The 57,671-nt window shown below is 62.3% G+C and carries 17 protein-coding genes (1 of these 17 only partly in view); 5 read left to right on the top strand and 12 right to left on the bottom strand.

Features of this window, described 5'->3' with window-relative positions; translation table 11 throughout:
* Positions 1–430: the 5' portion of a type VI secretion system contractile sheath large subunit gene (gene tssC, locus CYR55_RS05985; protein ID WP_101815238.1), read on the bottom strand. Its footprint begins 1,121 nt before the window's first position; 430 of the gene's 1,551 nt are visible here — the first part of the coding sequence; it begins with the start codon at positions 428–430; its stop codon lies beyond the left edge, outside the window.
* A 29-nt stretch (positions 431–459) separates the two neighbouring features.
* The gene (gene tssB / locus CYR55_RS05990; RefSeq protein ID WP_101815305.1) at positions 460–957 is read right to left on the bottom strand and encodes a type VI secretion system contractile sheath small subunit; all 498 of its coding nucleotides are present in this window, start codon (positions 955–957) and stop codon (positions 460–462) included.
* Positions 958–1,767: 810 nt separating this feature from the next.
* Here tssB and CYR55_RS05995 point away from each other — a divergent pair.
* From CYR55_RS05995 to CYR55_RS06010, 4 genes are all read left to right on the top strand, one after another.
* Positions 1,768–2,013: a DinI family protein gene (locus CYR55_RS05995; RefSeq protein ID WP_101815239.1), complete on the top strand. Its 246-nt coding sequence runs from the start codon at positions 1,768–1,770 to the stop codon at positions 2,011–2,013.
* A gap of 154 nt (positions 2,014–2,167) precedes the next feature.
* Entirely contained in the window at positions 2,168–2,506 is a 339-nt protein-coding gene (locus CYR55_RS06000; protein WP_420912723.1) for a DUF2502 domain-containing protein, read from the top strand.
* A gap of 836 nt (positions 2,507–3,342) precedes the next feature.
* Positions 3,343–3,558 carry a hypothetical protein gene (locus CYR55_RS06005; RefSeq protein WP_101815240.1) on the top strand — a complete coding sequence of 72 codons (216 nt, stop codon included), beginning with the start codon at positions 3,343–3,345 and terminating at the stop codon, positions 3,556–3,558.
* A gap of 115 nt (positions 3,559–3,673) precedes the next feature.
* The gene (locus CYR55_RS06010) at positions 3,674–4,060 is read left to right on the top strand and encodes a helix-turn-helix domain-containing protein (protein ID WP_072930440.1); all 387 of its coding nucleotides are present in this window, start codon (positions 3,674–3,676) and stop codon (positions 4,058–4,060) included.
* An 87-nt stretch (positions 4,061–4,147) separates the two neighbouring features.
* On the opposite strand, the gene CYR55_RS06015 is transcribed toward CYR55_RS06010, so the two are convergent.
* The 3 genes from CYR55_RS06015 to ompC form a co-directional block, all read right to left on the bottom strand.
* On the bottom strand, positions 4,148–6,415 hold the full coding sequence (locus CYR55_RS06015) for a glycosyl hydrolase family 18 protein (protein ID WP_101815241.1): 2,268 nt from the start codon (positions 6,413–6,415) through the stop codon (positions 4,148–4,150).
* 258 nt (positions 6,416–6,673) lie between these two features.
* Positions 6,674–8,941 (bottom strand): glycosyl hydrolase family 18 protein, encoded by a 2,268-nt coding sequence (locus CYR55_RS06020; protein WP_101815242.1) that lies wholly within the window; start codon positions 8,939–8,941, stop codon positions 6,674–6,676.
* A gap of 284 nt (positions 8,942–9,225) precedes the next feature.
* Entirely contained in the window at positions 9,226–10,326 is a 1,101-nt protein-coding gene (gene ompC, locus CYR55_RS06025) for a porin OmpC (protein ID WP_101815243.1), read from the bottom strand.
* Positions 10,327–11,106: 780 nt separating this feature from the next.
* Here ompC and CYR55_RS06030 point away from each other — a divergent pair.
* Positions 11,107–13,113: a DUF4034 domain-containing protein gene (locus CYR55_RS06030; RefSeq protein WP_101815244.1), complete on the top strand. Its 2,007-nt coding sequence runs from the start codon at positions 11,107–11,109 to the stop codon at positions 13,111–13,113.
* A gap of 894 nt (positions 13,114–14,007) precedes the next feature.
* Here CYR55_RS06030 and CYR55_RS06040 read toward each other — a convergent pair.
* The 7 genes from CYR55_RS06040 to CYR55_RS06070 all read right to left on the bottom strand — a co-directional run bounded on the left by CYR55_RS06040 (position 14,008) and on the right by CYR55_RS06070 (position 57,475).
* Positions 14,008–15,174, bottom strand: coding sequence for a beta-barrel domain-containing protein (locus CYR55_RS06040; protein ID WP_101815246.1), 1,167 nt, complete (start codon positions 15,172–15,174; stop codon positions 14,008–14,010).
* Positions 15,175–15,184: 10 nt separating this feature from the next.
* Positions 15,185–17,329, bottom strand: coding sequence for a type I secretion system permease/ATPase (locus tag CYR55_RS06045; RefSeq protein WP_101815247.1), 2,145 nt, complete (start codon positions 17,327–17,329; stop codon positions 15,185–15,187).
* Positions 17,330–17,409: 80 nt separating this feature from the next.
* Positions 17,410–18,774 carry a TolC family outer membrane protein gene (locus tag CYR55_RS06050; protein WP_101815248.1) on the bottom strand — a complete coding sequence of 455 codons (1,365 nt, stop codon included), beginning with the start codon at positions 18,772–18,774 and terminating at the stop codon, positions 17,410–17,412.
* Positions 18,775–18,919: 145 nt separating this feature from the next.
* Positions 18,920–38,869, bottom strand: coding sequence for an Ig-like domain-containing protein (locus tag CYR55_RS06055; protein ID WP_101815249.1), 19,950 nt, complete (start codon positions 38,867–38,869; stop codon positions 18,920–18,922).
* A 706-nt stretch (positions 38,870–39,575) separates the two neighbouring features.
* Positions 39,576–46,013: an Ig-like domain-containing protein gene (locus tag CYR55_RS06060; protein ID WP_101815250.1), complete on the bottom strand. Its 6,438-nt coding sequence runs from the start codon at positions 46,011–46,013 to the stop codon at positions 39,576–39,578.
* 582 nt (positions 46,014–46,595) lie between these two features.
* On the bottom strand, positions 46,596–52,154 hold the full coding sequence (locus CYR55_RS06065) for an Ig-like domain-containing protein (protein WP_165699535.1): 5,559 nt from the start codon (positions 52,152–52,154) through the stop codon (positions 46,596–46,598).
* Between the two features lie 641 nt (positions 52,155–52,795).
* A complete protein-coding gene (locus tag CYR55_RS06070; protein WP_101815252.1) occupies positions 52,796–57,475 on the bottom strand; it encodes an Ig-like domain-containing protein in 4,680 nt (1,559 codons plus the stop codon).
* Positions 57,476–57,671: the final 196 nt, after the last annotated feature.

Below are 57,671 nucleotides of genomic sequence, written 5' to 3' on the forward strand. Positions count from 1 at the left end.
CATCCAGCACATCGATTTTCACGTTCTGGCGAAAATCGGTACGGTCAACCAGCGACTTCAGCCCACGCCAGGCAGACTCCACCTGCTGGAAGGCCTCATGGTGCATCACCGCGTCCAGCTGGCGGCTGATTTGATGGTCCAGCTCGGCGATATGGTGGTCGAGCAGGGTTTTGTCCAGGCGCTCCACGGTCTGGCCGGACTGTTTCAGGCGCGCCAGGAATACCTGGACGGCGGCGGTGACACGCTGGTCAGCGGTGACATCCGCCAGGGCGGCGCCGTCCTGAAAATCATTCAGGTCACCCAGTTCTGACACCGGCGTCAGGTTGATTTTTTCAAACAGGGAGGCGTAAACGCCTGCGGCTTCCGGCTGTTCCAGCACCGTGGTCTGACCGGCAGCGGCGGCTTTTTCAGTATTGACAGACATAAGCATTATCTCGCATTAATCCATTAATCGGGGAGTTACGCCTTCGGCGCCAGGGCATTGAGTTCGTCACGCAGCGTGTCGCTGAGGGACGGGTCTTTCAGAATGTTTTCGAGCTCTTTGCGGAAGGTGACGTTGTCCAGCAAATTGGATTTCAGGTCACGCAGCAGGTTGCGCATCGCCAGCATGGCGCGCAGCTGCGGGATTTGACGGGCCACCTGCTCCGGTTCGAAGTCCTTCATTTCGCGGAAGGCGAGGCGGACACTCTCCTCGGTGCCGTCACCGGCCAGGGTATTTTCCACGCTGAGGTTCACCGCCGGGGCGAACTCCGCCAGGACGCTGTTGAAGTTGTTTTTGTTGATGCTGACTTTTTCACGTTCAGAGATCGGGCGATGCTCCTGTCCGTTGCTGTAATCGCCCATCACCACCAGTTTCAGGGGTAATTCCATTTTTTTCTGGGCGCCGCCGGTGTGCAGATCAAGCTTTATATTAACGCGGGCCTTGGGGATCTCATTTTGAAACGAACTGGACACGATAACTCCTTTTATATAACGAAAGGGATGACGCAATTAAGAAATAATTCACCTGAAAAAACGAGCGTGAGAGACCAACCGTCTACCCACATAAAATACCATTTAAATTTATCCATACAAATAACATCACTATAAAACCCACACTTCGCCCGATTTTGCCTAAATAATATGTGAAGCAATAATGCATCGAGGGAACTATAAATATTGATATGATATTATTTTCACTTGAATTTATTAAAAAATACCTACAAATCAAAAAGATAAAAAATTAAGAATTTGAGCGCGTCATGGGTTTAACATCGATTAAACTTAATGGAACAATATTAGCCACCCTACAATGATAGAATCAAAGCATGATAGTGTAATTTTAATCATTCAAATAAATAATTACTGTCATGAAAATTAAATTTAATGCATTTCATTGGCGCTGTGCAACCTTGAAATAGGATTCTTATCTTAAATTAATAAGAACCCAAATCCTGACTTATTTTTATTAATATCTAAAACCTTAGAGTATAGTATTAAGCCCTTCAGTCTCTATAATGTCCGCGTTATAAGATTGATGAGCAGAAATCAGAAGCATTCAGATAATTCTCTCTCTGACTGCCCCTATTTGCCGGGGAAGTTCTGCACAGTTTATGTTCCGTTACGGGCCTGATGGCCTGTCCGCAATGTTGCCGCTTCCTGAACGCAGGCTTGCAGCATTACCCGTTGTAAAAAATTTTTTTGCCTCCCCCGGCAAACCCATGGCGAAATGGCAGTAACCACTGTATATTCGTCCACCTTGAATTTGCCACCTTATAAGGACGCGCCATGCGTGTAGAGCTGATTTACGATAAACGCAATGTGGCCGGGCTGCCGAATGCCCATGCCATGATTACCGCTGAGCTGACCAAACGTGTACACCGTGTCTTCCCGGATGCCGAGGTCAAAGTGAAAGCGATGCAGGCCAATGGCCTGAACAGTGATGCCAGCAAACAGGACAAATCGGTTCTGAACCGATTAGTGGAAGAAATGTTTGATGATGCCGACGAGTGGCTGACACACAACGATTATTAGTCGCACACCCTCAGATAAAGCAGGAAAATTGTGTGTTTTCAGTTATAACTGTTAAGAATGTGTATGACTGCGTAAATGGGATAAAATCCTATAGGCGTGGGCTTTTCTCAGGATTACTTTAGCGACACCTGACTATCAGGCGCTGGAGTTTATTATGATGAAAAAAGCCGTCACACTGTTTGCCCTGTTACTCTCTTTTCCGCTGGTTTCCCATGCCGGCGTAGAACTGGGCGTGAATGTCCCTGGCCTGTCACTGCATATTGGTGATCAGGACCAGCGTGGTTATTACTGGGATGGCGATGACTGGCGTGATCCCCAGTGGTGGCATCACCACCGTCGTCACGACGATGGCCGCTGGGTCTGGGTGGAGGAGCCGCGTGATGATGAGCCGCCTCCGCACTGGCATGAGCCTCCCCCGCCGCCACGCTGGCATGATGACTGGCATGACGGCCCGCCGCCGCACTGGCACCATCACGATCGTGATGACTGGTAACACTGTCCGGCTGCCTCTGGGGCAGCCGGTTTGCCTTCAGCAGCCCGGCTTTTGCCGCATTTATCCTGCCTTTTGGGTGTATTTGCCCCCTTCCCCCGCTTCAGACATGTACTGATAAGAAATTCAGTTTGTTTTTTAATGAGTTTCTGAAAAAATACTGCCCGGTAAATCCCCCCAACATTCATAAGGGAGTCGTGGCTGATGATCCGGTTACTGATCGTATTTGTCTGTTTTATTGCCGTATGCGCCGGCATTATTTCATTGATGCAAGGAACCAACCCGTGGGGATGACACCGATGGGGGTGGTCTGGTGAAGGGCAAACAATTTTACTGGCTGATTGTCGGTGTTCTGGTGGCCATTGTGGTGCTGGATGATGCCATCGCCCGGCTCATTCACTGGGTATTGCTTAAGTAAACGTTTACAACCTGAAGTAACCGCGAAATCCCCCTCTGCTCCTCCTATTGCCTCAGCCCGGCTGAGCAATAATGGCGGCTCTCTCCTGATCCCTGAGGCTGCCATGACCCTGATCCCAACGCTGCATTCTGTCTGGACCCTGTTGCTGAGCGGCTGCGCCCTGTTCTGGCTTTCGATGGTCGCGCTGGCTGTACAGCTGTTTTAACCCCTTTTAAAATCAGTTTAACCAACTGAAAAATAGCGTTTTACCCCTTTATCACCTTACTTTTTGTGGTAACTCGCAGATTTGTAAGGTTATGCTTCACAGCTACCGGCAGTAGGCTGATACTAGAGCACCGGTCTGAGGTATTCCTTAATACCGCAGCCAGGCGGCAATTATGCCGCTGGTTGTATTCAGTCCATCAATGTTCAAGGATGAGAAATGATTAAAACGGTCTATCTGGACAACGTCGTCTATCAGCTTGAGGCTGACGATCTGCTGACGGCCTGTGAACAAGGAAGTTACGCAATTTTTGGTGAAGCAGAAGGATGGTGGGCAGTCAGGATTGATGCGCAGGGTGCCTATGCCTTGTCACCCGATCCGGCAGACTCCCGGGTGGGCGCGCTGGACGTCATTGCCCGCCACCTTCACCACTGATTGACGGTGGCAGCCCGGAAACCGGGCTGCCACATTTTGCCCCGGCTCCCCCGCTCCGCTATTTCATCGTTTTTGTGTATACTGCCCTATATCAAATTCAGAAACAGACAAACCCATGGCACACGATATTCATATCACAGTTGTCTGCGCCCTGAGCAAGTGGATTGAAAACCACCTTGGCCGCGTCATCCATCTGGAAGAGCTGGCCGACTACTCCGGTTACTCCCTGTGGCACATGCAGAAACTGTTCAAAGAATCCACAGGCATTTCGCTGGGTAAGTACATCCGCGAGCGCCGTCTGGCGGGCGCGGTGTACCAGCTCAGTGCCAGTGATACGCCGATTTTTGATATTGCGATGGATTTTGGCTTTGGCTCCCAGTCGCACTTCACCTACATGTTCCGCAAACGCTTCAACATCACCCCGCACGAGTTCCGGCAAAATCCGGACATCACGCTGGACATCGCCCCGCCGCTGCACCTTATCCATCAGAAAACGGCCTGAAGCCGGCTTGCACATGGCACCTATAAAAAACGCCCCGGCCATCACAGCCGGGGCGTTTAATTCATCTATTACTGAATTATGCCGGAATTATTTCAGCATATCCGCGGTGACCTTCACTTCCTGCAAAGTGTTTTCTGCCAGCGTAGTGATTGCATCGCTGCCGGCACCCGGTGAACCGGCGGTAAATTTCACGGTCACTTTATCCCCGACCTTCAATTTTCGGTTGGCCGACAATGTCACGTCATTACCCTGTTCTTTCTTCGAAGAGTAATAGTGTTTACCGTTAAAGGTTTCCATATTATAGGCACCATTAACGTAGCCTACGATACGAAGTTTGGCGTTAAACAGGTCCTTCGTTTCAACAATAGAGAAGCCATTTTTATTAACGGTCAGGCCCTTCAACCCTTCTTTGGCCTTTTCCATATCCGCCTCAAGGGTGGGGTTTTTCATCATCTCTTCGGTAACGGTGATTTTTTTCAGAACCGTATACTCAGCTGAACTGTACCCAGGCGTTTTCGTGGCTTTACGTAATTCAATCACATCACCGGCTTTCACTGCTGCCGTCCCTTTGGCTGCTTGTGTCAGTCTGGCGGTATGCTCCCCAGGTTGCAGGGTCATACTGCAGTAATAGACTTTACCCGCATAGCTTTCCATCCGGTATATATTATTCACATACACCATATAACGGTTTTCACCGGCCTGATGCGCTTCATCCAGAACGGCAACAATATTCAATACATTATTAAAATATTGAAGGCGCAGATCTTTCGCTTCAGATTGCTCTTGTGCATCTTTCACATCTTTCACAATGTTGCCCAGCTCATGATCCGGTGTGTCACCGCTCAGATCCCAGACAATCGCGCCACCGTAGCCTTCGTTATTAATGAAGTCCACTTTCTCACGGATAGATTGCGGATCGTCATAGGTCAACAGCTCTTTGGTGGCAGCGTTGTACAGGTACGGCACACGCGATTCACTGTCCCAGTAACGGGTGAATTCACCGCTGGCCAGTTTCTCTTTCAGCACATACCACGGGTTGGTACCGGTGAACTGACCGGCGTCATCCCAGGCACCCTGAGAGGTAGCGGAACCCGCCGCAAACAGGCCCGGCAGCCCCGGGACGATCTCGGTCGGCTCGACATTACCCCAGCCGCGGCCATAGTAAGGAATCCCCACCATCAGCTTGTTTTTCGGCACATTATAGGTTTCAGCGTACTCTTTCAGCGTAGAAGCGACGTTGAGTTTCTGGTCAGCATCCTGGCTGTTGGCATACAGCGGGGCATTGTGACCGGTGATCGGGTCAAATGCGCCGTGAATGTCATAGGCCATCACATTCACGCTGTCCATCAGCGGGGCGGTGACCGTTGGGTTAATAAATTCAATGTTTTTATGGTTGGTGGTCACCGCAGCAGAGAGCTGGTAGTACTTGTCGTCTTTCTTGCCCTGTGCGTCCAGCTTGCTGCGCAGGCTCTGCATCAGCTTGGTGAATTGCGCTTTTTCGGCTTCGGTATCCGGGTATTCCCAGTCAACATCGATCCCGTCGAAGCCCCACTCCAGCATAAAGGCCAGCATACTGTTCGCCAGTTTATCCACGCCTGCATCGGTGGCTGTCGCCGCTTCGAACACGCCTTCAAAGGAGTTATTCCAGCCGCCCACCGAAATCATATTGGTGACGCCTGCCTCTTCGGTCATCTTATCGAGCTGGCGGAGTAATTCAGGCGCCTTATAGGTGTCATGAATACCTACTTCGCCATTTTTAACCACGGCGAAACCGTAATTCAGGTGGGTAATTTGGGAGAAATCAATTTTATCCGGGGTGAAGTAGTTATGGGCTTCATACACCCCCCACTCCGGGAAGTAACCAATCACTTTACGTTGCTCAGCAACGTTAGCTTTCTGTTTCTTCTGGAAATCAATCGCTTCCTGGCCGCTATACGGAGTGAATTTAAAGGTCGCGAGGGTTTTCACCTCAATTTTTGCCCCTTTTGCCCATACTTCATTACTGCCCGGCAGTTCGCCCGGGTTAGACCACCATTTATTCGTCCAGTAATAGCCGTTATAACGCACCACGGTGTTTGCCTGCGAGTAGGCAATTGTCGGGTCATAATCAACAGCGTTAATCGCCAACTCATCCTTTTCTGCCACCACAACGGTCAGGGTGCCGGAAAAGTTATTTTGTTTTTCAGAGGTATAGGCTTCCCATTTCTTACCGTTATCGCGGGAAATCATCTGACTATTATTAAGGCCGGAAATGGTGTTGGTGCTGTCATTGGCAGAAAGGGTCGCAGCCGACACAGCCAGAGGAGCAGACACAGCCGCCAAAAGAATGGCAGTCGTGATCTTGCTTAGCTTCATAATTATATCCTTTAAAATAATTTAAATTTTGATCATAATGACATCAAGTAAAGCGAGCGGATAATAGACAAAACTGCCAAAACAAAAAGTAATTATTATTAAAATCTGAATTAATTAAGGATTAAATGAAATGATATTGTGAGGGGTGTTAATATGGCGTGTATTTTTATAGAACGTGATAAATAAAAGGCAGCATAAAAATGCCCCAACCATTACAGTTGGGGCGTTTAATCCACATATTACTAAATTATGCCGGGATTATTTTAGCATATCCGCGGTGACCTTCACTTCCTGCAAAGTGTTTTCTGCCAGCGTAGTGATTGCATCGCTGCCGGCACCCGGTGAACCGGCGGTAAATTTCACGGTCACTTTATCCCCGACCTTCAATTTTCGGTTGGCCGACAATGTCACGTCATTACCCTGTTCTTTCTTCGAAGAGTAATAGTGTTTACCGTTAAAGGTTTCCATATTATAGGCACCATTAACGTAGCCTACGATACGAAGTTTGGCGTTAAACAGGTCCTTCGTTTCAACAATAGAGAAGCCATTTTTATTAACGGTCAGGCCCTTCAACCCTTCTTTGGCCTTTTCCATATCCGCCTCAAGGGTGGGGTTTTTCATCATCTCTTCGGTAACGGTGATTTTTTTCAGAACCGTATACTCAGCTGAACTGTACCCAGGCGTTTTCGTGGCTTTACGTAATTCAATCACATCACCGGCTTTCACTGCTGCCGTCCCTTTGGCTGCTTGTGTCAGTCTGGCGGTATGCTCCCCAGGTTGCAGGGTCATACTGCAGTAATAGACTTTACCCGCATAGCTTTCCATCCGGTATATATTATTCACATACACCATATAACGGTTTTCACCGGCCTGATGCGCTTCATCCAGTTCCGCAACAATATTTAAGACATTATTGAAATATTGAAGGCGCAGATCTTTCGCTTCAGATTGCTCCTGGGCGTCTTTCACATCTTTAACGATACTTCCCAGTTCATGATCCGGTGTATCCCCGCTCAGATCCCAGATAATGGCACCGCCGTAGCCCTGGTTATTAATGAAGTCGACTTTTTCACGGATCGATTGCGGGTCGTCATAGGTCAGGAACTCTTTGGTGGCGGCGTTATAGAGATACGGCACCCGTGACTCACGGTCCCAGTAACGGGTATAGTCGCCGCTGGCCAGTTTCTCTTTCAGCACATACCACGGGTTGGTGCCGGTGAACTGGCCGACGTCATCCCAGGCACCCTGAACAGTGGCGGTGCCCGGTGCAAACAGCCCCGGCAGCCCCTGGACGATCTCGGTCGGCTCCACATCGCCCCAGCCGCGGCCGTAGAAAGGAACCCCCATCAGCAATTTATTTTTCGGTACGTTATAGGTTTCGGCATACTCTTTCATGGCCGACGAGGCGTTGAATTTCGGGTCAGCATCCTGGCTGTTGGCATACAGCGGTGCATTGTGACCGGTGATTGGGTCAAATGCGCCGTGGAAGTCATAAGCCATGACGTTAACACTGTCCATCAGCGGGGCGGTGACTTCCGGGTTGATAAACGCAATCTTGTTATGGTTGGTGGTCACCGCAGCAGAGAGCTGATAGTACTTGTCGTCTTTCTTGCCCTGTGCGTCCAGCTTGCTGCGCAGGCTCTGCATCAGCTTGGTGAACTGCGTTTTTTCGACTTCGGTATCCGGGTATTCCCAGTCAACATCGATCCCGTCGAAGCCCCACTCCAGCATAAAGGCCAGCATACTGTTCGCCAGTTTATCCACGCCCGCATCGGTGGCCGTCGCTGCTTCGAATACGCCTTCTTCCGAGTTATTCCAGCCGCCGATAGACGCCATATACGAGACGCCCGCGTCTTCGGTCATGTCATCCAGCTGTGCCAGCAATCCCGGACCTTTCTCGGTGTCATGGATCTTCACCTCACCATTCTTGACGACCCCAAAACCGTAATTCAGGTGGGTGAGCTGGGTGAAATCAATTTTATCCGGGGTAAAGTTATTGTGTGCGTCATACACGCCCCACTCCGGGAAATAGCCCACGACTTTGCGCTGCTCAGCAACTTTGGCTTTCTGGTCTTTCTGGAAATCGATAGCTTCCTGGCCGCTATAAGGGGTGAATTTAAAAGTGGCGAGGGTGTCAATATCAATTTTCGCGCCTTTCGTCCAGACCTCATTACTGCCCGGCACTTCACCTGGGTTCGCCCACCATTTATTGGTCCAGTAATAGCCGTTATACCGTACTACGGTATAGGGCTCGGAATAGGCCATTGACGGATCATACACGACGGAATTAATCGCCTGATCGTCTTTCATCGCTACCGTTACCGTCAGGGTGCCGGGGAAATTATTTTGTTTTTCATTCGTATACGCCTCCCATTTTTGGCCGTTATCGCGGGAGATCATCTGGCTGGTATCGAGACCGGTAATGGTGTTGGTGCTGTCATTGGCGCTGAGAGTTGCTGCAAAAGTATATAAAGGGAAGGTAACCGCCGACAGAAGCAGCGCGGCAGTTATTTTGTTTAGCCTCATCATGACTATCCTTTTGAAAAATTAAAATTGCGATTATGAGAACTTTAATTATCTCGATGAGGATAATAAACAAACTAATTCGTTATGAAATTAATCGTTATTACATCTTTATTTAATTATTAGTTAAGTCATAGAATGGCCTGAAGAAATAAATTCCTATTATGGCAACAAAGGGCGGGTGTTCTATTTTGGGGTAGCGGAAAAGCGAAAACAAATAAAAGAAAGGGAATCGAAATAAAAACGCCCCCAGGAGGGGGCGAATCAAAAACAGGTGATGCGGAAACTCAGAACTGGTACACCAGGCCCACACCCACTACGTCATCGGTATTGATACCGGCGGCGTTGGTGAACTGGTTGTCGTCCAGCAGGTTGATTTTGTAATCAACATAGGTAGACATGTTTTTGTTGAAGTAATAGGTCGCGCCGACATCCACATATTTCAGCAGATCCTGGTTACCGAAGCCTTCAATGTCTTTACCGCGGGATTGCAGGTACGCCACAGAAGGGCGCAGGCCGAAGTCGAACTGGTACTGCGCCACCGCTTCCCAGTTGTCCGCTTCGTTGGCGAAGCCTTCGATATCGCTGCCGCCGCCGCCGAAGCGGGTGGCGTTGTAGGTTTTGGTGTACATCGCCGCCAGGTAGACGTTGTTGGCGTCATACTTCAGGCCGCCGGTGTAGGCGTCTGCGCGGTCACCGCGGCCATACAGCGTATCGGCGTTCTGGTCAGTGGTACGGTCAGAGCTGGCATAGGCTGCCGCGGCGCTGAAGCCGTTGCCCAGATCGTAGGAGAGTGACATGCCGTAGCCGTCGCCATTGCTGTCCAGCACATCACGGCCAGTTTCTTCGGTGCCGCTGCTGTTTTTGCCCTGGTATTGCAGGCCAAGGCTCAGGCCGTCAACCAGGCCAAAGAAGTTGTTATTGCGGTAGGTCAGCATGCCGTTGCCACGCTGCATCATGAAGTTATCTGAACCGTAGGTGTCACCGCCGAACTCCGGCAGTACGTCAGTCCAGGAGCCGACGTCATAAATCACGCCGTAGTTGCGGCCGTAATCCAGTGAGCCGTAGTCGCCAAATTTCAGGCCGGCGAAACCAACACGGGTAAAGGTATCAGCACTGCCCTCACTTTCTGAGGTGTTCAGCGCCACCTGGTACTCCCACTCGCCGTACCCGGTTAACTGATTGGTAATCTGCGTCTCACCACGCAGGCCGAAACGCATATAAGACTGGTCGCCATCGCTGCCGTCGTTGTCAGAGAAGTAATGCAGGCCGTCAATTTTGCCGAACAGATCCAGCTTGTTGCCATCTTTGTTATAAATTTCTGCAGCACCGGCGGTGCCGGCAACCAATAAAGCGGGAACCATCAGAGAAAGAATGCGGAGTTTCATGTTAGTGTCCTTGATCGTGATGTCGGGTGTGCGCCACTGTTACCGATGAATTATTAAGCCCGACAAGGCGAATTCATTCTCAGGATAAGTGCATAATTAATCCAGAAAGAAAATGCTACCAATTTACCAATAATGTTTCTTTGTTATAAATAAACATTTCAATATGTAATTAAACGCTGATTATTTGTTCGCAGCACTAAGGCAAATTAAGCATTAATTGGTAAAACATTATAGAAATTTGTATAGATTCATTAAGTTATGAAAATTTACGTTTTTCGCACCGAATGATAAAGGAAATCTTAAACCGCTCTCTATAATACGCCCTGCTATCATCATTAGTTGTATTTATTACCTTCATTATCTCAGATAATTTGATTGTTTTTGCACCGGCCTTTTGGCCGGTTTTTTATTGCCTTTTTGTGCGGTAATTCCGGTGCGTGATAAGTAATAACGGTAATCACCCATTATTTACCCACTTGAAATTTATAGGGGAAATAAAGGCCATATGGCTGCTAACCGGGGTGATAATAACCACAGTCTGCCCCCAGGGGTAATAAACTCTCATGCAATGTTTATGACAACCGCGCATAACGCCCCTCTTTCCGCTGCCCGCGTTTCCCTGTGCGCGCCCTTCCTGCCGGGCGACCATGCTTCTCAGAACATTCTGCTGCTGCGATTCGCGGCCATTACTTAGACTTATGTGCAGAAACTTCGCATAATTACCCCCACTTTTTGCCGTCCGCCGCGCGGCAGCCCGTTCAGCCAGTTTGAAGGAATCGCATGCCACTTTCTGATACCCAGCCCGATGACATCCTCCGGGCGCGTACCCTGCTCCTGACCCGCCGCTTTGCCAAACTGGATGAGTGGCTGCTGATGCTGATGCGCGGCTGGCAGTCGCACACCACGCCGGACAGCCAATACGGGCTGATCATGAGCATGGAGAGCCTGTTTGGCGGCAGCGAACTGGATGCGGCCGGTAGGCTTGAGCTCCTGCGTGAATGGGTGCAGCTGTCGCCGCAGAGCTACCACGCGCAGGTGCTGCTGGGGATGTTCTGGCATGAGCAGGCCTGGGCGATCCGCAGCCAGGGCGACGAAGATGCCCTGCCGGACAGCCAGTGGCTCGGCGCGCAACTCTGTTGTGACCATGCAGTACAGGCACTGCTGCGGGCGGTGGCGTGCCACCCGCGCCCGACCCACGCCTACCGCCACCTGATGACCCTCAGCGGCGGCTTTGGTGAGCCTTACTGGCTGCGGGCGCTGTTTGCCGGTGAAGTGCCGCTGCCGCTGCACCAGAAATTCAGCCTGACCGGCAACCCGGTCTGGGCAGAGGGGCTGTTGTGGCTGGAGGCGCTGGGGGCCGGCGTGCCTGAGCCATGGCCCTCACAGTTACCGGAGGCGCTGGCCGGGACACGCAGCAAAGAGGAAGACGCCACCGACTACTGGTTGCGGCTGGCGCTGGCGATTCGCCCGGGAGACACCGGCACCGTTGAATCCTGGCTGGTGTTTCAGTCACCGCACTGGGGCGGCGATCCGGCTCACTGCGAGACGATGATCGACAGCGCACTGATGGCCGGGTTTGACGAGGCAACCCGCCGCCGTTTCCGCGCTGAAGTGCTGCTGTTTGCCCTGGGCGGCGACGTCGCGGAGCGCGGCAGCGACCGGGCAGAACAGCTCCAGCAGCGGCTGGCCGAGGTGCTGGCCCCGCCGCCGGCGCCGGCGCTGCACCAGCGGTTGCTGGAAGCCGCCGCCCCCTGCCTGGCCTACTGGCAGGATGATGACGCCGCCGGCCTGGCCTGCTATGCCAAATTGCTGGCGCTGGCCCCTGACCTGATGCCCGCGCCCTCCGCCACGCTGTTTATCTCCCGCGCGGTGCTGGCGTCCGGCGTGGAGGACCCGCACGCGGTGCTGCCGACGCTGTTGCAACGCGCCTGCGCCTACCCTTCAGATGCGCTGCTGGCGGCCTTTGCCGCCAGCGCCTGCGCCCATGGGCTGTATGGCGTGCCGGAGAACCTGCGGCTTTCGGCCTCGCTGCTGGATTATGCCGCCTCGCTGCTGGCCGCCCGGCCTGACCGGGCAGTGACCGAACAGCAGCAGATCACGCTGGCGCATGACATGGCGCTGAACGGCGATCTGCATGCTGCCCATACCCTGCTGCTTGGCATGGCGCTGCGCGGCAGTGCGCTGCACAGCTATGAGCTGTATCTGTTCTACCGCGATGCCTGGCATGAAGATGTGCCGGAAGCGTTGCGCAGCGCGCAAGGTGCGTTGCAGGCCGCCGGGCGCGCCGCTGAAGCCGGGCTGGTGCCGGCGATGTTTGCCTATGCCAATGCCCTGCGCGAAGGCGCAGACAGCGGGCCGGATTACGCCGGGGCGATGCACTGGTACCAGCAGGCGATTGAGCACGGCGACCTGAACGCCCGTTACTGGCGCGCCACCTGGGCGCTGGAGGCAGGATCAGAGGCGGACAGGCGGCAGGCGGTGGAAAACTGGCTGCCGGAGATTATCCGGGATGAAAGCAGCAGCACCCGCGCCGAGGCCGCCTGGTCGCTGGGCATGGCATGGCGCGAGGGGCTGGGTTGCGAGAAAAACCGCTTTATGGCGCAGCAGCTGTTTGAGCTGGCGTTATCGGTTAATCCGGGGCTGGAGGCGGCGCAGGTGGCGCTGGCGGGGCTGAGTGAGTCCCTGCGGGACAGGATGGTGTTGTGGCAGGATAAACGGAAGCTTGGGGAGGGGGATGTACTTGGGGATCTTCGGGTGGAAGGGGATGCCCGGATGGGGGAAGTATAAGGCCTTATACCTTATACCTTATACCTTATACCTTATGCCTTATGCCTTATGCCTTATGCCTTATGCCTTATGCCTTATGCCTTATGCCTTATGCCTTATGCCTTATGCCTTATGCCTTATGCCTTATGCCTTATGCCTTATGCCTTATGCCTTATGCCTTATGCCTTATGAGATCGGAGTAGGTTGCGTTGGCATACGACCAGCACCCTTTCTGCGGCCCCGCTGCCGCCACCGCGCAAGGGGCGCGTAAGCGCCCGCCCCTTGCATCCCCGCGCTTTGGGTGCCCCGGCTGAATCATTGGCCGCTACCGCGGGTATATTCGCCCCATCCCTGGGGCTCACCCCTTCGGGGCAACGCTTCGCGTTGTGCAAATTGGCTCCCGGCCAATTTGTCCCTCCAGCGTCCTCCGGGCTAATCGGGCCGGTACAGACACGCTCCCAGCGTGGCTGTACCTCTCGCACACATCCTTGTGTGCTCGCCCGGCCCTGCGGCTCTACTCGGCAATGATTTTTACGCCCCCACCAGACTGCAAATCATTGAGTATGTAAGGAAAGAGTAGACAGGTTCTGTATATATCCATGCCCGCTCACCCGGCCCTGCGTCCTCGTCGGCAATAATTTTAATGCCCCCACCAGATTGCAAATCATCAGGTATGTAAGGAAAGAGTAGACAGGTTCTGTATATATCCATGCCCGCTCACCCGGCCCTGCGTCCTCGTCGGCAATAATTTTAATGCCCCCACCAGATTGCAAATCATCAGGTATGTAAGGAAATGGTAGGGGCGTTATTTTCGCTGAACATGCATAGGTTTTTGCTCCCCAGTTCTGTTCGGAAGAATTGCATGTCACTTTAAGCAGATAAGAAAAAGGCAGGCGCGATGCCTGCCTTGGGAGGTTACCGTTCCCGCAGGGACTCTTTGACTTTGTTGAGCGGTTTCAGCAGGTAGTCGAGCACGCTTTTCTGCCCGGTTTTGATGTCGACGGTGGCGACCATGCCGGGCACGATCGGGAATTCGCGGCCGGCTTTGTTGGTCAGGGTCGCTTTGTCCGTGCGCACGTATACCCGGTAGTAGAACTGGTCGCGCTTGACTTCATCCTGAATCGTGTCCGGGGAGACGGTTTCTACCCTGCCTTTGAGATCGCCGTAAATCGAGGAGTCGTAGGCAGTGATCTTCACCGTCGCCGGCAGACCGGGGCGGATGTAAGCGATGTCGCGCGGGTTGATGCGCGTCTCGATCAGCAATTGATCCTCAATCGGGACGATCTCCATCAGCTTGCCGCCCGGCTGCAACACCCCGCCGACGGTCGTGACCTGAATATCCTTCACAATCCCGCGTACCGGCGAGAACAGATCGGCGCGCGTTACCTGATCCTCCTTACCGGCCATCACCTGCATCTCCGCTTCCAGATCGGCGTTATTCTTCACCTGCTCCTCGCGCGCTTTCACCGCGTACTGGTTGCGCGCCTCGTCAATCTTCCCGCGGATCTCGCTGGCCTGCCGCCGCAAACGGATCACCTCCACCTGCCCGGCCGCGCCCTTCGCCACCAGCGGCTCGGTCATCCGCAACTCCTGCTCCACCAGCCGCAACGAATCCTGCAAATTCTTCACCGTCTCGTTGCGGTTCTGCAACCGCGACAGATAATATTGCCGCTCGCGCGCCACCAGCTCCGGGGACTTCATCGTCTGCGCGCTGAACTTCAGCGGCTCCCCGGTCAGCTCAGCGGTCAGCCGCTCGGCCGAGGCGCGCAGCGTCTGCACCCGCGCCGCCGCTTCACCAAAATTAGACTGGAACCGCGTCGGGTCGAGGCGCGCCAGAATCTGCCCCTTATTCACAATACTCCCCTCCTGCACCAGCAACTGCTTAACGACCCCGCCGTCAAAACTCTCGATCTGCTGGGCGCGGCTGGAAGGGGTCACCTTCCCCGTGCCTACCGTCACCTCGTCCAGCACGGCAAACCAGGCCCAGACAAAAAACACCACCAGCGCCAACAGCGAAAGCCAGATAATCCCGGAAACCCGCTTCTGATCGCGCTCAAACTCATCCGATACAATGTGTGACATCGTCCTGTCCTCAGGCTGCGCCCTGTTGCGCCTTGGCGGCCGCGGCCTGCGTGGCCGCCGCATTCGCCAGAATCTGCTCGCGTGGGCCATCAGCCACCACGCGCCCGTTGTCCATCACCACAATCCTGTCCACCAGCTTCAGCAGCGCCGGGCGGTGGGTCACCAGCACCAGCGTGCGGCCGGCGAGCCAGCTGTGCATCTGGCGCAACACATACTCTTCCAACTGCTCATCCATCGAGGCAGTCGGCTCATCCATCAGCACCACCTGCGGGTTACGCAACACCATCCGGCTGATCAGCACCATCTGCTGCTGCCCGCCGGACAGCCCGCGCCCGCCCTCATTCACAATGCGGTCGAGGCTGGCGGCGTCCTGCTGCACCATGCTCAGCGCGCCGCTGATGCGCAGCGCCTGCAACATCTCCTGATCGGTAGCGTGCGGGTGACCGAGCATCAGATTCTGCCGCAACGTGCCGAAAAACAGCCGCGAATCCTGCGACAGATAGCCCAGCTGGCGGCGCAGATCCACCGGGTCAACGCGGGTGATGTCCACCCCGTCAATAATGATCTTCCCGCCGGTGGGCGTCGCCTGCCCGGCCAGCAACTTCAGCAGCGTCGATTTCCCCGCCCCGACCTTGCCGAGGATCGCCACCCGTTCGCCGGGCTTAATCTCCAGCTTGCCGACGCCGAGCACATTCGGCCCCTGCTCCGCATCATAGGCGTACTGCACATTACCCAGCTGGTAGTGGCCGCTGAGCGCCGGGCAGTGCGCCATCTCGCCCTCTTCCGGCCGGTCGAGCGGCTTCTTCAGCAACTCATCCAGCCCTTTCATCGCGCTCTTGGCGTGCTGCCAGCGCGAGAACACCAGCGTCAGCTGCATCAGCGGCGCAATGGTGCGGGAGGAGAGCAAACTGGCGGCCACCAGCGTCCCGGTGGTGATGTCGCCATTCAGCACCAGATAAGTGCCGAACACCAGCATCCCGGCGTAGGTGAGCTGCTGCACCGTCGAGGCCCAGCCGGTCAGGCGTGCGCCCCACAGCCGCTGCTTCATGCCGATGGTCGCACCGACCTCGTGGTTCTGCTCCCACTGGCGCTGGAAATAGGGTTCCGCCTGCAATGCCTTGATGTCCTCAATGCCCTCGATCGCCTCCACCAGCACCGCGTTACGCAGCGCGCCCTCGCGCATCCCCTCTTTGGCCAGCTTCGCCATCGGGATCTGGATAAGCAAACCGGGGATCACAATCAGCGGGATCGCCAGCAACGGGATAACCACCAGCGGCCCGCCGATAAACGCCATAATCGCCAGAAACAGCAACACAAACGGCATATCCGCTGCTGCGCCCACCGTGGTGGAGGTCAGCAGCTCGCGCACCTGGTCAATCTCGCGCAGCTGCGAAATAAAGGAGCCGGTGGATTTGGGCCGCGCCTCATTTTTCATGCTCATGGCGCGGGCGAAAAACAGCGAGGAGACTTTCAGGTCAATGCGTTTGCCCATCAGGTCAGAGACGCGGGTACGCATCAGCCGGATGCCGTACTCAATCGCGGCGGCCAGCAACACCCCAATGAACAGCACCCAGAGCGAGGAAAAGGATTCCGCCGGGATAACCCGGTCATACACCTGCATTGAAAACAGGATCCCGGCCAGCGCCAGCACGTTACCGATCACCGACGCCAGCGAAATCTCGCCGATCCGCCGCCCGGCGCCGCGGAAATTGTGCCAGAACCAGTGCTTGCGGTAGGGCTGCACAAACTCATCAATCCGCCCGTCGCGCCCGCGCGCCGCCACGCCCACCAGCACCACATTGCCGTCCCCCTGGGAGAGCAGCGTGGAGAGATCGGCCTGCCGCAGGATGTCGCCGCCGTCCTGCAACCAGTAGCCCGCCTGCCCTTCGGCGTCCAGCGTCTCAATCACCGCCGTGGTGCCCTGCTCCAGCACCACAATCGCCGGCAGCACCTCCTGCCGCCAGCGCACCCGGTCGCGGTGCACCACACTCACCTGCAACCCCATCAGCCCGCTCAGGCGCTCCAGCTGGCGCGCCTGGCTGAGCTGCTCGAACCAGCGCATCTGCTGGCGCAGGAATTGCGGGTCGGCGGGCTTGCCGAAAATCTCTGCCGCCCTGACCATCGCGGCAATCCATGCATCGGTTGTTGTTTTCATCAATACACTCTCTCTGGTGTCCCCGGCCGCGCCCATGCAGCGCCCGGCGGGGGGAAACGGGTTGTCCGGCCCATGGCCTGTTACAGCGCGGGCAGTTTGTCGCCGCTCTGCTGTTGCCGGTCGATGCCCAGCATGTCGAGCAGATTGTCCACCGCTGCCGCATAGCGCACCGTGCCGTCCCAGCCGTCATACAGCGCGCCGATGCGCATGGTGTCGGCCTGGAACACATCCTGCTCCACCGTCAGCAGGTCATTGAGGCTGCGCTTGCTGAGCTTGTACTCATCCTGATAGACGCTGCGGGTGTGAATGGCGCTGTCATACTGCTCATCCCCCGCCTGCTGGCGCTGCTGCGCGCCGATCATGTCCGCGTAGGCGGTCGAGGCTTTCTGGTTGATGTCCAGTTTGGCCTTCTCCACCTCGGCCTGCGCCGCCTCGCGCTCACCCTCCGCTGACTCCACCTGCGCGCTGATCGCCCCGCCCTGATAGACCGGGGCCTCCACCGCCAGCTGCACCTGATCGTCCCAGTAGGAACGGGTGTCATTTTCATACCGCGTGCGCCCGGCCTGCACTTTCAGGGTCGGCCAGTGCTGCGCCCGCTGTGAACGCACCCGCTGAATCGCCGCTTCCTGTTTGGCCTGGGCGCTGCGCACCAGCGTACTGTTCTGGTACGGGATGCGGTCCAGCGCTACCTGCTGCTCCAGCAGGCTCTGCGGCAGATCCGGCAGATTGTCCGAGACTACGCCGGTCAGCACCGTCAGCTGTGCCGAGGCGGAGCGCTGCTGGGCGCGGTACTGTTCCAGTGTGGCACGCATCCCGGCGATGCGGGTCTGCGCCTGCAACACGTCAGACTGCGAGCTTAACCCGGCGTCCGCACGCATTTTGGCGGTGTCGCGCACCCGCTCCAGTGAGGCGATGTTGTCCCGCGCCGCCAGCGTCAGCGCCTGGTAGCGCTTCACTTCCAGATAGGTCTGGAGGGTGCTGAGGCCGACATCCGTCATGGTGCTGAACAGCGTGTAGCGGTAGGAGGCTGAGAGCTGCTCCTGCTCGTCGATGGCGCCGCCGGTTTTGCCGAAGTCATACAGCAACTGGCTCAGTTCGATGCCGCCGGAGGCGTTGTTATTGAGTTGCCCGGCCGAGTCCGTCTGGTTGGAGTGCCCGGCCGAGGCGTTCAGGGAAATCTGCGGGAACCAGGCGCTGCGCGCCTGTTTGAGGTCACCTTCGCCGACGTGGATCTGCGCCGCCGCCGAGGCGATTTGTGGGTTACGCGCGAACGCCCGCAAAATGGCTTCGCGCAGGGTAAGGCTGGCCCGCAGCTCCTCGGTGGGTGCCGCCTGCCAGTGAAACTCCGGTTGTGTCTCGGCATGGGCAATGCCCGTTGCCGTTATCCCTGCTATCCAAAGGGTGCTGAGCAATACCCCAGCACACCGCCTGCATTTTCTGGTCATTACCGACGCGACCCCCTATCTGATTTTTATCCCATCCTGCGCGGCGGCCATTGCCGCCGCGCGGTGTGTGCATTCCTTACGTCCATTGTGGGCCGGGCGTGACCCGCGGCCCTGCGTCAGTACGGGTTGGTTGCCGGTTGCCCCCTTATACCTGCTGTACCTGGATGCCGTGCTGCACCAGCACATCGCCCAGTGTGTTACTGCTCTCCAGTGAACTGTTGTGATAGATGTCAAATGTCAGGCCATCCACCAGCCGCTGGCCGGTGGTTTCCCAGGTGGCACCCTCGCCTGCCAGCGTTACCTGGCTGCCTTCGGCACCCCGGATAAACAGGGTCTCGTCCGGCTGATCCTTCACGGTTTCCGCCTCATGCAGATCGAGCTTGATGCTGTTGGTGCCGCTCTGGCCGAGGTCGAAGATCTCAATGTGTTCCACTTTCAGCCCGAGCGCCACCAGATCGAGGTGCTGGCCGGTGCCGGCCAGTTCCAGGGTGTCGGTACCGGTGCCGCCGTCAATGTGCTGGAAGTCCAGCGTATGCAGCTGGATGGTGTCGTTGCCGGTGCCGCCCAGCGCCTCACCGCCGCTGGTGACCAGGTCCAGCGTCAGCCCGCCGATGGAATAGGCGGTGTCACTGCTCTCTTGTGTCGCCACGGCTGCGGTACTGGTGTCGGTGGTGGTCAGGGCGGTGGCGGACAGCGTGCTGTCGGACGTGTCACTGGTGGTGGTGGCCTCACTGCTGACGCTCAACGCCGACAGCGTGACGACGCTGTTGTCACTGCTGTTGTCATCGCCGGTCGCCAGCGACGAAACATCATCACCGGCAACAGACATCATCAGCGTCTGCGTCTCAGCCGTTGCCGCGACCGGCAGCAGTGACCCAAGCAGCAGCGTGGTGGTGGTAGAGGCGGCGTTACCGGCCACATCCACCGCCGACACAGTGACAATCGAGTTCAGGTTGATCAGCAGCCCGCCCAGCAGCGAAGAGGTGTAGTGCACGCTGTAGCGGCCGAGCGCATCCACGGTAGTGGTCTGGGCCACCCCTTGCAGGCTGACCCGTACCCGCGTGCCCTGCGCCAGGTTCAGCGTGCCGCCGGAGACGGTCAGGCCGAACAGCAGGAAGTTGACCAGGTTAAGCACCGGGTCTACCCCAATCAGCGGCAGGTTGTGTGTCACGGCAGTAAAGGTGGTGCTGGCGTTGGCGGTGTTGCCTGCCGCATCACTCACCGCAACCGTCAGCGGGTGGCTGCCGTCGCTGATGTTGCGCAGCGTGGTGCTCGGCACCGTCACGCTCCAGGTGCCGTTGCTGCCCACGGTGGTGGTCAGTACATTCCCGGCCACGTTCACCGTCACCGTGCTGCCCACCGCATTGGTGGCGGTGCCGCTGATGGTTTCGTTGGTGCTGGCCTCGCTGAGGTTCAGGTAACCGTCACCGCCGAACACGCTGCCCAGGGTAATGGTCGGCTGGGTATGGGTGATCACTGACACCCCGGCCGTGCTGCTGCCGGTGTTGTTGGCGGCGTTGGTGACGCTGGCGCTCACGGTGTACGTCCCGTCAGCCAGTGCCGCCAGTGCCGCCGCCGGCACCGACACACTCCAGGCACCGCTGCTGCCCACGGTAGTGGTATAGGTGGTGCCGCCCAGCGTGACGCGCAGCGTCGAGCCTTCGGCGTTGGTGGCGGTGCCGCTGATGGTCTGTGCCTGGCGTGCATCGGTGGCGCTGATGGCGTTATCCCCAAACACCGACGACAGGGTCACCGTCGGCGGGGTCTGGGCGATCACGCTGACCGTGCGGCTGGCGGTGCCGGTCGTCCCATAGGGGTCAGTGACCGTGGCGTTCACCGTCTGGGTACCGTTGGCCAGCCCCGTCAGGCTGCCGGCCGGCACACTCAGTGACCAGGTACCGCTGCTGCCCACGGTGGTGGTATAGGTGGTGCCGCCCAGCGTGACGCTGATGGCCGACCCGGTGGCGGCGTTGGTGGTGGTCCCGCTGATAGTCTGCGCGGAGGCAAGATCCGCCGCGCTCAGCACGCCGTCACCAAAGATGGTGTTCAGCGTCACGGTCGGGGTCACACGCGGGCCGATCACCGCGCCGACGCTGGCGCTGGCGATGTTACCGACCGGGTCTGTCACCGAGACGCCCACGGTGAGGTTACCGGAAAGCAGCGTGCCGAGCACATCCGGCGTCAGTTGCGCGCTGAAGCTGCCGTTCTGCCCCACGGTGGCGGTAGTCACGATATTACCGACGTTGATCCGTACCGTGCTGCCGGCGGCCACGTTCCCCACGGTACCGCTGATGGTCTGGGTGGTCAGCGCTTCCAGCACGTTCAGGATGTTATCGCCGCCAAACGCCGGGTTGAGGGTGATGGTCGGCAGCGTATTGATGCCCACCAGCGCCGAGCCGGTGGTGCTGCTGGTGTTGCCGGCGGCATCGGTGACGCTGACGCCCACCGACAGGGTGCCGTCTGTCAGGGTGCGCAGCACTGACGGCGTCAGCGCCAGGCTGAAGGTGCCGTCGGCTGCGGTGGTGGTGACATACTGCTGGCTGCCGATGGAAACCACCACCCGTGAGCCCGCCTCCGCATTGGCGATGGTACCGCCAATCAGCTGGTTGACGGTGGCATCTGCCGCATTCAGCAAGGCGTCACCAAACAGCGGGTTCAGGGTAATGGTCGGTGCGGTGACATCCACCGTGACCGCTGCGCTGGCGGTCGCGGTATTGCCCGCCAGCCCATTCAGGGTCGCCCCTACCGTCAGGGTGCCGCTGGTCAGGGTGCTGAGAATATCCGGCGTCACCACCGCACTGAAACTGCCGTTATTGCCCACGACGGCACTCAGGGTACTGTTGCCGATGGCGAGCGTCACGGTACTGCCGGGCGCGGCGTTGTTCACCACCCCGCTGATGGTCTGGTTCACTAACGTATCGGCGATATTGAGCAGGCCGTTGCCGAAGATCGGGTTCAGGGTAATGGTCGGCTGGGTATTGAAGACGCCAATGGTGGTGGAGCCGGTGGCGACGTTGCCCGCCGGGTCAACCACGCTGAGGCCGAGCGCAAGGTTACCCACCGCCAGCGCCGACAGGTCAGCGGACGGCAGGGTCACGCTCCAGCTGCCGCCCGCCCCCACCAGGCTCTGATAGGCGCGGGTCCCCAGCGTCACGGTCACGGTCGAGCCGGCGGCGGCGTCAATCACCCCGCTGAGGGTCTGCCCGGCCAGCGCTTCCGCGACGTTAATGCGGTTATCGCCGCCAAACAGCCCGGTAAGCTCCCCGACCACCGGCACATCATTGATGATGGCGGTCACAGTTTCCCCGACCGTGCGGGTGTTCCCGGCCGCGTCGGTCAGGGTGACATCCAGCGCCAGGTTGCCGTCACTGAGCAGCCCGAGCACATTCGGCGGCACCACAATCGCCCACTGGCCGTTCTGGCCGACGTCTGCCGTCAGGGTGGTGCCGCCCAGAGTCACGGCCACGGTAGCGCCAATCCCGGCAGAGGTCGCCACCCCGCTGATGGTCTGCGCCACGGCGGTATCCAGCGCATTCAGGGTGTTGTCGCCAAACACCGAATCCACCACCAGGTTCAGCGCGCTGTTGACCACTTTGTTCACGGTGACGGTGGCAGCCGTGGTGTTCCCGGCCTCGTCACCCACGCGCAACCCAAATACCAGCGCGCCTTCCGTCAGGCTGCCGAGCACTTCCGGCGTCAGGTCGAGGCTGAAGGTGCCGGTCTGGCTGACCACGGCGGTGGCGAGCGGGCTGCCGTCGCCGAGGTAGAGGCCGATGGTCTGCCCCTCTGCCCCGGCGGCGGTACCGGTCAGCACCTGTGTGGTCAGGATATCGGCAGCATTCAGGATGTTATCCCCGGCCAGCGCCGCCACGGTAATCAGCGGCGCGGCGGTGTCTACCGTCAGGGTCTGCGTCTGGGTGGTGGTGTTGCCCGCCTCGTCAGTCACGGTGGCGGTAATCGGGTAGCTGCCGTCGGTGAGCGCCTGCAAGGCGGAAGACGGCACAGTCGTTGACCAGGTGCCGTTCGCCTGCACCACGGCGCGGAAGGTGTTGCCATCCAGCGTCAGCGTCACCGTCTGCCCGGCTTCCGTTGCCGAGGCGGTACCGCTCAGGGTCTGGCTGCTGGTCAGCTCACCGGCGTTCAGGGTGTTATCGCCGGTGAACGGGTCCAGCGTCAGGGTCGGCGCGGTGCGGTCGACCAGCACGGTGGTGGTGCTGGTCAGGGTGGTGGTGGCGGTCGCCAGCGTCACCGTCAACGCCTGGGTACCGTCCGGCAGGTTGGCGGCGGTGTTGGCGATGCCGACACTCCACTCACCGTCAGTGCCGGAAATCGGCGTGGTGCCGAGCACCGTGCCGTCTGCACGGGTCACGGTGACGGTACCGGCACTGCCGGTCGCCAGCCGGAAGAAGCGGCCGGTCAGGAACAGGGTCTGCGCATCCGATGCGTTGATGATGTTATCCCCGCCCAATGCCACGACGGCCACGGCCGGCGCGGCCGGCGGGGTAAGATCCACCGCCACCGGCAAACTGGTGTTGCTGGTGTTGCCCGCCAGGTCAGTGATGGCGACACCAATCGCCCCGGCCTCATCCAGCCCGGCCAGCAGCGCCGGGGTCAGGTTCACCGACCAGCTGCCGTCCGCGTCCACAACGCCGCTCTGGGTCGCATCGCCGATGCTCACGGTGATGATGTCCCCCGCTTCGGCGCTGGTGGTGGTGCCGCTCAGGGTCTGGGTGGTGAAGCTTTCGACGTAGTCCAGGGTATCGCCCGCCGAGAACACCAGCGACTCAATCGCCGGAACGGTGGTATCGACCCGCACGCTGTCATTCAGGGTGGCGGTGTTGCCTGCGCTGTCCGTCACGTTCAGGATTAGCGGCTGGTCGCCCTGCCCGAGTGCGCCGAGCTGGGCAGAGGAGAGCGGCAGTGTCCAGCTGCCGTCCTCGGCCACGGTGGCGGTGTACGGGGTGCCGCCCAGCGTCACGATGGCGGTCTGCCCGGCGCCGGTGGCGCCGGTGGTGCCGCTCATCACAATGCCGTTGGCCACGGCGGCGGCGTTAATCACGCCCTCGCCGGTGGTCACCGAGAAGGCCGGCAGCGGCGCGGTCAGGGCTGCGGTAAAGGCCAGCACATCGGTGGCGACGTTGCCGGCCTGATCCACCAGTGTGATATCCAGTTCATGCTGTCCGTCCGGCAGGCCGCTCAGCGCCCCGGCCGGCAGGGTCACCGTCCAGTTGCCCTGCGCGTCCACCGTGCCGGGGTAACTGATGCCGTCCAGGTCGAGCGTCAGTTGCGCACCCTGGCCCACGCCCACCTCACCGGTATTCCCGGTGATGGTCACTACCCCGGCCGCCTCGGCGATATTAAGCACGCCGTCGGTGAACGGTGTATCAACCACCGGGTCAAGCGCGGTCAGGCTGGCGACAAAGCCGAGCGAGGTGGTGCTGGTGTTACCGGCGTAGTCCGTGGCGGTGACCAGCAGGCTGTGCGTACCGTCAGAGAGCGCCTGCAACTGCGCGGGGGTCAGGTCCAGCGTCCAGTCACCGTTAGTGGTCACGCCGGCGGTGAGCGGCGTGCCGCCGTCAATCGCCACGGTGACGGTCTGCCCGTCCGCGTTGAGGCCGGTTTTCCCGCTCAGGGTCTGCCCGGCCGCGGCTTCGGCAATATTGAGCTGCGCATCACCGAACGGCGCGTTCAGGCTGGCCACCGGCAGGTTATTGATGGCAATAAACAGGTCGCCGCTCAGGGTTGACGTATTCCCCACGGCGTCCGTCACGGTGACAGAACCCGGCCATGCGCCGTCCGGCAGCGTGGTCAGCAGCGCCGGTGACAGCGTCAGTGACCAGTCGCCGGTGGTGGGGTCAACGTCCGCCGGGTAGAGCGTCCCGTTCACGTTTACCACCACCGTCTGCACACCGCTGATGCCGGTGTTCCCACTCAGCGCGCCGCCCTGCGCCGCCTCGGCGGCATTGATGATGCCGTCCCCAAACGGCAGGTTGAAGGTGATGTCCGGCAGGTTATTGACGATGGCGGTAAAGGCGGTGGCGCTTGAGGAGGTATTCCCCGCGCGGTCAGCCACCGTCACATCCAGCGTGTGGGTGCCGTCACTCAGTGCGCTGAGCTGGGCGGACGTCAGCGTGGCGCTCCAGAGGCCGCTCTCATCTACCGTGGTGGTAACCGGCTCACCGTCCAGCGTCAGGGTCACGGTCTGGCCGCTGCCGGTCACGCCGGTCGAGCCGCTGATCACCTGATCGGTGGCCGCCGTCGCGGCATTGAGTTGCCCGGTGACAAACGGCGTGGCGATCGCGGCAACCGGCAGCGCCGTCACCAGCAATTCTGCACTGGCACTGGCGCTGGCCGGGTTACCGGCGACATCGGCCGCCGACACCAGCACCTGCTCTGCGCCGTCGCCCAGCGGGGTCAGGGTGTTGGCCGGGATCGTCACACTCCAGGTGTTATCGGCATTGACGGTGGCGGCAAACGACAGGCTGCCGATGGTCACCGTCACCGGCGTACCGGCGGTGAGGTTGGTGGTGGTGCCGCTCAGCACCTGCGCGGTGGCCGCCTCGGCGGCGTTCAGCAGGCCGTCACCAAACGGCGTGTCCAGTGTCAGCGCCGGCAGGGTATTGATGGCGACCGTCACCGGCAACTCCTGGGCGGTGAGGTTACCGCTGGCGTCGGTGAGGGTGATGTCCAGGGTGGTCACGCCGTCCGGCAACTGTTGCAGGTCACCGGCCGGGATGGTCAGGCTGTAGCTGCCGTCAGAGGCAGACACCACGCTGTAGGTGATGCCGTTCAGGGTGGCGTTAACCGGCAGCCCGGCTTCCGCCGTGCCGCTTACCACCAGCCCGGCCAGCGCTTCGGCCTGGTTGAGGGTGGCATCTGCGCCGAGGCTGGTGGTGACGTTGAGCAGCGGGAGGGCGGTATCCACGGTGAAATTTTCGCTGCCGGTGGCCGGGTTACCCGCCACATCACTGCCGGTCACGGTGACGCTGTTGGCCCCTTGCGGCAGGGTCTGCAGATCCGCAGACGGCACCAGCACGCTCCAGCTGCCGTCTGCATTCACGGTGGCGGTGTAAGTCAGCAGGCCGCTGAGGCCAATGGTCAGCGTACTGCCCTCCGGCACGTTCTGGCTGCTGCCGGTGAGCGTCAGGGCATTTTGCACCTCCTGCGCGTTGATCACCCCGTCATTACTGACCGGATCGAGGCTCACCGCCGGCAGGCTGGCGGCCTGCGCCACCAGCGTGAACTGGCCGATGTTGTTGGCCGGGTTGCCCGCCACGTCAGCTGCGCTCACGGTGAAGCTCTGGGTACCGTCACCCAGCGCCGCCACCGCCGCGGAAGGCACAATCACGCTCCAGGTGCCGTCCGCGGCAACGGTGCCGGTAAAGGTCTGATCCGCCAGCGTCACCGTCACCGGCTGCCCGGCGGCAAGGTTGGTACTGCTGCCGGTCACCGTCACATCCGCCGCGGCTTCCGCCTGGTTGACATAGTTGTCACCGCTGACTGTGAGCACCGTCAGGGTCGGCAACGCGGCGGCGGACGCGGCCACCACCACTGAGAGGGTCTGCACGGCGGTATTGCCCGCCGCGTCCAGCAGGGTCACGGTGGCCGGGTAGGTGCCGTCCGCCAGCGTCTGGCTGACGGCGGCCGGCAGGGTAATGCTCCAGCTGCCGTCCTCCTGCACCTGCGTCTGGTAAGTCTGGTTATTGAAGTCCAGGGTGACCAGTTGCCCCGCTTCCGTTGCCCCGGTGGTGCCGGTGAACAGCACGCTGCCCGTCAGCTCGGCGGCATTCAGGGTATTATCCCCGGCGACCGGCGTCACATTCAGCGCCGGGGCGCTGTAATCCACAATCAGCGCACTCTCGATGCTGCCCTGGTTGCCGTAGGCATCGGTCACGGTGACCAGCATCGGCTGGGTGCCGGCCGGCAGCGCCTGCAACACCGCCGGTTGCAGCGTCAGCGTCCAGTTGCCGTCTGCATCCACGGTGGCCGGGTAGTCCGCTCCATTGAGGTTCACTATCACGCTCTGGCCGCTGCCCGCCACCCCGCTGTTGCCGGAGAAAGTCTGCGCGGTGGCGGCCTCAGCAGCATTGAGGTAACTGTTTTGCAGCGGGGTATCCACCTGCGGCTGCGGCAGGGTGGCCGCCAGCGTCAGGGCGGTGGTGCTGGTACTGGCATTGCCCGCCGCATCCGTCAGGGTCACGACGAGCGGGTAGCTGCCGTCCGGCTGGCCGGCCAACGCCCCGGCGGGGATCTCCAGCGCCCAGGTGCCGTCTGCCAGCACCGCCGTGGTATAGCTGACGCTGTTGAGGGTGGCGGTCACGGTCTGGCCCGCCTCCCCGGCCGGTGCGGTGCCGCTCACGGTAAAGGGCTGCTGGGCTTCAGCGGCGCTTACCGCATTGTCAGTCGCCACCGTCGCCACAGCCAGCACCGGGGCGGTGAAGTCCACCGTAATGGCGCTGGTGGTGGTGACCGTGTTCCCGGCGATGTCGCTGGCCGTGACCACGATCGGGGTGCTGCCCTCCGGCAGCGTTTGCAGGTCTTCTGCCGGCAGGGTCGCCGTCCAGCTGCCGTCACTGTTCACCCGGGCGCTGTAGCGGAAGGAGCGTAGGGTCACAAATACCGTCTGCCCAGCCCCGCTGATGCCGGTGGAGCCGGAGAGGTACTGATCCTGCCCGGCCGCCGCCGTGCCGAGGAAACCGTCACCCAGCGGCGTGCTGAGCGCCGGGGCCGGCAGGGTGGTGATATGGACGCCGACGTCCTGGGTCTGGATGAGTTCCGTGCCGCCCAGATCCGTGACGGTGGCGGTCAGCGGCACATCGCCCTCCGGCAGGGCGGCCACATCGGCGGCCGGCACGGTGAAGCGCCAGCTGCCGTCAGCGGCCACGGTGGTGGTGTAGCTCTGGCCGTCAAAGGTCAGCGCCAGCGTCGCCCCGTCGGCCACATTGGCGGTGGTGCCGCTGAGCACAATCTCACCCGTGGCCTCCTGCGCATTGATGTAGTTGTCGCCGGTGACCGGGTCAAAGGCGATGCCGCCCTGATCCAGGTTCACCGTGACCGAACTGCTCTGCACCGCCGGGTTGCCGTACACGTCGCTGACGCGTGTTTCAATGATCACCTGTTCGCCGTTCGCCAGCCCGGCCAGCTCTGATTCCGGGATAGTGACGCTCCAGCCGCCGCCGGAGGTCACGGTGGTGGTGTAATCGGTGCCGTTAAAGCGCAGGGTCAGGGTCTGGCCCGACTCCACGCCCACGGTGCTGCCGGTTACCACCTGGTCAACCTGCACGTCGGCGGCATTGAGCACGTCATCGCCGGTGAAGGCGTCACGGGTGATGGCAATGTCGGGGTTGCGCGCCACCTGCAGCTCATCGGCCAGGGTGGTGACGTTACCGGCAACATCCGTGACGCTCACGATGACCGGGTAAGTGCCGTTCGGCATCTGGTTCAGGCCGCTGAGGAACAGCGACCAGCTGCCGTCTTCCAGCACTTCGGCCTGGTAAGGCACGCCGAAAATCGTCACCACTACCGTCTGGCCCACGGCGTTGGTGGTGCCGGTAATCGCGGTATTCACGTCGCTGTTGATCAGGATATTGTCACCCGCGATCGGGTCCAGCGTCAGGGTCGGCGGGGTGAAGTCAACCTGGAAGGTGCTCTGGATCTGGTTGGTGTTCCCCGCGGCGTCGGTCGCCACCACGGTCAGGCTGTTGCTGCCGCCGTCCAGCCCGCTCAGCAGGCTGCTGGGCAGCGTGGCGCTCCAGGCCCCGGTGTTGTCCACCACGGCATTGATCTGCTGGCCGGCCAGGGTAACCACCACCGTCTGGCCGTTCCCGGTGATCCCGGTGTTACCGGCAATGCTCTGCCCCAGGCTCTCGGCCGCTTCGCTGCTGCTCAGTATGCCGTCGGCAAACAGGGTGTTGACGGTGGGTTCCGGCACCGGCGTGGTAAACACGCCCAGGGTGACATTGGCGGTCTGCTCAGTGCCGCCGTTATCCGTGACGGTAGCCGTCAGCAGCAGGCTGCCGTCAGCGAGCAGCGCCGTATCTTCCGCCGGGACGGTGGCCGTCCAGCTGCCGTCCGCGCCCACGGTGGTGGTGTAGGTGAGGCCGTTCAGCGTCAGGGTGACGGTGGCCCCCTGCGCCACGTTGGCGGTATTGCCGCTCAGGGTGATGGCGGCCCCCGCCTCGGCGGCGTTGATCAGGTTATCGCCGGTGACCGGGTCGATGCTCAGGCCGCCCAGCGCGGTGTTCAGGGTGATCGGGCGGCTGGCGGTGGTCAGGTTCCCGGCCACGTCTACCACCCCGGCGCTGATCGTCTGCCCGCCGTTGCCCAGCAGCGCCAGATCGGCCGCCGGAACACTCACTGACCAGACGCCGCCCGCCTGCACCTGCGCGGTATAGGTATTATCGCCCAGCGTCACCTGCACCAGCTGGCCGCTTTCCACATTCTGCGCAACCCCGCTGATAAGCTGCGCACTCTGGATTTCCGCGCCGTTAAGGATGTCATCCCCGGTGACCGGGTTGATGGTCAGCACCGGCAGGTTTTCTGTCGCGCCGTCCAGCACCAGGGTCTGGATCAGCACTGAGGTGTTGCCGGCCGCATCGGTCAGGTTGATCGACAGGTCATAGTTGCCGTCCGGCAGGTTGGCCAGCGCAGCCGGCGGCAGGGTCAGGCTCCAGCCGCCGCCCGGCTGCACAATGGCGTCATAGGAGATGCCGTTGAACAGGATAGTCACGGTGACCACATCCCCGACTTCCGAGCCGCTGCCGCTGACCACCACCCCGGCAGCGATTTCGGCGGCGTTGGCGATGTTGTCATTGGCAATCGGGTTGACCACCACCACAGGTGCGGTGAAGTCCAGCTGCACGCTGCCGTTGAGGGTGGCGGTGTTGCCCGCCAGATCGCTCACGGTGATCGGCAGTGTCGTGGTGCCGTCCGGCAGGTCACTCATCGCCTGCGCCGGTAAGGTCAGGCTCCAGTTGCCGTTTTCATCCACGGTGCCGGTGTAGATCGTGCCGCCCAGGTTCAGGCTGACACTCTGCCCGGCCCCGGTAATGCCGGTGGTGCCGGTCAGGGTCTGCGGAACCTGCGCTTCTGCCGCGTTCAGCACGCCATCGCCAAACGGCAGGTTCAGCGCCGGGGCCGGCAGGGCATTCAGGTAGACCGTGAGCGTGGTGCTGGTGGTGACCGCGTTCCCGGCGCTGTCTGTGCTGGTCACCGCCACGGTCTGCGGGCCGTCCGGCAGCAGCGCCAGCGCCGCCGACGGCACGGTGATGCTCCAGACACCCTGTTCATTGGCCTGGGTGGTGTAGGTTTCGCCGTTAAACGCCACGCTGATGGTGGTCCCGGCGGGCACATCCAGCGAGGTGCCGCTGACCACCAGATCGTTGGCCGCCTCCTCTGCGTTGAGCAGGTTGTCCCCGGCCAGCGGGTTCAGGCTAAGGCCGCCCTGGTCGAGGTTAACCGTCAGGGTGGTGTCAGCAGTGCCGCTGTTGCCCGCCACGTTCTCCACGCTGGCGCTGAGGGTGGTGGTGCCGTTGCCCAGCAGGCGCAGGTCGTTGGCCGGCACCGTGGTGCTCCAGCTGTTGTCCGGCTGCACGGTGGCGGTATAGGTGCGGCCGTTCAGGGTCAGGGTCACCACCTGCCCCTCCTCCACGTTGGTGGCGGTGCCGCTCAGCAGCTGGGTGGTGTTCTGCTCGGCCCCGTTAATGAGGTTGTCACCGGCAAACGGGTTCAGGGTGAGCTGCGGCGCATTGGCCGGATCGGTGGCCAGGGTCACTGACCCGGTCACGGTGGTGCTGTTGCCTGCATCATCGGTAATGGCGGCGGTGATCGGGTAATTGCCGTCCGGCAGCCCGGCCAGCGCCCCGGCCGGCAGCGGCACGCTCCAGGTGCCCTCTTCCGTCACCGTGGTGGTGTAGGTTTCGCCATTCAGTGTGACGACCACCGTGCCCCCGTCCGTGCCGTTCAGCGGGATGTCCGCCGAGGTACCGCGCAGCGTCAGCTCCCCGGCAGCCTCCGTGATATTCACAATATTGTCGGTGGTCAGCGGGCTGATGTTCAGCCCCGGCGCGGTGAAGTCCACGGTAAAGGCACCGGTGCTGGTGCCGCTGTTGCCTGCGGCGTCATTGGCGGTCACGGTGTAATTCACCAGCCCGTTGGTGAGCGATTGCAACACTTCCGCCGGGATGGCGGCGCTCCAGAGGCCGTTCTCATCCACGGTGGCGGTAAAGTTCTGCCCGGCGAGCGTCACGGTGACGGTCTGCCCGGTGCCGGTCACGCCGGTCTGCCCGGCCAGCACCTGCCCGGCGGCGGCTTCACTGATATTCAGGTAGCCGTCGCCGAACGGGGTGGTGCTCAGCGGCTGCGGCAGGTTATTGATCAGCACCACCAGATCGTGGGCCGCGGTCACGGTGGCACCGTTGTTGTCGAGCGCCTGGGCAGTCACGCTGTAGGTGCCGTCGGCCAGCGCGGCCAGATCGTCCGTGGGGATCTCCACGCGCCAGGTTGAATCCGCATTCACGGTGGCGGTGTAGGTCACGCCATCCAGGGTCACGGTGACGGTGTTGCCTTCGGGCACGCCCACCACCACCCCGCTGACCACCAGCGGCGCGGCGGCTTCCTCCGCATTGAGGAAGTTGTCCTCAGAGAGGGTGTCGATCGCCACCCCTTCCTGGCCGGTGACCACGGTAAAGGTTTCATCGGCGGTGACGCTGTTCCCGGCGAGGTCGGTCACTGTGGCGCTCAGCGTGGCCGGGCCGGTGCCGAGCAGCGCCAGATCCGCCGCCGGGACAATCAGGTTCCAGCTGCCGTCCGCCAGCACCGTGGTGGTGTACGTGGTGCCGTTCAGGGTGACGGTGACCGTCTGCCCGGCTTCCACGTTGGTGGTGGTGCCGCTCAGGGTCTGCGCCACGCCGCGTTCAGCGCTGTCCAGCTGATTGTCGCCGGTGAACGGATCCAGGGTCAGTTGCGGCAGATCGGTGGCGTCGACCGTCACCGTCTGGCTGAAGGTAGCCGGGTTGCCCGCCGCATCGGTCAGGGTGGCGGTCAGCGGGTAGCGTCCGTCCAGCCCGGCCAGCGCATCGGCCGGGATCGCCACGCTCCAGCTGCCGTCTGCGCCCACGGTGGCCGTAAAGGTCTGGTCATTGAAGGCCACGGTGACGGTGCCGTCGATATCATCCGACTGCCCGGTCACGGCGATCCCGGCCTGCACATCCGTCTGGTTGAGGAGGTTGTCCCCGGTGATCGGGTCTATCGCCAGTTGCGGCGCGGTGACATCCACCGGCAGGCTGCCGGTGGCGGTGCTGGTATTGCCCGCCGCATCGGTCAGGGTCACCGTCAGCGGGTAGTCGCCGTCGGTGAGCGCCTGCAGGGCGGCAGAAGGCAGGGTCACGCGCCAGGTGCCGTCGCTGCCCACCAGCCCGGTGAAGCTCTGGCCGTTCAGCGTCAGGGTGACGCTCTGGCCGTCGCCGCTGACGCCGGACGTGCCGGTGATCGCCAGATCGGCCTGCGCGCTGTCAGCGTTCAGGGTGGCCGGGGCATCCAGCGCCGCCTGCGGCAGGTTGGTGATATGCACATCCAGGGTGGCGGTGGCCGTCTCGCCGGTGCCGCCCGCATCGGTGACGGTGGCAGTGACGCTGTTCAGGCCATCCGGCAGCGCGCCCACGGCTGCGGCCGGAACGGTGACCGCCCAGCTGCCGTCAGCGTTGACCGTGCCGGTGTAAGTGGTGCCCGCCACGGCCACGCTGACGCTGCTGCCGGGCGTGACGTTGGCGGTGGTGCCGCTGATGACCAGCGGCTGGCCCGCCTCGGCGGCGCTGAGGGCGTTGTCCCCGGCGATGGCATCTATCGCGATGCCGCCCAGGGTGGTATTGACGATCAGCACATGGTTGGCGGTGCCGGGGTTACCGGCCAGATCATTTACCGTGGCAGTGACGGTCAGCCCGCCGTTGGTGAGTGCCGCCAGATCGGCGGCCGGAACCGTGAGCTGCCAGCTGCCGCTGGCCTGTACCGTGGCGGTATAGGTGACGCCGTTCAGCGTGACGGTCACCGTCTGCCCTTCCACGCCGCCGGTGGCGGTGCCGCTGACCACCAGCGGTACCGCCTGCTCGGCGGCATTGAGGATGTCATCCCCCGCCAGGGTATCGATGGTGACCACCGGGGCGGTGAGATCCACCACCGCGTTACCGGTGGTGCTGCTGGTGTTGCCGCCCGCATCCTGTACCTGCACCTCCACGTTAATCGCCACATTCCCTTCCGCCAGCTGTTGCAGCACCTCTACCGGCACCGTAACGCGCCAGACACCGTCATTATCCACCGTGCCGGTCAGCGGGATGTCCGCCAGCGTCAGGTTGATGGTCTGCCCGGCCCCGGTGACGCCGGTGCGGCCGGTCAGGGTCTGCGGGGTGGTGATGTCCTGCGCACTGAGGTAGCCGTCACCAAACGGCGTGTCGAGGGAGGCCACCGGCACCGGGTTCACATACAGCGAAACCGGCTGTTCGTTGGTGGCAGTGGTACCGTCTGTCTGGGTGGTGGTGGCCGTCGCCACCACAGTGCCGTCCCCCACTTCTTGCACCACCTCAGCCGGAACGACCACACTCCAGCTGCTGCTCTGTACGCGGCTGAAAAAGCTCCGCCCGGCGAAGGTCATCACCACCGGGGTATTGTCCGCCACGTTGGCCGTGGTGCCCTGCACCACCAGATCTTCGCTGGCCTCGGCGGCATTGACGCGGTTATCCGAGGCCACCGTATCAATCGCGATGCCGCCCTGGGCGTCGTCCACGGTGATGCCCTGCTCAGCGGTGGGTGCCGGGTTACCGGCACTGTCACTGACATTGGCGACCACGGTGCTGGCCCCGGCAGGCAGGGCGGCCACCTCGGCGGCCGGCACAATCACGCTCCAGCTGCCGTCCCCCTGCACGGTGGCGGTGTAAGTCTGGTCATTGAGTGTCACGGTCACGATCTGGCCGGGGTCGACGTTAGTGGTGGTGCCGCTCAGGGTCTGCGACACCTGGTGCTCGGCCTCGGTCAATTGGTTATCGCCGCTGACGGCATCCACCGTCAGGGTCGGCAGGGAGTCCGCATCCGCATTGATCAGCACGTTCTGCGTGGTGGTGGTGCTGTTGCCGTTGCTGTCGGTGACGGTGACCGCCAGCGGGTAGGTGCCGTCCGGGAACGCGCCGCCCGCGCTGAGGGTGCCGCCCGCCAGCGCCAGCGTCCAGTCACCGTCCGCGTTGGTCTGGGTGGTGAAGGTCTGGCCGCCCAGCGTCAGGGTAACCGTGGTGTCCGGCAGGGAGGCGGTGCCGCTCACGGCGATGTCCGCCTGCGCCTCGGCATAGTTAATCACGTTGTCATCGGCGACGGTGGCTACCGTCAGCGTCGGCGCGGTCAGCGCCACGGTCGGGGTCTGGGAAACGGTGGCGCTGTTGCCGGCCACATCGCTCACGGTAACCTCAATCGGGGTGGAGCCGTCCGCCAGCGCCTGCAACGCGGCAGACGGCAGGGTCACCGTCCAGTTGCCGTTTGCGTCCACGCTGCCGGGGTAGGCGGTGTCGCCCAGCGTCACGGAAACCGTCTGCCCTGCGCCGGTGATGCCGGTGGTGCCGGTCAGCAGCTGGTCAACCGCCGCTTCCTCAATGTTCAGGACGTTATTGCCGAACGGCACATCAAAGGTCGGGGCCGCCGGGTTAGTGACGTAGTTGCCAATCTCCACGCTGCTGCTGGTGCCGTCCGGCGCGGCGACCACCAGCGTCACCGGGTTGCCTGTCCAGGCCAGCACATCCGCTTCCGGCACGTCATACGTCCAGCTGCCGTCGGCCGCAGTGGTGGTGGTGTAGGTCTGCCCGGCGAGGGTCAGGGTCAGGGTGGAACCGGCCGGCAGGCTGTCGGCGGTGCCGCTCAGGGTGATGCCGCCCGCCGCCTCGTCTGCATTCACCAGGTTGTCACCGGTGACCGGGTCGATGGCGATCAGGTTGCTGCTGCCGAGCACGGTGACCGGCGTGGTGCTGCTGTCGCTGTTACCGGCCGGGTCAGTGGCGGTCACGGTCAGGGTGGCACTGCCCGCCGGGATCGCCTGCAAATCGGCGGCCGGGACGGTGGCGCTCCAGCTGCCGTCCGCCTGCACGGTGGCCGCGTAGTCCACGCCATTCAGGTTAACCACCACCGTTTGCCCGGTGCCGGTGACGCCGGTGGTGCCGGTCAGCGTCTGGTCAACGGCCGCTTCCGGCCCGCTCAGGGTGCCGTCGCCGAACGGCGCATCCGCGACCGGTGCCGGCAGCGTGGTGATGCGCGTGTCGAGATCCACACTGCTGCTGAGCGCGGTGCCGCCCGCATCGGTGGCGCTAAGCGTCAGGGTATTGGTGCCGTCCGGCAGGGCGGCAACGTCAGCCACCGGCACGGTGACGGCCCAGCGGCCGTCCGCGCCCACGGCAGCGGTATAGGTGACATTGTTCAGCGTCACGGTGACCGGGCTGCCTTCCGCCACATTGGCGGCGCTGCCGGTGAGCACCAGCGGCGCGGTGGCTTCCGCGGCGTTGATGCGGTTATCCCCGGCGACGGGGTCAACCGCCAGCCCGCCCAGGGTGTTATTCACAATCAGCGTCTGGCTTTCGGTGACGCTGTTGCCCGCCGCATCCGCCACGGTGGCGGTCAGGGTCACGCCGCCATTGGTGAGCAGCGCCAGATCGGCGGCCGGGATCTCTACCTGCCAGTTGCCGCCGGCGAGCACCGGGGCGCTGTAATTCACGCCGTTCAGGGTCACGGTGACGCTCTGCCCGGCCTCCACGCCAAACGCGGTGCCGCTCAGGATCTGCGCCACCTGCTGTTCTGCGCCGTTGAGGATGCCGTCCCCGGCGACCGGGTTCAGGGTCAGGGTCGGGGCACCGAAATCAACCGGCAGGCTGCCGGTCAGGGTGTTGCTGTTGCCTGCGGCGTCGGTTGCCAGCACGCTGTACGGCACACTGCCGCTGGAGAGTGCCTGCAAATCAGCGGCCGGTACCACCAGGCTCCAGCTGCCGTCAGCGGCGACAGTGGCGTTATAGGCCACATTGCCCAGGGTCAGGGTCACTCTCTGCCCTGCCCCGGCCACGCCGGTGCTGCCGGTGAGCGTCTGGTCCATGGCGGCTTCCGCCAGGTTCAGCACGCCATCGCCCAGCGGCGGGTTAATCGTCACCACCGGCAAGGTAGTGATGACGGTGGTCACGGTGGTGGTGGTGGTCACAGCCGTGCCGTTGTTGTCGGTGGTGGCGGCGGTCACCGGATAGCTGCCGTCCACCAGCGCCTGCGCATCGGCGGCCGGTACCTCCAGGCTCCAGCTGCCGTCCGCCTGGGTGGTGGCGGTGTAAGTGATGCCGTTCAGCGTCACGGTGACCACGCTGTTTTCGGGCACATTCTGGGTGCTGCCCTGCAACGTCACCCCGGCGGCGGCCTCGGCGGCGTTGATCAGGTTATCGCCGGTGACGGCGGCAATCGCCACCCCGCCCTGCGTCGGGATAATGCCGACGCTGCTGGTGGCGCTGACCGGGTTACCGGCGGCGTCGGTGGCCTGCACCGTGATGTCCGTGGTGCCGGGCGACAGGTCGCCCAGCTCGGCAGCCGTGAGCGTCAGCCGCCAGCTGCCGTCGGCCTGCACCACCGCCGTGCGCAGCAGCGACGGCCCGATCAGGATCGACAAGGTCTGCCCGGCTTCCATGTTGGTGGTGGTGCCGCTGAGCACCTGTGCCACGCCCAGTTCCGCGCCGTCTGCGGTGTTGTCCCCGGCGAACGGGTCCAGGCTCACGGTGGGGGCGGCGGCCGGGTCGGCATGCAGGTAGAGGTTCTGGGTGACGCTGGCCGGGTTACCGGCGGCATCGGTGGTGGTGACCACCAGCGGGTAGGTGCCGGTGGGGTACGTCAGGGTGTTGGCCGGGATAGTCGCCGTCCAGCTGCCGTCGGCGGCAATCACCGGCGTATAGCTCACGCCGTTCAGCGTCACGCTGAGGGGCGCGCTGGGGTCAGAGGTGGTGCCGCTGACGATGATGTCACTCTGCGCCTCGGCGATGTTGATGGTCTGGTCACCGGCGACCGCATCAACCATCAGCACCGGGGCGGCGGTGTCGCTGGTGACGGTGGCGGCGAGCGGCGTCACGTTACCGGCGGCGTCCGTCACGGCGATGTCAAGGGTGGTGGTGCCCTGCGGCAACGCCTGAAGCGTGCCGGACGGCAGCGTGAGCGCCCAGTTCCCGGCTGCGTCCACGCTGCCGGTGTAAAGGGTGCCGTTCACCGACACCGTCACGCCCTGGCCCGCACCGGGCAGGCCGGTGGTGCCGCTCAGGAGCAGATCGGTGCCCGCCTCCGCGGCGTTGATGATGTTATCTGCGGCGATCGGGTTCACCGTCGGCAGCCCGGCCACCGTCAGGGTGGCGCTGGCATTGGCCGCCACCCCGCCCGGCGTGGTGACGCCGGCGGTCAGGGTGGTGGTACCGCTGGCGAGCAGCGCCAGATCGGCAGCCGGGACGCTGGTGCTCCAGCTGCCGTCCGCGCCCACGGCGGCGGTGTAGGTCACGCCGTTCAGCACCAGGGTGACCGTCTGCCCGGCAGCGACCCCGGTGGTGGTGCCGCTCAGCGTCTGGTCAGAGAGCAGTTCGGTACGGTCGAGTATGTTGTCCCCGGTAAACGGGGCCAGCGTCAGCGTCGGCAGGGTTGCGCCGGGGTTCACGGTGATGGTTTCACTGTCCGCGGCCGGTACCCCTGCCAGCGTGGTGACCGTGGCGGTGAGGGTACTGCTGCCGTTGGCGAGCAGGGCCAGATCGGCGGCCGGGACGCTGGTGCTCCAGCTGCCGTCCGCGCCCACGGCAGCGGTGTAGGTGACGCCGTTCAGCACCAGCGTCACGGTCTGCCCCGCTTCCACGCCGGTGGTGGTGCCGCTCAGCGTCTGGGCAATCTGCGCCTCGGTGCTGTCAAGCACGTTGTCCCCGGCAAAGGCGGCCAGGGTCAGCGTCGGCAGGGTGGCCCCGGTGGTATTCAGCACCACGCTCTGGGTCACGGTGGTGGTGTTACCGGCGGCATCGGTCAGGGAAGTAGTCAGCAGATAGGTGCCGTTGGCGGCCCCGTTCAGCGCCCCGGCCGGGATCGTCACACTCCAGCTGCCGTCAGCATTGACGGTGCCGGTGTAGGCGGTGCCGTTCAGGGTCACAGTGACGGCCTGCCCCGCCTCAGAGGCACCGGCGCTGCCGCTGACCACCAGGGGTTGGGCGGCTTCGGTGGCATCAATCAGGTTGTCACCGGCCACGGCATTGACGGTGACGGCAGGCGCGGTGGTGTCCACGGTCACCGTCAGGGTCGCCTGTCCGCTCAGCCCGGCGGCATTGGTCACGGTCACGCCGAGCAGGTAGCTGCCGTCCGCCAGCCCTTGCAGGGCGGAGGCAGGCACAGTGATGCTGAAACTGCCGTCAGCGGCCACGACGCCGCTGTAGGTCACGCCGTTCAGCGTCAGCAGCACGCTGCTGCCGGCTTCGGCATTCTGTACGGTGCCGGTCAGGGTCTGGGTGGCCTGCGCCTCGCTGTTGTTGAGCAGGTTATCGGCGGCAAACGGCGTCAGGGTGACGACCGGTGCTGCGCCCGGCGTCACGGCTCCGCCGTCCCCGTCCCCGGCGCTGCCGCCCCCACCCCCGCCACCGCCTGCGGCCAGCGCCACCCCACCGCCCAGCGCCACGGCCCCAATCCCGGCCAGTGCCAGCGGAGACAACGCAAAGGCAGAGCCGGCGGCAATCAATGGCCCGATGCTGTCAAGCGCTGCGAACGCCGGTACCACGGCCGTAGGGGCCGCTGTCGCCGCCGCATCCGCAAACACCGCATGGTCGAGCAGCCCGGTGCCGTCATCAAAGACCAGTTCACTGTGCAGCCCTTCTGCATTGTTCAGGAAGAAGCTGCGGTAGGTCATGGTTGAGCCGTCCTGCATATGCAGGATCAGGTCATTGCCGACCCGTTCATAGCGCACCACCAGCGCCCGCGTGCCGTTAACACGCACGATGCTTGATTCAGTCAGGGAAAGAGTCTGGGTGCCGTCCGGGACGTGGGTAATGACATCACCGGAAGTGCGGGAAAGGATGTTTGCGGTTGCCATATGCTGCCTCTTCTCCAAATCGTCGTAAAAAATCCCATGACAGCACGCTTTACCCTTTCATAAACAACGGCCTGACATAAAATGGCCCGTCCTGAGCAGCAGAGATGCAGTAGGGGAAATCAACTAAAAGCCCTGGAATTCCGTGGCTTGTTTTTTCAATCTGGCGTGGCGGCAGCAACAAGGGATTGCAAAATAAGAAACAGAAGCAAAATGTCTATCGTTACCCTGATTATTGATAAGCAGTCCTTTCTTAAATCAGTGGCTCTCTAGGTATATGTGGCAAAAGCCGTCTCTGCTTAAAAAAGAATTTATCAAAAAGATAAAAAATATTTATTGCGGGACGGTATTTTTTAAAAATCAAGCCTGATAAACCGGTTTATGCAATTAAATTTTCCAAATAATCTTCTGATTTAAAACAAATTTAACTTAATGAATCATAATTTAACTTAAGTCGAACATAATAAAAACAACTTTTATCATTTTTGAAGCCAGCCCGATAACACTTCAGTTAAATTTATATATTTCGCAGACTGAATCGTATTTGCCGGCGCGTGCGGCCGCGCTACAGGGGGTCAGCAGGGCCGTAACCTATCTGTTTTGGTTATCTGTTTACGGTTTCTTTCTCTTTTTTCCCGTTGAGATCCCGCGCACAGTTCCGGCCACAAAAAAGCCGGGTTGCCCCGGCTTTGGTCATCACACGTCTGATTTACCCCTGTTGCACCTGAATACCGTGCTGCACCAGCACATCCCCCAGGGTATTCCCGCTCTCCAGCGCACTGTTGTGGTAGACGTCAAAGGTCAGGCCGTCCACCACCCGCTGACCGGTGGTGGCCCAGGTATTGCCGTCGCCCGCCAGGGTGAGCTGGCTGCCGTCCGCCCCGCGCACAAACAGGTTTTCGCCGGGCTGGTCCGTCAGGGTTTGCGCGCCCTGGAGATCCAGCCGCAGGCTGTTGGTGCCGCTCTTGCCCAGGTCAACGATCTCTACCTGCTCCACCTTCAGCCCCAGTGAGGCCAGGTCCAGATGCTGGTCCGTCCCTGCCAGCAGCAGCGTATCGATGCCGCTGCCGCCCGCCAGGTGTGTGATGTCGAGGGTATGCAGCGCAAAGGTGTCGTTGCCGCTGCCGCCCACCGCCTCACTGCCGGGGGTAGTGAGATCGAGCGTCAGCCCGCCGATGGAATAGGCGGCCTCACCCGGCAGGGCGTCTGCGGCGGCAGGCGCGGCCTGGGCGGTGCTGAGCGTGCTGTCGGTGTGATCCACCGCCACCGCCCCGCTGCTGACTGACGCCACTGACAGGCTCTCTGCGGTGACGGTGCTTTCGGTGGTGGTGGCCGCAGCGGGCGGTGTGCCCAGCGTCACCGTATTTTCGAGCGTGGTGACGTTGCCCGCGGCGTCGGCAAGGCTGGCGGTCAGCGGGTAGTTGCCGTCCGGCTGCCCCGCCAGCGCGCGCGCCGGGATCGCCACCGACCAGCTGCCGTCATCCTGTACTGCGGCGTGGTAGGTGACGCTGTTGAGCATCACCGCCACCAGCAGCCCGGCAGCGGCGGCCGTGGTGGTGCCGGTCACGGCAAAGCCGCTCTGCACCTCGCGCGCGCTGATCAGGTTGTCACCGGTGACCGGGTTCACCTGCAAGGGGGGCGGCGTGAAGTCCACATTCACATTGCCGGTGGCCTCACGGCTGTTGCCTGCCGCATCCCGCGCGGTCACGGTCACCGTGGCGCGCCCTTCCGGCAATGCCTGAAGATCGGCCGCCGGGACGCTTACCGTCCAGGCACCGCTGTTGTTGACGATGGCGTTATAGCGCGTGTCGCCCAGCATCACGCTGACCTGCTGCCCTGGCCCGCTGACGCCGGTGGTGCCGGAGAGCGCCTGCCCGGCGGCGGCTTCCGCTGCGCTCAGCGCGCCGTCCGCAAACGGGGTGTCGAGCGTCGGCGCGGGCAACGCCGTGATGTGCACGCCGATGTCCACAGTCTGGGTGATCAGCGTGCCGTCCACGTCCGTGACCGAGGCGGTCAGCGGCACGCTGCCGTCCGGCAGGCCGGCCACATCCGCGGCGGGCACGGTGAATTGCCAGCTGCCGTCGGCCGCCACCGTCGTGGTGTAGTGGTGGCCGTCAAAGGTCAGCGCCAGCGCGGCCCCCTCGGCCACATGGGCCGTGACGCCGCTCAGTACCACCGCCCCGGCGGCCTCTTCCGCATTCAGGGTGTTATCCCCGGTGACCGGGTTAAGCGCCAGCCCGCCCTGCTCAAGATCCACCGTGGCGGCGCGGCTCTGCACCGCCGGGTTGCCGTGGATATCCGTGACCCGCGCCTCGATGATGATCCGCTCCCCGCTCTCCAGCCCGGCCAGCGCCGACTGCGGGATAGTGACGCGCCAGTCGCCGCCGGAGGAGACAGTGGTGGTGTAGTTGGTGCCGTTAAAGCGCAGGGTCAGCGTCTGCCCCGCCTCCACGCCCACGGTGTGGCCGGTGACCACCTGATCCACCTGGATTTCGGCGGCGTTCAGCACGTCATCCCCGGCCAGCGCATCACGGGTAATGCCGAGGTCGAGGTTGCGCGCCACCTCGATTTCGTCCCTGATGGTGGTGACGTTCCCGGCAGCATCGCTGACGCTGACGGTGATCGGGTAGATGCCGTTCGGCATCTGGTTCAGTCCGCTGAGGTAGAGCGCCCAGCTGCCGTCCCACAGCACTTCCGCCTGGTACGGCACGCCAAACAGCGTCACCACCGCTTTCTGGCCCACCGTGTCCATGTCGGCGGTGCCGGAAATGGTGGGGTTGGTGTCGCTGTTAAGCAGCACGTTGTCCCCGGAGATCGGGTCCAGCGTCAGCGCCGGTGGGGTGAAGTCCACCTGGAAGCTGCCTTCCGCCTGCCCCTGGTTACCGGCGGCATCGGTGGCCGTCACGGTCACGCTGTGCTGGCCGTCCGGCAGGCCGGTGAGCCACGCGGCAGGCAGCGTGGCGCTCCAGGCACCGGTAGCGTCTACTGTGGCGTGGATCTGCTGGCCGTTCAGGGAGACCACCACATTCTGCCCGTTACCCGTTATGCCGGTGTTCCCGGCGATACTCTGCCCCAGCGGCTGTGCCGCGTCAGGCTGGCCCAGCAGGCCATCGGCAAACAGGGTGTTCACCGTGGGCGACGGCACGGTGTGCACCGCCACGCCCAGCGCGGCGGTGGCGTAGAGCTGCCCGCTGCTGAGGCTGGCGGAACGCGCCACCAGCGACAGGATGCCGTCGGGGAGCTGTGCGGCATCGGCCGCCGGGATCGTCGTTGCCCAGTGGCCCTCCGCGTCCACCCGGGCGGTGTAGCGGTGGCCGTTCAGCGTCAGGTTGACCACGGTGCCGGTAGCGACCCCGAGGGCGTGGCCGCTCAGGGCGATGCCCGCGCCCGCCTCTGCGGCGTTGATCAGGTTGTCGCCGGTGACCGGATCGATGCTCAGCCCGGCGCGGTCGGTATTGACGTTTACAAAACGGGTGGCGGTGGCGATGTTACCGGAGAGATCCGTCACGCGCCCCAGCAGGGTGACACGCCCGCTGTTCAGATCCGCCAGATCCTCAGCCGGCACGGTGATCGACCAGATCCCGCCTGACTGAATCACCGTGGTGTAGGTGTCCGCGCCGATTTTCAGCTGCACCTGCCGGCCAGTTTCGACGTTATCCGCCGAGCCGGTAATGATCTGGTCGGTGAACAGGTCGGCCCCGTGCAGCCGGTTATCCCCGGAAACCGTGTCGATCCGCAACCTAGGCAGGGTGGCGGCGTTGCCATCCAGCACCAGGGTTCTGACTTCGCTGGCGCTGTTCCCCGCCGCGTCTGACAGACTCACCTGCAGGTCATAACGGCCATCCGGCAGGTTCACCAGCGCGCCCGGCGGCAGGCGCAGGCTCCAGCCGCCGCCCGGCCGCACCGTGGCCTCATAGGTGATGCCGTTGAACAGCACCGTCACGCTGACCACGCCGCCCACTTCCGAGCCGCTGCCGCTGAGGGTGACGCCTGCGGCCATTTCACGCGCGTTGGCGATGTTGTCACCGGCAATGGTATTGACCACCAGCGTCGGCGCGGTGAAATCCACCTGCACATTCCCGCTGACAATGGCGGTGTTGCCCGCCAGATCGCTTACGATCACATCCAGTGCGGTGGTGCCCTCGGCCAGCCCACGGAAGGCAGAGGCCGGCAGCGTCAGGTGCCAGACGCCGTTCTCCTCCACGGTGCCGGTGTAGATCAGGCCGCCCAGCGCCAGGCTCACGCTCTGCCCTGCGCCGGTGAGGCCGGTGGTGCCGGTCAGGGTCTGGTCAGCCTGTAGTTCCGCGGCGTTGAGCCGGCCATCTACAAACGGCGTATCCAGCGTGGGGTGCGGCAGGCTGGTGAGGTAGACGCTGAGCGGCGCGCGGGTAAAGACCGCGTCACCGTCGGCGTCTGTGGTGCTGACGTCGACGCTCTGGCGGCCGTCCGGCAGCCCGGCCAGCGCTTCCGGCGGAATGGTCAGGCTCCAGAGCCCCTGCGCGTTGGTCTCTGTGGTGTAGCTCTGGCCGTTCAGGCTCACCGTGACCTCGTTACCCACCGGCACCCCGGAAGTGGTGCCGCTGACGGTCAGCCCTGCCGCCTGTTCGGCCACGTTGAGCAGGTTGTCCCCGGCCAGCGGGTTCACGCTGATGCCGCCGCGGTTGGCGTCTACCGTGAAGCTCTCGCCGGCGGTGGCGCTGTTACCGGCGATATTGGTCACATTGGCATTCACCGTGATGTCGCCGTCGCTGAGCAGGCGCAGGTCATTGGCGGGCACCGCGGCGCTCCAGCTGCCGTCCGGCTGCACGGCGGCGGTGTAGGTGCGGCCGTTCAGGGTCAACGTCACCAGTTGGCCCGCCTCCACATGATCGGCGTGGCCGCTCAGCAACTGGGCGGTGTTCTGTTCCGCACCGTCCAGCACGTTATCCCCGGCGAAGGCATCAAAGGTGATCGCCGGGGTGTTGAGCGGCCCGGCGGCCAGCGTCACCGCCCCGGTGACCGTGGTGCTGTTGCCCGCGTCATCGGTGATGGTGGCGGTGATTGGGTAGCTGCCGTCCTCCAGCCCGGCCAGCGCGCCGCGCGGCAGCGGGATCGTCCAGATGCCGTCCTCGGTCACGGTGGTGGTGTAGGTCTCGCCGTTCAGCGTGACCACCACCGTCGCCCCCAGGCTGGTGTTGATCGGCACATCCGCCGAGGTGCCTTGCAGGGTCAGTGCCCGCGGTGCCTCCGCGCTATTGACGATGTTGTCTGCGGTCAGCGGGCTGATGCTCAGCCCCGGCGGGGTGAAGTCCACGGTAAAGGCCCCGGGGCCGGAGGCGGTATTCCCAGCGACGTCACTGGCGGAGACGAAGTAATTCACCAGCCCGTTGGGCAGCGCCTGCAAGATGTCCGCCGGAATGGCGGCGCGCCACAGGCCGCTCTCATCCACCGTTGCGGTAAAGTTCTGGCCGGAGAGCGTCACCGTGACGCTCTGCCCCGCGCCGGTAACGCCGGTGTGGCCGGTGAGCGTCTGCCCGGCGGCCGCTTCGGCAACGTTCAGGTAGCCGTCGCCGAACGGGGTGTCATTGAGCAGTTCCGGTTGGGCATTCGCCACCACCAGCAGATCCTGCGTGGAGGTGATCAGGTCGCCGTTGCTGTTGCGTACGTCGGCCGTGACGCTGTAGGTACCGTCCTCCAGCCCGGCCAGATCGGCCGCCGGGACGCTGGTGCGCCAGGTGGTGCCGCCGGTGACGGTGGCGTTGCTGGTCAGGGTGGTGGTATAGCTTACGCCGTTCAGCGTAACGGTGACGGTGTTCCCGGCCGCCAGCCCCTGCGCCACGCCGCTGATGGTGAGGTCAGTGGTGGCCTCGGCCGCATTGAGGATGTTGTCCCCGGCCAGGGTATCGATCGCCACATTCTGCCCACCACTCACCACCGTCAGGGTTTCACGCGTGCTGGCGGTGTTCCCCGCCACATCCGCCACGCTGGCGCTGAGCGTGAGGGGGCCGGTGGGCAACAGCGACATATCCGCCTGCGGCACGATCAGGCTCCAGCTGCCGTCCGCCTGCACCGGGGTCAGGTAGGTGTGGTTATTCAGCGTGAGGGTGACCACCTGCCCGGCTTCCACATGGGTGGTGGTGCCGCCCAGCTCCTGCGCCACGCCACGCTCTGCGCTGTCGAGCTGGTTGTCGCCGGTGAAGGGGGTAATCACCAGTCGCGGCAGGTCGCTGTTGTCCACGGTGACCGTCTGGCGGGCGGTGGCCGGGTTGCCTGCCGCGTCGGTGGTGGTGGCCGTCACCGCATAATCGCCCGACAGGCCGCTCAGGGCGCCGGCCGGGAGAGCGACGCGCCAGGTGCCGTCTGCGGCCACCGTGGTGCTGTAGGCCTGATCATTAAAGGTCAGGCTCACCGTACTGCCCGCCTCACCGGCCTGGCCGGTGACGGTGATGCCGTTCTGCACATCGCGCTGGTTCAGCAGGTTATCCCCGGTGACCGGGTCGATCGCCAGCTGCGGCGCGGTGATGTCCAGCGGCAGGCTGCCGCTGGTGCTGCTGAGGTTCCCGGCGGCATCGGTGACCGTCACATTCAGCGGGTAGCTGCCCTCCGCCAGCGCCTGCAACGCGCCGGACGGCAACGTCACGCTCCAGCTGCCGTCTGCGGCCACCTGCCCGCTGTAGTTCTGGCCGTTCAGCGCCACGCTGACGCTCTGGCCCTCCCCGCTGACGCCGGTGCTGCCGGTCAGCGTCTGGTCACTTTGCGTCTGCGCCAGGTTAAGGGTGGCGGGCGGGTTCAGCGTCGCCTGCGGCAGGTGAGTGACGTGGACATCCAGCGAGGCTTCCGTGTTCTGGCTGCTGCCGTCCGCCAGCGTGACGGTGGCGGTCACGCGCTGGGGGCCGTCCGGCAGGGCGCTGACCCCCTCCACCGGCACCGAGGTGCTCCAGCTGCCGTCCGCGTTCACGGCGGCAAGGTAGGTGGCCCCATTCAGCAGTACCGTGACGGTGCTGCCCGGCGCGGTCTGGGTGGTGGTGCCGCTCACCACCAGCGGCTGCGCGGCTTCGGCGGCGTTGAGGGCGTTGTCGCCGGACAGGGGGTTGATGATCAGGTCGCTGGCGGCCAGGGGGGCGATAAGGGTGCCGGAGGTACGGGAAATGTTGGTTGCGGTTGCCATAAACTGCCTCTTTTAAGAAGGGTGATCACTCTCTTGTGCCGCCAGCACGCCAGGGGCGAAATAACGGCACAACGAGCATTAATCCAACAGCCCCCTGTGCGGCGGCCTGATGTTCTTTCCAGACTGGTGAAATGCAGTAATAAAATGCCGGGCAAAAAAGCAAAAACGGGCTGAGGTTATCGCGATAACCGATAAATAGTGTTTGTTATAAAAAATAAAGGGGCCGGCTATTTCGGCCTGACAGGAAGTCTATGGGAAAAAGCAGTCGGTATAGATCTAAGAAAACTCCTGAAACGTGTTACGTAAATGCGCCAAACCTGAAAGAAATAATTGGGTGAAATTAAATGCTTTCAATTAACCGTTGATATTGGGCAGCTTTCCTCAGGCGCCCGCATAATATTCCACAGCCGGCGTAATAAAATAAAAAAGCGGTATCATTAAAATAACAAACAAATCATTAGAATATTTTATCTTTTTTATCAGAGAATAAAGCGCCCCTATTACTGTTCAGGTTCACATAGCGCTATTCCCATAAAAGAGGCCGGGTTTCCCCGGCCCTGTGGTTTATTACCCCGGCGCGTATTACACCTGTTGTACCTGAATGCCGTGCTGCACCAGCAAGTCGCCCAGCGCGTTGCCGCTTTCCAGTGCACCATGGTGGTAAACGTCAAACAGCAGGCCGTCCACCGTCCGCTGGCCGCTGGTTTCCCATGTGCTGCCGTCGCCCGCCAGCGTGAGCTGGCTGCCCTCTGCCCCACGGATAAACAGGCTCTCCTCCGGCTGATCCCGCACCGTTTCTGCCTCGTGCAGCCCCAGCGTCAGGCTGTTGCTGCCGCTCTGGCCGAGATCGAAGATATCGATGTTTTCAATCTTCAGCCCGAGCGCGGTGAGGTCGAGGTGCTGATCCGTACCCGCCAGCAACAGCGTATCCGTGCCGCTGCCGCCGTCGATGTGCAGGAAGTCCAGCGTATGCAGGACAATGGTGTCATTGCCGCTGCCGCCTGTCGCTTCGCCGCCGCTGTGGGTGAGATCCAGCGTCTGCCCGCCGATGGCGTAGGTGCTGTGCTCCGGCGTGGCAGCGTCCGGCGTGAGCAGCGCGGCGGTCAGGGTGTTGTCGGCGGTGTCCGCCACCACCGCCTGGCCGGCGACGGCCCGCGCGGCGTCGCTGTCAGCGGCATCCGGGGCCGCCTCCAGCGCCAGGGTATGGGTTATCGACGTCAGGTTCCCGGCCACGTCCGCCAGGCTCACCGTCAGCGGGTAGTCGCCCGCCGGTTGCTCCGCCAGCGCCCCGGCCGGGATCGCGACCGCCCAGTTACCGCTTTCCTGCACCATGGCGTGATACTCCACGCCGTTAAGCACCACCAGCACCAACAGCCCGGCCGCCGCGATACCGGTGCTGCCGGCCAGCGCAAAGCCCGCCTGCGCCTCCTGGTGGCTTATCCGGTTGTCGCCGGTGACCGGGTTAAACGCCAGCTCCGGCGCGCTGGTGTCCACGGTCAGCACCGCTTTGGCGTGCAAAATTTGCCAGCCCGCGCCTTTAACGCTCGCCTTCAGCGTGCTGCTGCCCTCCTCCAGCACCGCCACATCGGCCGCCGGTAATTTCACTGACCAGCTGCCGTCCCGGCCGACTTTGGCGGTGTAGTGTTCACCGTTGAGCGTCAGGTGCACCGTCGCCCCGCGCTGTACGCCGTCGGTGTGGCCGGTGACGGTAATCGCGCCCCCCGCCTCGGCGGCGTTGATCAGGTTGTCACCGGTGACCGGGTCAATGCTCAGGCCATCATGGTGGCTCTTGATGGTGATATTACGGCTGGCGGTGGCGCGGTTACCGGAGGTATCCATCACGCTGGCGCGCAGCGTTTCCCCGCCGTTGCCCAACGCCGCCAACGCCTCTGCCGGCACCACCAGCGACCAGACGCCGCCCGCCTGCACCTGGGTGGTGTAGGTCACGCCGCCCACTTTCAGGCTCAGGGTCTGCCCGCTTTCCACATTCTCTGAACTGCCGGAAATAATCTGGTCGCTCTGGATCTCCGCGCCGTTGAGCACGTTATCCCCGGAGACTTTGTGAATGCGCAGTACCGGCCGGTTGGCCGGGTCGGCGTCCAGCAGCAGGGATTCGGTGAGGGTGGTGGTGTGGCCGTTGGCGTCAGTCTGGCTGACGGTCAGCGTATAGCGGCCATCCTCCAGCGCCGCCAGCGTGCTTTTCGGCAGCGTGACCCGCCAGTTGCCTTCGTCATTGACCGCGGCGTTATACGTCACGCCGTTAAGCAACAGATTGACCGTGCCGCCCGCCTCGGAACTGTGGCCGCCGATCGCGACCCCGGCGGCCGCTTCGGCGGCGTTGATGATGTTATCCCCGGCGATCGGGTCGAGGGTGATGACGGGCGCAGAGAGATCCACCGTCAGCAGGTTCAGGCCGCTGATTTCATTGCCGCTGAGATCGGTCGAGGTGGCGGAGACCCAGTAGCCGGTGTTGCCCAGCAGCGCCAGATCCGCCACCGGCACGGTGACGCTCCAGCTGCCGTCCGAGGCGGTGACCGTGGTCTGGTAGAGGTGGCCGTTCAGGTCGACGGTGACCGCTGCCCCCACCTGCCCGTTGGTAATGGTGCCGCTAATCACCAGCGGGGCGTTGGCCTCGTCGGCGGTCAGGGTTCCGTCACCGGCCAGGGTGTCGATGTTAAGCTGCCCCGGCGTGCGGTAGAGCAGGAAGCTGTGGCTGCCCACCGCCAGCAGGTTGCCGCCCGCGTCGGTGATGCTGCCGAGGATGTCGGTAGTCGGGTCATTGGGCAGGGTTTTCAGATCCTCAGATGGGATCAGCACGCTCCAGCTGTGGTCTGCCTGCACCTCCGCCTGATAGGTGAAGCCGCCCAGCGTCAGGGTCACGATGCTGCCCGCCGGGTTGTTTTCCGCCTGGCCGCTGAGCAGTTGGTCACTCTCCAGCTCATCTTCATCCAGATAGTTGTCGCTGCCGCCGAACGGGTCGAAGGTCAGCGGTTGCAGGTCGCCCAGTTCGACGGTGAGCGGCGCGGTGGCGGTGATCAGGTTACCGGCCAGATCATAGGCAGTGACCGTGACCGTGAGCGGGCCGTCCGGCAGCCCGGCCAGTTCCTGCGGGGTGAAGGTCACCGCCCAGTCGTTAGTGTAGTCGGAGAAGCTGTGGGTCACGCCGTTGATCGTCACCTGCACATCCAGCGGCATCACCATAAAGTGGCTGCTGCCGCTGATGACCAGCCCGGCGGCGGCTTCATCCGGCGTCAGCACATTATCCCCGGCGATCGGGTCAAGGGTAAGGGTGCCCGGGTTGGTCAGCACCACAAACACATTATCGTTGCTGATGGTGTTGCCCGCGCCGTCTGTGACGCTGCCGGCGAGGTCAACCCGGCCATCCGGCAACAGCGCCAGATCGGCGGCCGGTACCGTGACCTGCCAGTTGCCGCCGATGCCGGTGGTGGTGGTGTAGGTAAAGCTCTGCCCGTCCAATGAAGTCATCCGGATTGTCACCGCCAGCCCGGCCACGCCCTCACCCGTGGGGCTGTCGTCCAGGAAGAAGGTGCCGTCGAGGATCTGGTCCTGCGCCTGCTCCCCGGCATCGACCACATCATCCCCGGCAAAGGGGTAGAAGACGAAGCCGCCGCTGAACGGCTGCGGGGTAAAGGTGACGCTGTGGCTGGCGGTGGTGACGCTGCCGTCCGGTGCGGTGAGTTCCGCCACCAGCGTATAAACGCCGTTGGCGACACCGCTGAAGCTGCCCGCCGGTACCGTGACCTGCCAGGTGCCGTCGGCCGCCACGGTGCCGGTGTAGTGGTAGGCCGGGTCATCAAAGGCGGTGACCGCCACGCTGCCGCCCTGCGCGCTCACCGGCGCATGGCCGCTGATGATGATGTCGTTGGCCGCCTCCTCTGCATTCAGGATGTTGTCTTCGGTGAGCGGATCGAGGCGGAAGGCATCAAACGCCACCCGCAGGTCGAGGGTGTCGGTGACCGGCACGGTGTTGGTGTCCAGCGCGTCGGCGGTCAGGGTGTAGGTGCCGTTGCTCAGGTCAGCCAGATCCCCGGCCGGGATTTGCAGGCTCCAGGTGTTGTCGCTCTGCACCAACGTGGTGTAACTCTGGCCGTTGAGCGTCACGGTGACGACGTTGTCCGCCGGCACGCCGATCACCACGCCGCTGACCGTCAGGTTGTTGGCGGCTGCGGCGGTGTCAAGCTGGTTATCCCCGGCCACAATGCCGATCGCCACCGCCGTGCGGCCGGTGACCACCGTCACCTCTTCGGTGGCGGAGACGCTCTCGCCGCCGGCATTGCTGACGGTGGCAGTGAGGTCATAGTTCGGGCGCACCACGCCCAGCTCAGCCAGGTCGGCCTGCGGCACAATCAGCCGCCAGCTGCCGTCCGCCTCCACGGTGGTGGTGTAGCTCTTGTCGTTGAAGGTCACAGTGACCGTCTGCCCCGCTTCCACATGGGTGGTGGTGCCGGTCAGCTCTTGTGCCACGCCGCGCTCGGCGCTGTTAAGCTCGTTGTCACCGGTGAACGGGTCGATGGTCAGCAGCGGCAGGTTGCTCTCTTCAACGGTGATCTCCCGGCTGACCAGGGTTTCGTTAAGGAACCCATCGCCCACCCTGGCCGTCAGGGTATAGCTGCCCGGCGCGAGGCCGTTCAGCGCCGCCGCGGAGAGCACCACATTCCACAGCCCGTCGCCGTCGACAGAGCCATAATAGTTGTTGCCGTTGAAGGTAACGAAGACACTGGTGCCCAGTTCGTCGCTGTGGCCGGTAAGGGTGATACCCGCCAGCAGCTCCGCACGATCCAGCGCGTCGTCCCCGGTGACCGGGTCGAGGGTCAGCGTTGGCGCGGTGACATCCACCTCCAGCTGGCTGGTGGCGCTGCTGCTGTTGCCTGCCTCATCGGTGACGCTGGCGGTCAGCGGGTAGTTGCCGTCGGTGAGCGTTTGCAGGGCACCCGCGGGCAACGTGACGTGCCAGATGCCGTTACTGCCCACCTGCCCCTGGTAAATCTGGCCGTCGAACGTGACGCTGACGGTCTGGTTATCGCCGCTGACGCTGGCGGTGCCGGTCAGGATCTGATCCTGCTGGGCACGCTCAATATTGACCGGGATCGGGTAATCGATGGTGACCTCCGGCAGCGCATGGGTATGCACGCCCAGCGGCAGGCTGTCCGCCAGCGGGTCACCGGTGGCGTTAAGGGCGGTGACCTCTGCGGTGACCGGCCCATCCGGCAGGGCCTGAAGGTCGGCGGCGGGCACGGTGACGCTCCAGCGGCCATCGGCCGCCACGGTGGTGCTGTAGCTCTGGCCGCCCAGGGTCAGGGTAACGGGCGTGCCTTGCGCCAGATTGCTGGAGGCCCCCTGCACAGTGATATCGCTTTGCGCCTCCTGCGCATTAAGGCGGTTGTCCCCGGCCAGCGTGTCGATGGCGATGCCGTCCAGCGTGTCTTCCACCGCAAAACGGTTGATCACCGTTTCCGCCGGGTTACCGGCGCTGTCAGTGACGTCAGCCAGCAGGATATTGGCCCCGTTGGGCAGGGCGGCGATGTCCGCCGCCGGGATAATCAGGCTCCAGCTGCCGTCGGCCTGCACCACGGCGGTGTAGCTTTTTTCATTCAGGCTGACGGTCACCACCTGCCCGGCTTCCACGTTCTGGGCCGTGCCGTAAATCGCCTGCGCCACCTGGTGCTCCGCGCCCGTCAGGATATTGTCCAGCCCGCCGCTTAATGAGGGCAGTGAGTCGGGGTCAGCGTTGATCCGCAGTTCCCGGGTGGCAGAAACGGGGTTGCCGTCACCGTCCGCGGCCTCGGCGACCAGCGGGTAGGTGCCGTCCGGGAAGCTGCCGTCACGGGCGCTGAGGGTATGCGCCGGAATGGTCAGCTGCCAGTCGCCCCCTGCCCCGGTCTGGGTGGTAAAGGTCTGGCTGCCGAGGGTCAGGGTGACCAGTGCGTTGTTCAACGAGGAGGTACCGCTGACGGCAATCTCCTCTTCGGCCTCGGCAAAGTTAATGACGTCGTCCGGCACCAGTGGGTCGATGGCCAGCACCGGGACTGCCAGTGCGCTGCTTGCAGCGGCGGCCAGCACGCCGGCGCGGCTCACTTCTGCTGCGCCGGAATAACGGGAGATGTCTGGGGTATTTTTCATAGGCTGCCTCTTATTTAAAAAAACCGGTATCAATTCCATCCTGAACCCCTCCGCTTATTTCATTCGAAGGTGAAAAGAAAATGGAAAATTATCTGTACACCCTGCCCGGCAAGGCGTACCTCTTTTTAATGAGATAACGGATAACCTGAATAAAAAACCAGCCATATAAAAACGGTTATTTTCTTGTGCGTTATTTTGCTGTACGTTGATAAGCAATGTTTTTTAAATAGCGGTAACCCCGCACTTCCCTTTTACCCCTGCTTGTCTTTGCTGTTTTTACGGCACACACCGGGCAGAAATAACCTTTATACTCAAGCAAATGGGCGGATTACAGAGAAAAACAGCGCATTACAGGCTGCATCGCGCCTGACAGTGTCACCCGCCTTCCTTTTAACAAATTTAGCTATTGTTAAAATCAGCTTAAACAATAGACTTATTCCCGGCTAAATTAAATAGCCCGCTGCCTTCCCCCTGCGATTTTATTCGTTATGGGAGCTGAATCGCAGATAACCCAGGGCGTATTAACCGCACCCGGAATAAACCCTCATTTCACCTGCCCATAAAAAGAATAAATAGCGAAGCGGGAATAAAAAAAGGGGCCAAAATAGCGGCCCCTGATATAAATAAAATGCTGTTTTGGGTTACACCTGCTGCACCTGAATACCGTGCTGCACCAGCAGGTCGCCCAGCGCATCGGCGTTTTCCAGCCCGGTGGCGTGGTAAACGTCAAAGGTCAGGCCGCCTACCTCGCGCTGGCCATGGGTTTCCCACGCGCTGCCGTCGCCTGCCAGCGTAAGCTGGCTGCCGTCTGCCCCGCGGATAACCAGGCTCTCTTCCGGCGTATCCCGCACCGCTTCCGCCTCGTGCAGCCCCAGCGTCAGGCTGTTGCTGCCGCTCTGGCCGAGGTCAAAGATATCGATGTTCTCGATCTTCAGCCCCAGTGCGGTGAGGTTCAGATGCTGATCGCTGCCCGCCAGCAGCAGCGTATCCGTGCCGCTGCCGCCGTCGATGTGCAGGAAGTCCAGCGTATGCAACACAATGGTGTCATTGCCGCTGCCGCCGATCGCTTCACCGCCGTGTTCCGTCAGGTTCAGCGTCTGCCCGCCGATGGTGTAGGTGCCGTGCCCGGCCGATGTGTCCGTGGCGGCCGCCTCCGGCGTCACCAGCGCGGCAGTCAGGGTGCTGTCGGCACTGCCCGCTGTGGTGGCCTGGCTGGTGACCGTCAGCGCGGACACACTTTCAGCGGTATCGGTATCCGGCGCCGCGTCCAGCGTGATCGCGCTGGTGATCGACGTCAGGTTGCCGGCCACGTCCGTGAGGCTTACCGTCAGCGGGTAGTCGCCCGCCGGTTGCTCTGCGAGTGCCTCAGACGGGATCGCCACCGACCAGTCACCGTCGGCCTGCACTGTGGCGTGGTAGTCCACGCCGTTGAGCACCACCAGCACCAGTAACCCGGCAGCCGCGATACCGGCGCTGCCGGTGAGCGCAAAGCCCGCCTGCGCCTCCTGCACGCTAATCAGGTTATCACCGGTAACCGGGTTGAATGCCAGTTCCGGCGCGGTGGTGTCCACCGTCAGCACCGTTTTGGCGTAGAGCATCTGGCCGCAGGCGCTTTTCACGCAGGCGGTCAGCGTGGCGCTGCCCTCCTCCAGCGCCGCCACATCGGCCGCCGGGAGCGTCGCCGACCAGTTGCCGTCTTCCCCGACGGTGGCGGTGTAGTGTTTGTTATTCAGCGTCAGTTGTACCGTCGCCCCGTGCTGCACGCCGTCGGTGTGGCCGGTCAGGGTGATGGCACCGCCCGCCTCGGCACCGTTGATCAGGTTGTCGCCGGTGACCGGGTCGATGCTCAGGCCGTCGCGCTCGCTCTGGATGTTCAGGTTGCGGCTGGCGGTGGCGCGGTGGCCGGCTGCGTCCGTGACGCTGGCGCGCAGCGTCAACCCGCCGTCGCCCAGCGCCGCCAGGTCTTCAGCCGGAACACTCAGCGACCAGCCGCCGCCCGGCTGTATCTGGGTGGTGTAGGTGACGCTGCCGATTTTCAGGCTCAGCGTCTGCCCGCCCTCCACGTTCTCCGAGCTGCCGGTGATGACCTGGTCGCTCTGGAGTTCCGCGCCGTTGATCAGGTTATCCCCGGAGATGTTATGGATGCGCAGCACCGGGCGGACGGTGGATTCTACCTCCAGGCGCAGATCCTGGGTGGTGGTGCTGGTGTTGCCGTAGGGGTCGCGTGCCGTGATCACCAACTGATAGTCGCCGTCCGGGAAGCTGCCGTCGCGGCCACTGAGGGTATGCGCCGGGATGGTGACCTGCCAGTTGCGCTCCCACCCGGCCTCGGTGGTCAGGGTCAGGCCGCCGAGTGTTACCGTCACTGTCACATCCGCCTCGGAGGAGGTACCGCTGATGGTGATATCCTTTTCCGCCTCGGCAAAGGTGATCACGTTATCGGTGGCGACCGGCTCCAGCGTCAAGGTGGGCGCGACCAGGTCAACGGTGACGAAATTGCGGTCATCGGTCACGGTGTTACCGGCAATGTCGCTCACGGTAACGATAAGCGTGGTGGCATCTTTACCGGCCAGCGCCTGCAACGCAGAGGACGGCAGGATCACCTGCCAGTTCCCCTCTTCATCGACGCTCCCGTTGTAGGTGATGCCTTCCATGGTGACGGTCGCCGTCTGCCCCGGCCCATACAGGCCGGTGGTGCCGGTGAGCAGCTGGTCAACGGCGGCCTTCTCCAGGGTGAGGGCCTCGCCGCCAAACGGCGGATCAAGGTGGGCTGTGCCGAGGTCGTAATGCATGCCAATCTCTACGCTGGCACTCTGCCCATCCGGCGCTTTCACCGTCAGCGTCTGCTGGTTCACCTGTTTCCAGTATAAGTAGAGCTCGTCACTCGAGACCTCATACGACCAGCTGCCGTCGGCACGGGTGGTGGTGGTGTAATACCGGCTGCCGTTGCCCGGACTCTGGAGTATGGTCAGGGTCAGCTCGGTGCCGGCGGGCAGCCCGTCCGTCATGCCGCTCAGGGTGATCCCCGCCTCGCCCTCCGCATAGTTGATCAGGTTGTCACCGGCCACCGTGTTGATGGTGATGGGGGCGAAAGCCAGATCCACCTGGGCGGTGGTGGCCGCGCTGCCGCTGTTACCGGCCGCATCGGCGGCAATCACTGACAGCGCCGCGGCCCCCTCCGGCAGCGCCTGCAAATCCACCGCCGGGAGCGTGGCCTGCCAGTGGCCGTCGTTATCGACGGCAGCGGCATAGGTTTTGCCGTTCAGCGTCAGGGTCACTGTCTGCCCGCTGCCGGAGACGCCGGTGGTGCCGGTGATCAACTGGTCGGTGGCCGCCTCCTCTGCCGTCAATACGCCGTCACCAAACGGCAGGTCAAACGCCGGAGTGGGGCTGGCCTGAATCGCCACGTTCACGTCGAGCGTGGCCGGGGTCGTGCCCGGCACGCTGGCCGTCGCGGTGACGGTGCCGTCCGGCAGGTTGATAAGTTCCACCGTGGGGATCGGCACCGACCAGCTGCCGTCTTCGTTGATGGTGGTGGTATGGGCCACGCCGTTGAGCATCACGGTCACCGTCAGCCACGCCGCAGCCGGGTCGGCGCTGCCGCTGAGCGTGATGCCTGCCGCCGCTTCCGCTGCCGTGATGATATTATCCCCGGTCACCGGATCCAGGGTCAGGTTGATCTCACCGGGTATGATTTCGATGTCATGGCTCGTCGTGGTACGGTTCTCAGCCACATCAAAGGCGTACACCGTGACTGATGCCAGGGTTCCCCAAAAGGCAAGCTCCTGCAATCCATCAGGGGGGAGGGTCACGCGCCAGTGGCCTTCTGCGTCCACGTTACCCTGATATGTCCCATTACCAACGCTGACCTCCACCCGCAGCATGCCTTTCGAGGCAGTGCCGGTTAACACCTGGCCCTGCGCTGCTTCCGCAGGCGTCAGCACGCCGTCGCCAAAGGGGGTATCCATCTTCACCCAATAGTTTTCGCGGTTTAAATAGAGCCCCACTTCCCGGGTGACCGGTGCGCTGCCAGGTGCGGTAATGGTGAAATTATACTGGCCGTCAGGAAGGAGGAAAATTTTATAATAATCAACGTCGATGCTCCATTTTCCATTGGCCGTGACCACATCTGAAAAAGTCTTGTCAGCAAATTCCACTCTGATAATTGACCCCACAGGGAGTGAGGGGGCGGTGCCGCTGATAACCAGTGAACCTGCTTCACTGACGTTGACATAGTTATCCCCGGCGATGGGGTTCACTGTCAGCCTGTTTGAGGTATAGGCCACCGTCAGGATGTCACTGCCGTGGGTGGTCTGCCCGGCCAGGTTGGTGGCGCTGGCGGTGATCTCTGTCTGGCCGTTGTAGAGTTTGAGCAGATCGGCCGCCGGTACCGTGGTGGTGAAGCTGCCGTCCGCCGCGACGGTGGCGCTGTAGGTTTTATAGTTCAGGGTAAGGGTGACGGTCTGCCCCGCCTCAATGCCGCTGGTGGTGCCGCTCAGGGTCTGCGGCCGCAGCGCTTCGGCATCACTCAGCACATGGTCGGCGGCAAAAGGGTTAATGGTCAGGGAGGGCAGGCTGCTGTCCACCGTCAACTTGCTGGTGTAACCCGCCTCCTGCCCGGCCAGGTTGCTGACGGTGGCGATAATCTTTGCGCCGTCAGGCAACGCAGCCACCTCGGCCGCCGGGACGGTGGTTTGCCAGTAACCGTCCTCCCCCACGGTCGCGGTGTAGGTGTGGCCGTTAAGCGTCAGGGTGACCGTCTGCCCCGCTTCCACATGGTGGGTGCTGCCGCTCAGGATCTGGATGGCCTGGCCTTCCGGGCCGCTGATAATGTTGTCACCGGAGAAGGCGTTGATAATCAGAGATGGCCAGTCGGGATCCATGTGCAGCGGCACACTGATGCTGACGCTTTGCCCTGCTGCTGTCTCTGTAGAGATCTCAGCCGGGCCGACACCCTGCCTGAGCAGGGTATCCATTTCTGAAAAGGTGAGTTCCGTGCGCCAGCTGCCGTCCGCCTCTACCGTGGCTGAGACCATATCCACAAAGTTGCTGAGCCGGATGTTGACTGTTCTTCCGGCCTCAACGCCGGTGGTAGTGCCGCTCAGGATGCGGGTCTGAACAAATCCGCCTTCATACGGCGTGAGGATATTGTCCCCGGCAATGGGGTCAATGGTGATCGTCGGGGTCACAACGGCCTGTACCTCAGCGGTGGCGGCGGTTGCCTGCGCAGCATCGGGCCCGGTCAGCGCACTCAGGGCGTTTTCATCGGACGCGGGGGAAATAAGACTGCCGGTAGAGCGGGAGAAACGCGTGGTAGTCATACACTGCCTCTTATTTAATAATCCTGAATAATTGCCCTACGGTATATTCCGGTGAGCGGAAATAACACGCGTGGCGATTCCATAAATACTCAACGATCATGGCGTTACGCTTTCCAGGCTGGTGCAGCAAGGTAGAGATAAAATAAAAAAGGTTAATTAATAACGCGAAGAAAATAACATCCTGCCCTGATGGGCG

Origin of the sequence: Chimaeribacter californicus, from assembly GCF_002858675.1 — a bacterium.
Lineage (GTDB): Bacteria > Pseudomonadota > Gammaproteobacteria > Enterobacterales > Enterobacteriaceae > Chimaeribacter > Chimaeribacter californicus.

Bases quoted from the DNA above. Each gene is read 5' to 3' on its own strand.
- CYR55_RS06015 (WP_101815241.1), bottom strand. From the start codon at position 6,415: ATGAAGCTAAGCAAGATCACGACTGCCATTCTTTTGGCGGCTGTGTCT.
- CYR55_RS06000 (WP_420912723.1), top strand. From the start codon at position 2,168: ATGATGAAAAAAGCCGTCACACTGTTTGCCCTGTTACTCTCTTTTCCG.
- CYR55_RS06055 (WP_101815249.1), bottom strand. From the start codon at position 38,869: ATGGCAACCGCAAACATCCTTTCCCGCACTTCCGGTGATGTCATTACC.
- CYR55_RS06065 (WP_165699535.1), bottom strand. From the start codon at position 52,154: ATGAAAAATACCCCAGACATCTCCCGTTATTCCGGCGCAGCAGAAGTG.
- CYR55_RS06070 (WP_101815252.1), bottom strand. From the start codon at position 57,475: ATGACTACCACGCGTTTCTCCCGCTCTACCGGCAGTCTTATTTCCCCC.
- CYR55_RS05995 (WP_101815239.1), top strand. From the start codon at position 1,768: ATGCGTGTAGAGCTGATTTACGATAAACGCAATGTGGCCGGGCTGCCG.
- CYR55_RS06050 (WP_101815248.1), bottom strand. From the start codon at position 18,774: ATGACCAGAAAATGCAGGCGGTGTGCTGGGGTATTGCTCAGCACCCTT.
- CYR55_RS06020 (WP_101815242.1), bottom strand. From the start codon at position 8,941: ATGAGGCTAAACAAAATAACTGCCGCGCTGCTTCTGTCGGCGGTTACC.
- CYR55_RS06060 (WP_101815250.1), bottom strand. From the start codon at position 46,013: ATGGCAACCGCAACCAACATTTCCCGTACCTCCGGCACCCTTATCGCC.
- CYR55_RS06005 (WP_101815240.1), top strand. From the start codon at position 3,343: ATGATTAAAACGGTCTATCTGGACAACGTCGTCTATCAGCTTGAGGCT.
- CYR55_RS06045 (WP_101815247.1), bottom strand. From the start codon at position 17,329: ATGAAAACAACAACCGATGCATGGATTGCCGCGATGGTCAGGGCGGCA.
- CYR55_RS06010 (WP_072930440.1), top strand. From the start codon at position 3,674: ATGGCACACGATATTCATATCACAGTTGTCTGCGCCCTGAGCAAGTGG.
- ompC (WP_101815243.1), bottom strand. From the start codon at position 10,326: ATGAAACTCCGCATTCTTTCTCTGATGGTTCCCGCTTTATTGGTTGCC.
- CYR55_RS06030 (WP_101815244.1), top strand. From the start codon at position 11,107: ATGCCACTTTCTGATACCCAGCCCGATGACATCCTCCGGGCGCGTACC.
- CYR55_RS06040 (WP_101815246.1), bottom strand. From the start codon at position 15,174: ATGTCACACATTGTATCGGATGAGTTTGAGCGCGATCAGAAGCGGGTT.